The organism is Thermovenabulum gondwanense, assembly GCF_001601575.1.
GTDB classification, from domain to species: domain Bacteria; phylum Bacillota; class Thermosediminibacteria; order Thermosediminibacterales; family Thermosediminibacteraceae; genus Thermovenabulum; species Thermovenabulum gondwanense.
The window spans coordinates 57,672-115,342 of record NZ_LOHZ01000027.1; the positions used below are offsets into that span (position 1 = coordinate 57,672).

At 40.1% G+C, this 57,671-nt stretch carries 52 protein-coding genes (2 of these 52 cut by a window edge); 41 read left to right on the top strand and 11 right to left on the bottom strand.

Going from position 1 to position 57,671, the window contains the following annotated elements; all coding sequences use genetic code 11:
* The 5 genes from ATZ99_RS05645 to ATZ99_RS05665 all read left to right on the top strand — a co-directional run.
* On the top strand, window positions 1–700 hold the 3' portion of the coding sequence (locus ATZ99_RS05645) for a purine-nucleoside phosphorylase (RefSeq protein WP_068748263.1). Its footprint begins 122 nt before the window's first position; 700 of the gene's 822 nt are visible here — the last part of the coding sequence; its start codon lies beyond the left edge, outside the window; the stop codon is at window positions 698–700.
* A gap of 200 nt (window positions 701–900) precedes the next feature.
* Entirely contained in the window at window positions 901–1,902 is a 1,002-nt protein-coding gene (locus ATZ99_RS05650; protein ID WP_068748264.1) for an aspartate kinase, read from the top strand.
* A 114-nt stretch (window positions 1,903–2,016) separates the two neighbouring features.
* Entirely contained in the window at window positions 2,017–3,030 is a 1,014-nt protein-coding gene (locus ATZ99_RS05655; RefSeq protein ID WP_068748265.1) for an aspartate-semialdehyde dehydrogenase, read from the top strand.
* A gap of 10 nt (window positions 3,031–3,040) precedes the next feature.
* Complete coding sequence (gene dapG, locus ATZ99_RS05660; protein WP_083947374.1) at window positions 3,041–4,216, top strand: aspartate kinase; 1,176 nt, start codon at window positions 3,041–3,043, stop codon at window positions 4,214–4,216.
* A gap of 32 nt (window positions 4,217–4,248) precedes the next feature.
* Window positions 4,249–4,803 carry a pyruvate kinase alpha/beta domain-containing protein gene (locus ATZ99_RS05665; RefSeq protein ID WP_068748267.1) on the top strand — a complete coding sequence of 185 codons (555 nt, stop codon included), beginning with the start codon at window positions 4,249–4,251 and terminating at the stop codon, window positions 4,801–4,803.
* A gap of 29 nt (window positions 4,804–4,832) precedes the next feature.
* Here the strand turns inward: ATZ99_RS05665 and ATZ99_RS05670 are convergent, their stop codons facing one another.
* From ATZ99_RS05670 to ATZ99_RS05680, 3 genes are all read right to left on the bottom strand, one after another.
* Window positions 4,833–5,348: a TlpA family protein disulfide reductase gene (locus tag ATZ99_RS05670; protein ID WP_068748268.1), complete on the bottom strand. Its 516-nt coding sequence runs from the start codon at window positions 5,346–5,348 to the stop codon at window positions 4,833–4,835.
* Window positions 5,349–5,372: 24 nt separating this feature from the next.
* Window positions 5,373–6,023, bottom strand: a complete 651-nt coding sequence (locus ATZ99_RS05675; protein WP_187694827.1) for a cytochrome c biogenesis CcdA family protein — start codon at window positions 6,021–6,023, stop codon at window positions 5,373–5,375.
* Window positions 6,024–6,169: 146 nt separating this feature from the next.
* Window positions 6,170–7,270, bottom strand: coding sequence for a coiled-coil domain-containing protein (locus tag ATZ99_RS05680; RefSeq protein ID WP_068748269.1), 1,101 nt, complete (start codon window positions 7,268–7,270; stop codon window positions 6,170–6,172).
* Between the two features lie 81 nt (window positions 7,271–7,351).
* On the opposite strand from ATZ99_RS05680, the gene ATZ99_RS05685 reads away from it, so the two are divergent.
* From ATZ99_RS05685 to ATZ99_RS11840, 5 genes are all read left to right on the top strand, one after another.
* Window positions 7,352–8,086 carry a metallophosphoesterase family protein gene (locus ATZ99_RS05685; protein WP_068748270.1) on the top strand — a complete coding sequence of 245 codons (735 nt, stop codon included), beginning with the start codon at window positions 7,352–7,354 and terminating at the stop codon, window positions 8,084–8,086.
* A gap of 14 nt (window positions 8,087–8,100) precedes the next feature.
* Window positions 8,101–9,459 (top strand): sigma-54 interaction domain-containing protein, encoded by a 1,359-nt coding sequence (locus ATZ99_RS05690; protein ID WP_068748271.1) that lies wholly within the window; start codon window positions 8,101–8,103, stop codon window positions 9,457–9,459.
* Between the two features lie 303 nt (window positions 9,460–9,762).
* Window positions 9,763–11,151, top strand: coding sequence for a tryptophanase (locus ATZ99_RS05695; RefSeq protein WP_068748272.1), 1,389 nt, complete (start codon window positions 9,763–9,765; stop codon window positions 11,149–11,151).
* A gap of 25 nt (window positions 11,152–11,176) precedes the next feature.
* A complete protein-coding gene (locus ATZ99_RS05700) occupies window positions 11,177–12,709 on the top strand; it encodes a sodium-dependent transporter (RefSeq protein ID WP_068748273.1) in 1,533 nt (510 codons plus the stop codon).
* Window positions 12,702–12,815, top strand: a complete 114-nt coding sequence (locus tag ATZ99_RS11840; RefSeq protein WP_222927084.1) for a MetS family NSS transporter small subunit — start codon at window positions 12,702–12,704, stop codon at window positions 12,813–12,815. Before ATZ99_RS05700 ends, ATZ99_RS11840 begins: the two co-directional genes overlap by 8 nt.
* A gap of 76 nt (window positions 12,816–12,891) precedes the next feature.
* Here the strand turns inward: ATZ99_RS11840 and ychF are convergent, their stop codons facing one another.
* Entirely contained in the window at window positions 12,892–13,986 is a 1,095-nt protein-coding gene (gene ychF / locus ATZ99_RS05705) for a redox-regulated ATPase YchF (RefSeq protein ID WP_068748274.1), read from the bottom strand.
* Window positions 13,987–14,084: 98 nt separating this feature from the next.
* A complete protein-coding gene (locus tag ATZ99_RS05710; RefSeq protein ID WP_068748275.1) occupies window positions 14,085–15,260 on the bottom strand; it encodes a Gfo/Idh/MocA family protein in 1,176 nt (391 codons plus the stop codon).
* A gap of 146 nt (window positions 15,261–15,406) precedes the next feature.
* On the opposite strand from ATZ99_RS05710, the gene ATZ99_RS05715 reads away from it, so the two are divergent.
* Window positions 15,407–16,222 (top strand): Cof-type HAD-IIB family hydrolase, encoded by an 816-nt coding sequence (locus tag ATZ99_RS05715; protein ID WP_068748276.1) that lies wholly within the window; start codon window positions 15,407–15,409, stop codon window positions 16,220–16,222.
* A gap of 14 nt (window positions 16,223–16,236) precedes the next feature.
* Complete coding sequence (locus tag ATZ99_RS05720; protein ID WP_068748277.1) at window positions 16,237–17,805, top strand: PD40 domain-containing protein; 1,569 nt, start codon at window positions 16,237–16,239, stop codon at window positions 17,803–17,805.
* A gap of 9 nt (window positions 17,806–17,814) precedes the next feature.
* Here the strand turns inward: ATZ99_RS05720 and ATZ99_RS05725 are convergent, their stop codons facing one another.
* Together ATZ99_RS05725 and ATZ99_RS05730 are read right to left on the bottom strand one after the other, a co-directional pair.
* Entirely contained in the window at window positions 17,815–18,540 is a 726-nt protein-coding gene (locus ATZ99_RS05725) for a pseudouridine synthase (RefSeq protein ID WP_068748278.1), read from the bottom strand.
* 102 nt (window positions 18,541–18,642) lie between these two features.
* Entirely contained in the window at window positions 18,643–19,050 is a 408-nt protein-coding gene (locus ATZ99_RS05730; protein WP_068748279.1) for a hypothetical protein, read from the bottom strand.
* Window positions 19,051–19,166: 116 nt separating this feature from the next.
* On the opposite strand from ATZ99_RS05730, the gene ATZ99_RS05735 reads away from it, so the two are divergent.
* The 5 genes from ATZ99_RS05735 (at window position 19,167) to ATZ99_RS05755 (ending at window position 23,942) form a co-directional block, all read left to right on the top strand.
* Window positions 19,167–20,255, top strand: a complete 1,089-nt coding sequence (locus ATZ99_RS05735; RefSeq protein ID WP_068748280.1) for a S8 family peptidase — start codon at window positions 19,167–19,169, stop codon at window positions 20,253–20,255.
* A 13-nt stretch (window positions 20,256–20,268) separates the two neighbouring features.
* On the top strand, window positions 20,269–20,577 hold the full coding sequence (locus tag ATZ99_RS05740) for a hypothetical protein (protein ID WP_068748281.1): 309 nt from the start codon (window positions 20,269–20,271) through the stop codon (window positions 20,575–20,577).
* A gap of 363 nt (window positions 20,578–20,940) precedes the next feature.
* On the top strand, window positions 20,941–22,740 hold the full coding sequence (locus tag ATZ99_RS05745) for an FAD-dependent oxidoreductase (RefSeq protein WP_068748282.1): 1,800 nt from the start codon (window positions 20,941–20,943) through the stop codon (window positions 22,738–22,740).
* Between the two features lie 79 nt (window positions 22,741–22,819).
* Window positions 22,820–23,635 carry a carbon-nitrogen family hydrolase gene (locus ATZ99_RS05750; RefSeq protein ID WP_068748283.1) on the top strand — a complete coding sequence of 272 codons (816 nt, stop codon included), beginning with the start codon at window positions 22,820–22,822 and terminating at the stop codon, window positions 23,633–23,635.
* A 40-nt stretch (window positions 23,636–23,675) separates the two neighbouring features.
* Complete coding sequence (locus ATZ99_RS05755) at window positions 23,676–23,942, top strand: CPF_0552 family protein (protein ID WP_068748284.1); 267 nt, start codon at window positions 23,676–23,678, stop codon at window positions 23,940–23,942.
* Here the strand turns inward: ATZ99_RS05755 and splB are convergent.
* Entirely contained in the window at window positions 23,939–24,961 is a 1,023-nt protein-coding gene (gene splB / locus ATZ99_RS05760) for a spore photoproduct lyase (RefSeq protein WP_187694828.1), read from the bottom strand. The two genes, ATZ99_RS05755 and splB, sit on opposite strands and share 4 nt — an antisense overlap.
* Window positions 24,962–25,045: 84 nt before the next feature.
* Here splB and ATZ99_RS05765 point away from each other — a divergent pair, with 84 nt between their 5' ends.
* Window positions 25,046–26,479: an RtcB family protein gene (locus ATZ99_RS05765; protein WP_157074720.1), complete on the top strand. Its 1,434-nt coding sequence runs from the start codon at window positions 25,046–25,048 to the stop codon at window positions 26,477–26,479.
* Between the two features lie 95 nt (window positions 26,480–26,574).
* On the top strand, window positions 26,575–28,347 hold the full coding sequence (locus ATZ99_RS05770) for an FAD-dependent oxidoreductase (RefSeq protein ID WP_068748286.1): 1,773 nt from the start codon (window positions 26,575–26,577) through the stop codon (window positions 28,345–28,347).
* Here ATZ99_RS05770 and ATZ99_RS05775 read toward each other — a convergent pair.
* From ATZ99_RS05775 to ATZ99_RS05785, 3 genes are all read right to left on the bottom strand, one after another.
* Complete coding sequence (locus tag ATZ99_RS05775) at window positions 28,288–29,253, bottom strand: polyprenyl synthetase family protein (protein WP_068748287.1); 966 nt, start codon at window positions 29,251–29,253, stop codon at window positions 28,288–28,290. The genes ATZ99_RS05770 and ATZ99_RS05775 overlap by 60 nt on opposite strands.
* Before the next feature lie 153 nt (window positions 29,254–29,406).
* The gene (locus ATZ99_RS05780) at window positions 29,407–30,228 is read right to left on the bottom strand and encodes an FMN-binding protein (protein ID WP_068748288.1); all 822 of its coding nucleotides are present in this window, start codon (window positions 30,226–30,228) and stop codon (window positions 29,407–29,409) included.
* A gap of 128 nt (window positions 30,229–30,356) precedes the next feature.
* The gene (locus ATZ99_RS05785) at window positions 30,357–31,211 is read right to left on the bottom strand and encodes a prenyltransferase (RefSeq protein WP_083947379.1); all 855 of its coding nucleotides are present in this window, start codon (window positions 31,209–31,211) and stop codon (window positions 30,357–30,359) included.
* A 456-nt stretch (window positions 31,212–31,667) separates the two neighbouring features.
* On the opposite strand from ATZ99_RS05785, the gene ATZ99_RS05795 reads away from it, so the two are divergent.
* From ATZ99_RS05795 to ATZ99_RS05900, 22 genes are all read left to right on the top strand, one after another.
* Window positions 31,668–32,951 carry an ABC transporter substrate-binding protein gene (locus ATZ99_RS05795; protein WP_068748291.1) on the top strand — a complete coding sequence of 428 codons (1,284 nt, stop codon included), beginning with the start codon at window positions 31,668–31,670 and terminating at the stop codon, window positions 32,949–32,951.
* Between the two features lie 57 nt (window positions 32,952–33,008).
* Window positions 33,009–33,863: a branched-chain amino acid ABC transporter permease gene (locus ATZ99_RS05800; RefSeq protein ID WP_068748292.1), complete on the top strand. Its 855-nt coding sequence runs from the start codon at window positions 33,009–33,011 to the stop codon at window positions 33,861–33,863.
* Window positions 33,864–33,894: 31 nt separating this feature from the next.
* A complete protein-coding gene (locus ATZ99_RS05805; protein WP_068748293.1) occupies window positions 33,895–34,881 on the top strand; it encodes a branched-chain amino acid ABC transporter permease in 987 nt (328 codons plus the stop codon).
* The gene (locus ATZ99_RS05810) at window positions 34,856–35,599 is read left to right on the top strand and encodes an ABC transporter ATP-binding protein (protein WP_222927085.1); all 744 of its coding nucleotides are present in this window, start codon (window positions 34,856–34,858) and stop codon (window positions 35,597–35,599) included. The genes ATZ99_RS05805 and ATZ99_RS05810 overlap by 26 nt, the downstream gene beginning before the upstream one ends.
* A complete protein-coding gene (locus ATZ99_RS05815) occupies window positions 35,577–36,281 on the top strand; it encodes an ABC transporter ATP-binding protein (protein WP_068748294.1) in 705 nt (234 codons plus the stop codon). Before ATZ99_RS05810 ends, ATZ99_RS05815 begins: the two co-directional genes overlap by 23 nt.
* Before the next feature lie 125 nt (window positions 36,282–36,406).
* On the top strand, window positions 36,407–37,060 hold the full coding sequence (locus ATZ99_RS05820) for a hypothetical protein (RefSeq protein WP_068748295.1): 654 nt from the start codon (window positions 36,407–36,409) through the stop codon (window positions 37,058–37,060).
* A 271-nt stretch (window positions 37,061–37,331) separates the two neighbouring features.
* Window positions 37,332–38,603 carry an HD-GYP domain-containing protein gene (locus ATZ99_RS05825; protein WP_068748296.1) on the top strand — a complete coding sequence of 424 codons (1,272 nt, stop codon included), beginning with the start codon at window positions 37,332–37,334 and terminating at the stop codon, window positions 38,601–38,603.
* Window positions 38,604–38,605: 2 nt separating this feature from the next.
* Window positions 38,606–39,172, top strand: a complete 567-nt coding sequence (locus tag ATZ99_RS05830) for a DUF5317 domain-containing protein (protein ID WP_068748297.1) — start codon at window positions 38,606–38,608, stop codon at window positions 39,170–39,172.
* An 80-nt stretch (window positions 39,173–39,252) separates the two neighbouring features.
* Window positions 39,253–41,766 carry a preprotein translocase subunit SecA gene (secA, locus tag ATZ99_RS05835; RefSeq protein ID WP_068748298.1) on the top strand — a complete coding sequence of 838 codons (2,514 nt, stop codon included), beginning with the start codon at window positions 39,253–39,255 and terminating at the stop codon, window positions 41,764–41,766.
* Between the two features lie 15 nt (window positions 41,767–41,781).
* Window positions 41,782–42,883, top strand: a protein-coding gene (gene prfB, locus ATZ99_RS05840) for a peptide chain release factor 2 (RefSeq protein ID WP_157074722.1) whose coding sequence is annotated in 2 segments (ribosomal slippage) — window positions 41,782–41,850 and window positions 41,852–42,883 — 1,101 coding nt in all. Because the reading frame shifts where the segments join, the coding sequence is not laid out codon by codon here.
* Between the two features lie 25 nt (window positions 42,884–42,908).
* Complete coding sequence (locus ATZ99_RS05845) at window positions 42,909–43,352, top strand: hypothetical protein (RefSeq protein ID WP_068748299.1); 444 nt, start codon at window positions 42,909–42,911, stop codon at window positions 43,350–43,352.
* A 21-nt stretch (window positions 43,353–43,373) separates the two neighbouring features.
* Entirely contained in the window at window positions 43,374–45,293 is a 1,920-nt protein-coding gene (locus ATZ99_RS05850) for a DUF5693 family protein (RefSeq protein WP_068748300.1), read from the top strand.
* Window positions 45,290–46,375 carry a polysaccharide pyruvyl transferase CsaB gene (csaB, locus tag ATZ99_RS05855; RefSeq protein WP_068748301.1) on the top strand — a complete coding sequence of 362 codons (1,086 nt, stop codon included), beginning with the start codon at window positions 45,290–45,292 and terminating at the stop codon, window positions 46,373–46,375. The genes ATZ99_RS05850 and csaB overlap by 4 nt, the downstream gene beginning before the upstream one ends.
* 19 nt (window positions 46,376–46,394) lie before the next feature.
* Window positions 46,395–47,132: a WecB/TagA/CpsF family glycosyltransferase gene (locus ATZ99_RS05860; protein ID WP_068748302.1), complete on the top strand. Its 738-nt coding sequence runs from the start codon at window positions 46,395–46,397 to the stop codon at window positions 47,130–47,132.
* Window positions 47,129–47,986 (top strand): YitT family protein, encoded by an 858-nt coding sequence (locus ATZ99_RS05865; RefSeq protein WP_068748303.1) that lies wholly within the window; start codon window positions 47,129–47,131, stop codon window positions 47,984–47,986. The genes ATZ99_RS05860 and ATZ99_RS05865 overlap by 4 nt, the downstream gene beginning before the upstream one ends.
* Window positions 47,987–48,236: 250 nt before the next feature.
* On the top strand, window positions 48,237–49,397 hold the full coding sequence (locus tag ATZ99_RS05870; RefSeq protein WP_068748304.1) for a glycosyltransferase family 4 protein: 1,161 nt from the start codon (window positions 48,237–48,239) through the stop codon (window positions 49,395–49,397).
* Window positions 49,390–50,415 (top strand): hypothetical protein, encoded by a 1,026-nt coding sequence (locus ATZ99_RS05875; protein WP_068748305.1) that lies wholly within the window; start codon window positions 49,390–49,392, stop codon window positions 50,413–50,415. Before ATZ99_RS05870 ends, ATZ99_RS05875 begins: the two co-directional genes overlap by 8 nt.
* Window positions 50,397–53,888 (top strand): glycoside hydrolase family 130 protein, encoded by a 3,492-nt coding sequence (locus ATZ99_RS05880; protein ID WP_083947381.1) that lies wholly within the window; start codon window positions 50,397–50,399, stop codon window positions 53,886–53,888. Before ATZ99_RS05875 ends, ATZ99_RS05880 begins: the two co-directional genes overlap by 19 nt.
* A 140-nt stretch (window positions 53,889–54,028) precedes the next feature.
* Window positions 54,029–54,703 (top strand): cell division ATP-binding protein FtsE, encoded by a 675-nt coding sequence (gene ftsE / locus ATZ99_RS05885; protein WP_068748306.1) that lies wholly within the window; start codon window positions 54,029–54,031, stop codon window positions 54,701–54,703.
* The gene (gene ftsX / locus ATZ99_RS05890; protein WP_245641320.1) at window positions 54,681–55,577 is read left to right on the top strand and encodes a permease-like cell division protein FtsX; all 897 of its coding nucleotides are present in this window, start codon (window positions 54,681–54,683) and stop codon (window positions 55,575–55,577) included. Before ftsE ends, ftsX begins: the two co-directional genes overlap by 23 nt.
* Before the next feature lie 29 nt (window positions 55,578–55,606).
* Window positions 55,607–56,749, top strand: coding sequence for a murein hydrolase activator EnvC family protein (locus tag ATZ99_RS05895; protein WP_068748308.1), 1,143 nt, complete (start codon window positions 55,607–55,609; stop codon window positions 56,747–56,749).
* A gap of 119 nt (window positions 56,750–56,868) precedes the next feature.
* Window positions 56,869–57,671 carry the 5' portion of a S41 family peptidase gene (locus ATZ99_RS05900; protein ID WP_068748309.1) on the top strand. 421 nt of this gene lie beyond the right edge of the window, so only the first 803 of its 1,224 coding nucleotides appear in the window; it begins with the start codon at window positions 56,869–56,871; its stop codon lies beyond the right edge, outside the window.

Genomic DNA, 57,671 nt, shown 5'->3' on the forward strand with positions numbered 1-57,671 from the left:
CCCCGTAATAATATCCTACAGGGATATTCCGGGATTTCCCGCTTCCACCGTGAAAGGCCACAGGGGTAATCTTATATTTGGCAAACTTCGCGGCAAGGATGTAGTTATGATGCAGGGACGTTTTCACCTTTACGAAGGTTATCCTGTAAATAAAGTGGCTTTTGGCGTAAGGGTGCTCGGGCTACTGGGCATAAATACTTTAATTGTCTCCAATGCCGCAGGGGGAATAAACGAAGATTTAAGGCCGGGAGATCTAATGGTAATAAAAGACCATATAAATTTTACCGGAGAAAACCCTGCAATTGGTGAAGAAATAGATGAGCTTGGACCGAGATTTTTCGACATGACCGTGGCCTATGATGAGAAATTAAGGAGGATGGCCCGGCAGGTATTTGAAGATTCGGGAGAAAAATTTAAAGAAGGGGTTTATGCTTTTTTTAAAGGACCCTCGTACGAAACGCCGGCGGAGATAAAGATGCTTAAAATCCTTGGAGCGGATGCGGTGGGAATGTCCACCGTTCCCGAGGTAATTGCGGCAAGACAGATGGGTATAAGGGTTTTCGGTGTTTCTCTTATAACAAATATGGCGGCGGGAATAAACAAAGAACCTCTTTCCCATGAAGAGGTGCTCGATATATCTAAAAAAGCAGGCAGAAAATTCATCGATATAATTTTGAGATTTATAGAAAGAATTCATTAAACAAAGCCCCCGGGGTTAAATTAAACCCCGGGGGCTTTTTTTACTTTTATTCTATAATACAGAATAGCAAAATAATTTCAAAAAAAGGATATTTTAAATTTGCGTCGAATATAATATACCAATATGTTTTTATATTAAAAACAACTGTCCGCTATACAAGGACAATTTTTCCGTTTAATTTTCGAAAAGGAGGAACGATTATGGCTCTTGTGGTCCAAAAGTTCGGAGGTTCATCTTTGAACACCTTAGAAAACAGGAAAAAGGCGGTAAGCAAGATAGTGAAAGCAAAAAAAGAGGGAAACGATGTGGTAGTGGTGGTTTCTGCTATGGGAAGAAAAAACGATCCCTATGCTACGGATACCCTGCTGGATTTAGCCTTCCAGCATTACAATAAAACGGATTTGCGGAATTTAGATCTTTTGATGTCCTGCGGTGAGATAATATCTTCGGTGGTTATTTGCGCTATGCTTGAGGGGGAAGGTCATGAAGCGGTGGCTTTAACCGGTTTTCAAGCGGGTATTACGACGGACGGCAATTTTTCTAATGCCGCTATAAAACAGGTAAAAACAGAAAAGATAGAAAAGCTTCTTAAAGAGGGGAAAATTCCCGTAGTAGCAGGATTTCAGGGTTGCACTGAAGACTTTGAAATTACAACTCTGGGGAGAGGTGGAAGTGATATTACCGCAATCGTGCTGGGCGGATATTTAAAGGCAGATGTAGTGGAAATATATACAGATGTGCCCGGTGTAGCTGTTATTGATCCCTCTATTTATCCCTTAACCAAATTTTTGAAAAACCTGTCTTTTGACGAAATGATAAACATGGCCGCCTGCGGAGCCAAAGTCATGCACCCAAAAGCGGTGGAATACGCAAAGATTTTTAAAATGCCCTTCTACGTAAAATCTACTTTTTACGATGGGGAAGGTACCCTCGTGGGCTTTAATGATTCAAATGAATCTATCACCGGGATTGTAATAAAAGATGAGGAGCTATCGTTGATTTTTAGCAGAGAAAAGAGACTGAGTAAATCAGAAGAAAGGAAAGTAATGAATATTTTAAAACAGTACGATTATAAAGAGGTTTGTTTCAGCAGTTATACATATAAAGTTTGTTTGAATCGCTGGTCTGCTAAGGAAGCCGCATTAAAAATTTATCAAGAGTTTTACGAAGAAGATTTCAACAAAAAAGCTATCTCTTTTTGAAACAAATTAAACTAATTTTTCATATTATATTTATTGACATGATTTTGGTTATGTTTTAAAATTTTTTTTATATACACTGATGAGCAACACTATTCATCAAAAGGAGGATAAGGGATGAAAAAATACAATGTTGCCGTTGTCGGAGCCACCGGCGCTGTAGGAAGGACCATGCTTAAAGTGCTGGAAGAAAGGGATTTTCCGGTAAACAACATTCTTTTACTGGCTTCATCCAGATCGGAGGGGCTTTCGCTGGAATTCAAAGGTAAGACATACCGGGTAAAAGAAGCTCAGCCTTCAGATTTTGAAGGTATTGATATAGCTCTGTTTTCTGCAGGAAAAGAAATAAGCTTGAATTTGGCTCCCGAAGCTGTTAAAAGAGGAGCGGTGGTGATTGATAACAGCAATGCTTTCCGGTTGAAGGAAGACGTTCCGCTGGTAGTTCCGGAGGTAAATTCCGCTGACCTTTTATGGCACAAAGGCTTAATTGCAAATCCCAACTGTTCTACAATACAGATGGTAGTTGTATTAAAGCCTCTTCACGACAGGGCAAAAATAAAAAGGGTGGTAGTATCCACTTATCAGGCGGTATCCGGGACCGGCCTTGAAGCAATCGAAGAATTGAAAGTTCAATCCGATGAAATTTTGAAGGGGAAGACTCCTGAAGCGAAAGTATATCCGCACCCCATAGCATTTAATTTACTTCCCCATATTGATGTTTTTGATGAAACCGGATATTCCCTTGAGGAATGGAAGATGGTCCACGAGACAAAAAAGATAATGGGAGATAAGGACATTCGGGTAAGCGCAACTACGGTAAGGGTTCCTGTTTTGAATTGCCATTCGGAATCGGTAAATGTAGAGTTTTATAATAAGATAACCCGGGAGGAAGCAATTGAAATTCTATCAAAAGCCGAAGGTGTAGTTGTCCGGGATGACCCTTCCAATAAAGTGTATCCCATGCCTTTTTATATAAGCGGAAAAAATGAAGTTTTTGTAGGCAGGATAAGGCAGGATTTTACAGTAGAAAGCGGCCTTAACCTCTGGATTGTTGCTGATAACCTTAGAAAAGGTGCGGCATATAATGCCGTTCAGATCGCCGAAAGATTAATTAATATGAATCTTATTTGAGGTGGGTTCGATGAGGATAATTGTTCAAAAGTTCGGGGGGACTTCGGTAGCAACACCGGGTGCCAGGGAATTGGTTATAAAACATGCGCTAAACAGAAAAAATGAAGGATACCAGATCGTTGTGGTGGTATCGGCTATGGGCCGTATGGGTGATCCCTATGCCACCGATACCCTGCTTTCCCTTTTAAGCGGAAGAAAGGTGGAAGCCAGGGAAAAAGACCTTTTAATTTCCTGCGGAGAGATTATTTCGGCGGCGGTAATAGCCTCGCTTTTTCAAGACAAAGGTTACCGGGCAAAAGCCTTTACCGGTTTTCAGGCAGGTATAATTACGGATGAAAATTTTGGGAATGCGAAAATTCTGGATGTAAAGCCCGATAATATAATTAAAGCATTGGAAGAAGGAATAATTCCTGTTGTCGCAGGGTTCCAGGGTGTTACCGGGGAAAGGGATATAACCACCTTGGGAAGGGGAGGAAGCGATACCACGGCGGTTGCCCTGGGGGCTGCATTGAAAGCGGAGTGTGTAGAAATTTTCACCGATGTGGAGGGAATAATGACGGCGGACCCCAAAATAGTAAGCAATGCCAAAATGCTGGATGAAGTTAATTACAGGGAAGTCACGGAAATGGCATATAACGGGGCTAAAGTAATACATCCCAGGGCAGTAGAACTGGCAATGCATTATAATATTCCCCTGAGAATAAGGTCTACTTTTTCCGATGCTCAGGGCACTTTGATAAGATTGGTCCCCGAAAGGGTGGTTACCGGTATTGCCCATGCTACTCATATTGCCCAGCTTAAAATAAAAGTTCCCAGCAATGATAAAGAATTGGAGTCCAGGATTTTTGAGAAATTGGCAAAAAAAGGAATAAGCATCGACATGATTAATATTTTTCCTGATGTGAAGATATTTACCTTAGCGGAAGATGCGGTTTCCACGGCCGCAGAGGTGCTCAAGGACTTAGGGGTTTCCTATGAAATAACAAAAAATCTGGCTAAGGTAACCGTAGTGGGTGGAGGAATGACGGGTATCCCCGGGGTAATGCTCAGCATTATAGAAGCGTTAAAAAAGGAGAATATCGACATACTGCAGACTTCCGATTCCCATACGACCATTTCCTGCCTTATAAAAGAGGAGGATGTAAAAAAAGCGGTACTTGCCTTGCATGAAAAGTTTGAGCTATAATCATAACAAAAAGTATTGGGAGGTAATGGAAGGTGTATTTTGAAAAACCCGGAGCTGAAAATACGCAAAAAACTGTAGAAATAGTTAAAAGAGCCGTGGAGGAAAGGGGAATCAGGCATGTGGTCGCTGCCTCCAATGAAGGCAGAACGGCAAAACTTTTGGTGGATGCAAATATAAATGCTAACCTTGTCATAGTAACACATGCCTGTGGATTCAGGGCTCCCGGCGATATGGAATTTCCCGGGGATTTGAGGGAGGAGCTGATAAAAAAAGGAGTGAAGGTGCTGACCACCACCCATGTCCTTTCAGGTGCAGAGAGAGGTCTTAGCAGAAAATTCGGTGGGGTTTATCCTGTGGAGATAATTGCGAACACCCTGAGAATGTTTGGCCAGGGCGTGAAAGTTTGCTTGGAAGTGGCCACAATGGCTCTGGATGCCGGGTTAATTCCCTACGGGGAAGAGATAATAGCGATTGGAGGCACGAGTGAAGGGGCGGATTCCGCCGTGATTATGAAACCCGCCCATGCCGCCAATATTATGGATACATGGATAAGTGAAATACTTTGTAAACCAAAAAACAGGAACTGACAGGCTACCTGCCTGATTTAGGAATAAGGTCAGGCAGGTTTTTTTATTACATCGTAGGATTTAATAAGATCGATAATGTAACTTTTCGTAAGAGCGCCTTCTATTCGGCTTTTTATAGTTCCGCTGCAGTCAATGAAAATATTTAAGGGAATCCCCCGGATGGAATATTTTTTAATTGTTTCTCCCTTTGGATCGGAAAGTACCGGGAAGGTATAGCCCTTTTCGTTTATATACGCTTTAACCTTGTCTGCATCTTTATCCAGATTTACCGTAATTAAAAGGGTATTTTCCGGGAGTTCATTAAAAAAAGACTGAAGCTCGTCTAATTCTTTTAAGCAGTAAGGGCAGTTTATCGACCAGAAGTTGAGAAAAATGTTTTTACCCCTGTAGTCAGAGAAACGGACGGGGTTGCCCTTAAGGTCCTTTAGCTCAAAATCGGGAGCAGGGCTGTTCTCAAAAGGAGCGGGACCGCTGACCTGAGATGGAGTGCAACCTGCTATCAGGATTAATAATAGGATTAAAAGAAAATAAAATACTTTTTTCAAACCGAAGCCTCCTTTCTTTAAAAATTATATTAGCTCAAAAAGAAGACTTAACCCGACTATTATCAAGAGTGTTCCCGCAATTTTTTTTGAGAAGGGAGCAAATTTTAATAACATACTTCTTGCTTTTTGTGAATTACTAAAAATCACTGAGAAAATAAAAAATGGTAATCCAAAGCCTGCGGAAAAAGAAAAAAGGAGAAGGGATCCCATCTTTATATCCCTGGTTGTACCTGCCATTAACAAAATTGAAGAAAGAATTGGACCTATACATGGCGTCCAGCCGGCGGAGAAAAAAATTCCGAGGATAAAGGAGGTAAAAGGGGATATAGAAATTAATTCCAGATATCTTCTTTTCTCCTTCATAAGAAAATTAAGTTTTAATAGATCCAGAAGGTTAAGACCCAGAACAATTATTATTACGCCGGCTATTTTTGAAAAAAGGAACCTGTTCATCACCAAAAACCTGCTTAGAGCGGTGAAGGAAAGCCCCAGTGCCGTAAAAGTAATGGAAAATCCTCCAATAAAAAAAAGGGAATTAATAATCAAGCTTCCTTTTTTTTCACCGCTTCCCGCCAGAATTCCCGCATAAACAGGGAGCAAAGGCACAACGCAGGGAGAAAAAAAGGAGAGCAACCCTCCTGCAAAAGCAGAAAAAAGAGAAATTTGATAGTTCATAATATTTCCACCATCCATTCCTAAATTTTAGTCCTGTATAATTAATTCCACAGAAAGTGATGGTTGCATAGTAAATTATAACATAAAACATCTATATATTCGAATATAAAAAAATAAAAATATATTATGCTGTTATTACTCTATTTTCATTTTTTAAAATTCATAATTAATTTCCCCTCTTGTGTCTCTATTGAAGAAATTTTTAGTTCATAGGGTAGAGGAGGGGGTGTGAAAGATAAGTCGTAACCGGTCAAAAGGTCTTTTATTACTTCCGGGGGGAGGGTAATTCCATTAAATTCTAATCTTATTGGATCAAACTTTATTTTTCCTTCCTCCGTAAGAGCTACCGTGCAGGTAATGGAATAAACCGTACTACCGGATTTATCCTTTTCGAATACCGTTATTCCTTCCTTAGTAACTTTAAAATACACATTTTTCAATTCTTCCTTCCCTGAAAGTAGTTTTTCCGTCAGGGATTTTTCATAAAATTCTCCCTTGGCGGTAAGGGTAAAGTAGTTCACATGAAGTTTATCCGGGCTTATGGATGTCCAGGGAAGGGAAGTTAAATTCTTTAATAGATAATCAAGGGAAGGCAGCACCACCTGCCAGTTTTTGCTCATATCTTCAAGGAATTTGGGATCCTTAAAAATTCTCCTGGCTTTAGCCAGTTCCGTTTCTTTAAAAATTTTTACTTTTTCCAGCTCTGAAAGCGTATTTTTTGCTTCCTTTTCTAATTGAGCAATTTTCTTTTGTTTTTCCATTATTTTTTCTTCCTCCTGCTTTTTTAAAACTATTAAGGTTTTCACCTCATCGATTACATTATTATAGTATTCCGTTACAAATATAATGTTATCGAGCCTCCTTAAGAATTCACCTAAGCTTTCGGAACCGGCGAGGACGGCAAGAAATGTACCAAACCCTCCTTTATAAGCGAAGACAACAAAGGAAGAAAGTTTTTTACGTTTTTCTTTCAGCGTACCTTCTAATTTTTTTAAGTCTCTTTTATTGTTTAATAAAGTTTTGTTTAATTCTTCTTGCTGTCTTTCCAAATTGCTAATTTTTTCTTTTAAAGAGTGAATTTTTGAATCTAAGGATAAAATCTCTTCAAGTAATTCCTGCTCTTTTGAATCCATTATAGGAACAGGTGACGGAAGGGAAAAGGAAACAAAAGGACAGGAAATAATAACGAAAATGAGGTAAAATAGTAGTATAAGCAGGGTTAAGAAGGATTTTGTATTTTTCACCATAAATTTTCCTCCCGAGAAATAATATTCGACACTTTTTGAAAATATCCTTGAAAAAATTATTATAAGGAAAGGAGTATAAAAATGAAAATTGCCGTTTTTTCCGATGTCCACTCAAATTTTGAAGCATTAAAAGCAGTCCTCGAAGATATAAAACTTTACAATCCCGATAAAATCCTTTGTCTCGGAGACCTGGTAGGTTACGGAGCAAGCCCCAATGAGGTTGTAGAGCTGATAAGGGAAGAAAGTATTGCAACGGTGATGGGAAACTACGATGAAGCAGTAGGCTTCAGGAAGATGGTCTGCGGCTGTGATTATAAAACGGAAGAAGAGGCAATGCTCGGGGGAATTTCTCTATCCTGGACCTCGGAAAATATTAAGGAGGAAAACCGCGAATTTTTAAAAAATCTGCCCCGCAAGGTGGAGTTTGAAGCGGAAGGCTATAAAATCCTGGCCGTACATGGAAGCCCGGAGAGGACAAATGAATACCTTTTTGAGGACACTTCCCCGGAAAGGCTCATAAAATTTTTTGAGGAAAATCACTGTCACATACTTTTATGCGGTCACACCCATATTCCTTATGTAAAAACCTTAAAGGACAGATTTGTAATTAATGCCGGAAGTGTGGGAAAGCCCAAGCCCGAGCAAGGGAAGAATAAGTTTTCAAAGGATGCCACCTGGGTTTTTATGGAAATAAAACCGGGAGAACTTACCTTTAAAATAATGAAAGTTCCCTATGACTTTGAAAAAAGCGCAGGGCTGATAGAAGAAAGGGGACTGCCGAAATTATTCGCAAATCTCGTGAGAGGAATTGCGTAAAGGGCGGGGTTTTAATGAAAATTCTTTCCGAAATGATAAACAGCATAGAGATTATTTTAAACCATGTCCATGAAGGTATTGTGATAGCCGATAAAGATGGGAAGATACTGTACGTAAATGAAGCAAACGAGCGAATTACCGGTCTTGAAAACAAAAAGATACTGGGTAAGTATGTGAGGGAAGTCGCTCCGGATTCTTCAATACCCGATGTAATAAATACGGGCAGGGAAAAATTAGGGGTTAAAACCCGGGTAAACGATAGATATGTTATTTCAAACATTGTACCAATCAAAAATAAAGGCTGCGGTGAAGTAATAGGAGCAATTTCGGTGTTTTTGGATATTACCGAGCTGGAAAATTTGAACGCAAAATTAATAAAAGCGGAAGAAAAGATAAACAGGCTTTCCCTTCAGCTTTCGAGCTTCATAGGAAATGAGGAACCTATAATAGGGAAAAATGCTAAAATGCAAAAAGCTTTTTCTCTTGCGTTAAAAGCTGCCAACATAAACTCAAATGTTCTTATAATAGGCGAAAGCGGCACCGGGAAGGAAGTAATAGCGAAATTTATCCATGATAAAGGGGTAAGAAAACATAAACCCTTCATTGCCGTTAACTGCGGAGCAATACCGGAAAATCTTTTGGAAAGCGAACTTTTTGGCTATGAAGCCGGAGCCTTTACGGGAGCGTCTTCCAAAGGGAAACCCGGCCTTTTTGAACAGGCGGAGGGAGGCACCCTTTTCCTGGATGAAATAGGGGATATGCCTTACCCGTTGCAGGTCAAATTGCTCAGGGTTTTGCAGGAAAAAGAAATTATCAGGGTGGGAGGCACCCAGAAGATAAGGCTGGATGTAAGGGTTATAGCTGCCACCAATAAGGATCTGGAGATGATGGTAAAGGAGAAGAAGTTCAGGGAGGATTTATATTACCGATTAAATGTAATAAAAATAGATGTTCCGCCATTAAAAGAAAGAAAAGAGGACCTTCCGCTGTATATTTCCTATTTTCTTAACCGATTGGCCAGAAGGCTTGACAGGGCAAAACCCAAAATTGCTTCTGCTGCTATGAAAATGCTTCTAAATTACGATTATCCGGGTAATATTCGGGAACTGGAAAATATTCTGGAAAAAAGCATGATTATAGATGACGATGATTTGATAACGGTAGAGGACCTGCCCGAATACCTTATAAAAGAAAGCCCTTATCAGTATTACGATTCGGCAAAAGACCGCTGGCCGAAGCTTTTTGAAGTCGAAAGAAACCTTATAGAAGAAAGCCTCAAAGTATTTAAAAACAAAAGTAAGGCCGCCCAGGTGCTCGGAATACCCCGGTCTACATTGTACAGGAAAATAAAAGAATACGGTATCAACTGCTAATATTGGCAAATATCTAAAAGTAAAAGAATAATAAAAGAATTGCGGACAAAACTATAAAATTATGCAAAATTGTATCAAAATAAGACATAAATTATTATGAATTTATGAAATAAATGTCTCGAAAAGAGACATTTATTTATTTATGTACAAAAATGATACATGACGTAAAATAAAAATTTTTTTATAAAAATAGTTTTTTTGAAGCAATAAGGCCTTTCAATCATTCAACATTGATGGCATAAAGATTGCATTGATAATGTTTCGTTTTTGCAAATACCTATAAAATAAAAAGGAGGCCTAAAAATGCTGGACGATCTTACGAGAATGGCAGAACCTTACAGAATAAAAATGGTCGAGCCCTTAAAAATACTGACAAGGGAGGAAAGGATTAGAAAAATTAAAGAAGCGGGATACAACCCCTTCATGCTAAAATCCGAAGATGTATACATCGATCTGCTGACCGACAGCGGCACTTCTGCAATGAGCGATTACCAGTGGGCGGGTATGATGCTCGGAGATGAAGCCTATGCCGGAAGCAGAAACTACATCCACCTCTGCGAAGTTGTAAAGGATGTTTTTGGTTACAATTATACGGTACCTACCCACCAGGGAAGGGGTGCAGAAAAGGTATTATTCCCCCTCCTGATCAAAAAGGGTCAGTATGTACTGGGCAATATGCATTTTGATACAACTAAGGCGCATATTGAATTAGCCGGTGGTATTGCCAAGAATTTTGTTATTAAAGAAGCCGAAGACACGGAAAATTACCATCCCTTTAAAGGGAACTTTGATGTGGAAAGAATGGAAGCCTTCATTAAGGAAGTAGGTCCTGAAAATGTCGCCTTTATTCTTGCTACAGTTACCTGCAACAGCGCTGGCGGACAGCCGGTATCCATGGAAAACATTAAAGAAGTAAAAAGAATTGCCGATAAATACGGGATAAAGCTCTTTATTGATGCGGCGAGGTTTGCTGAAAATGCTTATTTCATTAAAGAAAGGGAAAAAGGCTACGAGAATAAGACTGTCAAAGAAATAGTAAGAGAGATGTTCTCCTATGCGGAAGGCTTTACAATGTCTGCCAAAAAGGATGCCCTCGTGAATATCGGCGGATTAATTGCCCTTAAAGACGATGAGGAGCTTTACAAAAAGGTCCAGCAAATGGTCGTTCCCATGGAAGGATTCGTTACCTACGGCGGTCTTGCAGGAAGGGATATGGAAGCCATGGCTCGCGGTTTGGAGGAGGTACTGGACGAAAACTACCTTTACTGGAGAATTAACCAGATAAAATACCTCGGCGACAAACTCAGGGCAGCCGGCGTACCCATTCAGTATCCCACCGGTGGACACGCGGTATTTATAGATGGAAAGAAATTCTTGCCTCACATCCCGCAAAATCAATATCCATCCCAGGTGATTTGCGTTGAACTGTATATAGAAGCGGGAATCCGGGCGGTGGAGGTAGGAAGCCTTCTGGCCGGAAGGGACCCGATTACAAAAGAAGAGATACTTCCGGCTCTTGATTTCGTAAGGCTTACTATACCCAGGAGGGTATACACCAACAGCCACATGGATGTAATTGCTGAAGCTGTAAAAAGGGTCTATTCAAGAAGGGAATCCTTGAAAGGATTGAGATTGGTATACGAGCCACCGGTATTAAGACACTTCCTTGCAAGATTGGAGCCGGTAGAGTAAAAAATAAAAATTAAGGGGTGAGGTTATGGAAAATTTTGAAAGGGATCAGTGGAGATCAAGGGCAGGCTTCATATTTTCTACCGTTGGTGCTGCCGTTGGTCTCGGAAACTTCTGGCGCTTTCCTTTTATGGCCTACCAGAATGGAGGCGGCGCCTTCATTCTGCCTTATTTCTTTGCACTCCTGACCGCCGGGGTGCCTTTGATGATAATGGAATTTTCCTTCGGTCACAAAATGAGAGGCGGAGCCACCTTATCTTTTGCAAGACTTGGTAAAAAGTACGAGTTTATCGGCTGGTGGCAGACGATGGTGCCGCTAATTGAAATGTGCTATTATTCAACTATTATTTCCTGGAGCTTAAACTACCTGGTTTACGCAATTACCCAGGCCTGGGGAGCTGATCCCAATGCCTTTTTCGGCGGGAAATTCCTTGGTGTATCCAGCGGCCCCTGGGACCTTGGCGGCTTCAGGTGGAACATTGCTGTGGCGGTAATTATCGTGTGGCTCTTGAATTACACCATAACTAAAAAAGGTATTTCGGGAGGAATCGAAAAGGCCTGCCGGGTAATGACACCGCTTCTGGCACTTTTGATGGTGATTATTACAATAAGGGGGTTAACCCTCCCCGGTGCGGCTTACGGTCTTAACTGGTTTTTAAAACCCGATTTTTCAAAGATTATGAACGCAAAGGTTTGGATTGCCGCTTACGCTCAGGTTTTCTTCTCAACTACTTTGGCGGTAGGTGTAATGATAGCCTATGCCAGCTACCTGCCCGAGAAATCCGATATAGTAAACAACTCTTTTATCACGGTATTTTCAAACTCCAGCTTCGACTTTATGGCAGGGCTTGCCGTATTTAGTATACTCGGCTATGTTTCTGTCGCTTCGGGAGTGCCCTTCGAAAAAGTGGCAACGAGCGGTGCGGGCGTGGCTTTCGTGGCATTCCCGAAGGCTATAAGCATGCTGCCAATGCCCAAGTTCCTGCAGAGTCTTTTCGGAATAATGTTTTTCTTTGCACTGTTCATCGCGGGAATTTCCTCAAGTATTTCCATGCTTGAATCCTTTGCAACCGCTGCCCTTGATAAGTATAATCTGTCCCGGGAGCAGATAATTACCAGGATTTCTATTGGCGGATTTATAGGCAGTATGTTTATTGCTACCGGTGCTGGAGTTCACATCCTCGATATTGTTGACCATTTTGTTGGGAATTACGGGATTGCTCTACTTGGTTTAATAGAAGCTATTTTGCTGGGTTATGTTTACGGTACGGATAAAATTAAGGAACATGCCAACAGGTATTCGGATTTCAGAATTGGATGGTGGCTGGATTTCTGCGTAAAATACCTCACCCCGATGATCCTCGGATATATGTTCATACAAAACATCATCAATGAATTCAAAGCTCCTTACAGCGGTTATCCCATGAGCGCCATTATAATTCTCGGATGGGGTGTGGCAATAGGAATGCTGGTGGCGGCTTTATACCTTGCATCAAGGCCGTGGACAAAGATGGACCCCTATGGGCAGGTTAGTGAAAAGGTGGTGTCCAGAAATGACTAATACAGGTATGGAACCCGGTGCTATTGCGATGCTGATTTTTGGAGTTACTCTTCTTTACGGCGGACTTGCACTTTTCATTTCCATCGCTCTGAGAAAATCGCGTTAAATTCGAGCAATATAAGACATATATTTAAAATACAGCAAAAAGGTGCCTTTTAAAGGCACCTTTTTTAATGACACGATTACACATTAAACCTGAAGTAGACCACATCTCCGTCTTTCATGATATAATCTTTACCCTCAATCCGAATAAGCCCTTTTTCTTTTGCCTCATTTTGACTTTTGCATTTTTCCAGGTCTTCAAAGGATATCACTTCAGCCCTGATAAAGCCTCTTTCGAAGTCGCTGTGAATTTTTCCGGCTGCCTGAGGTGCTTTTGTACCTTCTTTTATCGTCCATGCCCTGACTTCTTTCGGACCTGCCGTAAAAAAGGTTATTAAACCGAGCAGTCTGTAAGAAGCTCTTATTAGCCTGTCCAATCCCGACTCTTCAAGGCCGTATTCCCCTAAAAGTTCTTTTTTTTCTTCTCCTTCCAGTTCTGCAAGTTCTGCTTCAATTTTGGCGCAGACCGGTATAACTTCGGCCCCTTCTTTTAACGCATATTCCTTTACTTTTTTTAGTAGTTCTCCTTCTTTTTTTGAAAGCAGGTCCTCTTCGGATATATTTGCCACATAAATGACGGGCTTAGAAGTAAGTAAAAAATACTGCTTCACCTTTTGAATTTCCTCTTCTTTAAGCTCCATAGCCCTTACCGGGATACCTTTTTCCAGATCTTCTTTTATTCTTTCAAGAAGTGCAAGTTCTTCTAAATACTGTTTCTCTCCGGATTTTGCCTGTTTTTTGGTTCTATCAATACGTTTTTCTACTGTTTCCATATCGGCGAAAATTAACTCAAGATTAATGGTCTCTATATCCCTGACGGGATCGACCTTTCCATCCACATGAACCACATTGGGATCTTCAAAGCACCTGACCACATGGGCAATGGCATCTACTTCGCGAATATGGGATAGAAATTTATTTCCGAGGCCCTCACCCTTACTGGCTCCCCTGACCAGCCCGGCAATGTCCACGAATTTTATAACCGCAGGGGTGATTTTTTCCGGATTCTCCATTTTCGCCAGAAAATCCAGTCTTTCATCGGGCACGGGAACAACCCCTACGTTTGGTTCAATGGTGCAGAAAGGATAATTGGCGCATTCAGCTCCTGCTCTGGTAATAGCGTTAAAAAGGGTGCTTTTTCCTACATTGGGCAGACCTACAATACCTATCTCCATTGTGATTTTGTCTCCTTTCAAAGGTGGTAACACATTAATGAATTATATAAAATACATGGGAATTTGTAAATAAAAAAGAGGGAATTGCCCTCTTATATTTAAATCTTTATAGAACTTTTTTCCATATCCCGGGCTATTTTTAATGAATTTAAGGCATCCTCCAAGGTGACCTCCAAAGATTCTTTTTTATCTTTTATTGCTTCGGTTAAATCTTCAATACCTTTAAATATAGAGGCCTTATACACTTCCCACCGGTCCTGCTTTAAGGAAAACTCAATTTTTACCCGGCGGGAGGCCGTAAAAAATTTCCCTTTCCCTTTAAAAAATCTGGAATCACCTTTGTATTCTGCTAATATATTGCAATTGATATCAATATTTACTCCGGGTAAGTAATCGTCGGAATTCCTTAAAAGGGTTTCCGTTAAAAATTCTTCTTCCTCTTTATTAAGCAGGGCTTCAACTTCCAGTTTTTCAGGAATCCAGCCGTCTACCCTTGCATAGGCCCTGTCAAAAATAAAATGAAAAGAAGTTTTCTCAAAAGCTTCGGGTTTGGTGAAGCTGTGGTAATAGGATATTACCACATTTCCTTCATGGAGGGAAAACCCGTATACCCTGTCTATTAAGGCTTCTCCATTTCTCACAAAGTTAATTGCTTGTACCTTTACCGGCATTTTAAACAACCAGTTTACTATATCGAAAAAGTGAACACCGTGTTCTACCCATATTCCTCCGCTTTTTTCGTAGTCCCAGAACCAGTGAGAAGGCAAAAGATGGTCATCATGGGCGTAGTTTTCTAAATATGCCCTTTCAGGGAATCCAAAAATCTTTGCATCACAAATTTTCTTCAAAATTATATAAAGAGGGTTTCTCCTCATTACGTAGTCTATGGTAGCTTTTAAACCCTTTCTGGAAGAAATGTCTGCCAGTTCTTCCATTTGTTCGACGGTAAGGGAGCCCGGTTTTTCTAAAAATAAGTGTTTTCCTGCCTCTAAAGCCTTTTTACCCATTTCAAAATGTAAAAAAGGCGGTGTGGCAATTACAATGCTTTCGGTTTTTGAATCCTTAATTAATTCGTCGGCACTGGTATAGATTTTATCTATCGCATATTTGCTTTTAAGTTCTTGAAGCCTTGCAGTATTTACATCACAAACCGCAGTTAAATTAAATTTATCCTTACCTTTTTTTTGCAGGGAATCCAATATCATTTCACAAATCCATCCGGCTCCTATAATTCCTATGTCAATGGGCGTAATTATCCCTCCCTTTAAAAGCAATTTTTTATATTTTATCCCTTCTTCTAAATTTCCATTACATATCAGGATAAAGGAGGACTGATTAAAAGCTGAAAAAAATAAAAAGAAATCCGGAGGATTTTATTGTAAAATATAAGTGAGGAAAAAAACCGTAGGGGGTCTAATATATGGAATACAGGCTTATAGTAACGGATTTAGATGGGACATTGCTGGATGAGAATAAAAACATACCCGAGGAAAATATGAGGGCAATTGAAGCCTTCAGAAAAAAAGGGGGGCTTTTTACAATCGCCACGGGAAGGGGAGAAAGGGGAGCGCTTCCCTATATAAAAAAATTGAACTTAGATATTCCGGCGGTACTTTTCAACGGAGGGGAACTTTACGATCCCCAAAAAGGACGTATTTATACCGTCTACCTTGAACGAAAATTGTACGATATTATTATAGACCACTTTATGGATAATCCTGAGATAGGAATAGTTGTTCATTATCACGACAAAGTTTTTATTTCCGAAATAAAATCCGCCCATGATTATTATATCAATGTACAAAAAGTGATATACGATCGGGTATACAATTTAAAGGAAATTGAAAGGGCAAATAAGATACTCCTTGTGGGGGATGTGGCCCTGGCCAAGGAGGAAATAAAAAGAATTGAGCAAAAATACGGTATAAATATTAATGCGGTACAAAGTGATAAATACTATTTTGAGATTTTACCCGAAAATGTATCAAAAGGAGAAGGTTTAAAGAAATTATGCGATTACCTCAAAATTCCTTTGGGAAAAGCCTGTGCTGTGGGGGATAATTTCAACGATATTTCTCTCCTTAAAACGGCAGGACTCGGGGTAGCTGTGGAAAATGCCGAAGAACCATTGAAGAAAAAAGCCCGGTTTATTACCAGGAGAAACGATGAAGGAGGGGTAGCTTTTTTAATTGAAAAAATACTTTTGGGGAAAATGGAACCATTTACTATAAAATAAAAGGAGATGTAAAAATGGGATTTAAAAAATTATCGAAAATCCTTTTGGTTTTATTGCTGATTTTAATGATTATTATATCCGCGATTTCCTGCGGTAAGCAAAATACGGCACCCCCTTCTCAAAATTCACAAAATCGAAATAGTGAAAAAGAAGATAATACCGGTAATAATGAGGCTACGGTAGAGTTTGGCGATTTAAAACTGATGAGAAAGATTAACCCGGCGGCAGAAAATACCACATATACGGAAGCGGTAGCGAAGGCAGGGTATTTTCATTCCTTTGTTTATTACCTTACGGATTCCTTTGCCTCCGAAGACGGCAAATTTCCCCTTATCAAAGAGGATGGAGAAAAAAATATCAAACTGTACGTTATTTCTAAGGACTTAAAAACGGTTTTAACCGTCGACAGGATTGAAGCGGAGTATGCGGAGAAAGGATATCTTTTTTACCTTTTGGGATGGAAGGGCAATAAGTTATACTACCTGAAAGCCGAAAAAGATGGAGAAAAAATTGGTTTTTCAGCTTACAGTTTTGATACTGCCGGCGGGAACAAAAAGAAAATTGCTTTTATAGAGCTTGAACACCTTTATATTGGTAATTTTAGATTTTTGCCCGAAGAGGAAAAAGCAATAATATTTATCCCGGGGAAATATATTCAATTAGAACTGGCAAGCGGTAATATTACCCTTTTAAAATCCGGACTTCCTTCCTATGATGGACTTTTTTACCCTCAAATATCTCCGGAGGGGAAATATGTTGCTTACAGCCTATTAGAGCCGGAAAGAAGAGGAATGTATGCCTTTGATGTGGAAAATAAAAAAGAAGTTCTTATTGCCGGAGCGGGTGAAAGAGACTATTTTACCCCCCGCTGGTCACCTGACGGAAGATATTTAGCTTTTTATTATGTAGTAAAGAATGAAAAAGGTGAGTTTGAATACGTAGAAGGGGAGGACGGCCCCTATCCCATCGCCGACGGTATACGGGTAATTGATTTTAAAGAAAATAAAGAGTTGAATATAGCCCTGCAGGGTATGAGAATAGGATTCTCCTATTTTAATGGAGATTCGAATTATATGGTATTTTCCAGTGTCACCCGGGAAAACGCTAAGGAGCTCAATAAATACAGTGTGTTTGATCCGGAAAAAATGAATTCTATAGCCTTTGATGGATTGTGGATATTCAATCTAAAAGAAAATAAGGCAAAAAAAATAAATGAAGAAAATATTAAAATTGGGTTTTATCCTGCATTGATACTTTCCGAAGAAGAGTACTATTTTTATAAAACTATTGATGAAGGATGGAAGGATCTAGTCTATTACAACAGAGGGTCCAGTCAGGTAATCGATACCGGGTACAGGTTTATACCCGAGAAGTATCAAAATCTTAAGCTGATAAAAGGGAACTTGATTATCGTTGGAATTAATAATGGAGAAATCAGCATTTTTAAAGTTAACAAAGGAGAAAGAAAAGAGATCTTCAGAACAAAAGGTGTATTCAGGGAATACAATGTTATTAACGACTATATAGTACTATTTTATAACGATGAACAGGAAAAAGAAAAAATTACATTGATCCCTTTATAAATGTTACTTTTAAGTCAGCTCATTTTTTAAAGTTTCTAATTCTTCCTGCGTCAGCTCTCTCCATTCACCGGGGGAAAGGGAGTCATCTAATCTTAATGAACCTATTGCCGTTCTTTTTAAGTAAACTACCCTTTTCCCCAGGGCTTCAAACATTCTTTTTATCTGGTGAAATTTACCCTCACATATTTTCACTACCGCCCTGGAAATTTCATCGCTTTGAACAATGATTAGTTCGGCGGGTAAGGTTTTAAAATCTTCCAATTGAATGCCTTTACTGAAAGCCTGCACGTCATCACCGGATAAATACCCTTCTACCTCCACGTAATATTCTTTAAAAACTTTATTCTTTGGGGATAAAAGCTTATGGGCAAGGATGCCGTCATCGGTGAGAAGAATTAAACCTTCCGCATCCTTGTCGAGCCTTCCCACGGGGAAAAGGTTTCTGTGAGAATACTCGCCTTCTAAAAGGTCTACAACAGTTTCATCTTTCTTATCGCAGGTGGAGGATACCACACCGGCAGGTTTATAGAGCATCACATAAAGGTTTCTTTTAAAAATGATTGGATCTCCCAAAACGCAAATTCTATCGGTTTGGGGGGAGACGTGAAAGCCCGCGTCTTTTATAACTTCACCGTTTACCGATACTTCTCCTTCCTTTATTATCTTTTTTACATCCTTTCTCGTGCCAAAACCGCACATGGAAAGAACCTTATCCAGCCTTTCTTTCTTTTCCATTTTTTAAAAACTCCTTTCTCGATTTTTTTGCCTTTTTATATTATCATCTTTTTTATCTTTTTAAAATAAAAAAAGAGGTTGAAAAAATCAACCTCAAAAAGATTATTTATCGTTTAAAACCTGGACGAGAGTATTTGCCATTATCTGCTTAAATTCTTCGGTGTGTAAAATATTGAGTAATAAGGGGGCGAAGAGTTTCTTACCCTGTAGCAGAGTATTATTAATTTCCGTTTCTTCTGCAGATTCTATAAGTTTTTCCCGGGCTATACTGGAAATAGATGCCAGGCTATCAACAAGGGCTTTAAGAAAATCAAAAGAATTAGCTGCTGTTTTCAAGGAGTTTTCCATTTTACCCGTAATAATTGTATGGCGGAGTATTTTTTTGCTTAGGATAAAAAGATTTTCCACATCTCTTTTTTCGTCCTTTTCTCCTTCCTGTGCACCCGCAATTTCAGCCTTTATTTCTTCCGTTTCGCATTTTCTTTCAATTTTTTCTCCTTCTTCGGACATTTTTTAATCACCTCAACTCATAGGTTTTCAATTTTATAATATGCCATATCACATAAATGTGTTAGGGTGAATATCTTAATATTATAAGCCTGAAAAAGGAATGGAGGGAGAAAAGGGTGGATATTGGCACTCAAAATGTTGAAAATAAAATAATAGTTTTTAAAAAGGGAACCAGGCCTTCTCAAAGGTTTGAAATTTATAAAAAGTACGGGCTTGCTGTGGAAAAAAACTTCCGGAGTCTTAACATAGCCATATGCAGGGCAAAGAGGCCTGAGGTTTTCAGCCTTTTAAGCGAGGAGCCCTGGATCGAATCGGTGGAAGAAGATGTCAGCGTATATATTCAGGTTATACCCGAATCAGTAAAAATCTATTCCTTAAGGGGGCAGGAAATACCCTGGGGGATAGAAAAGTTAAGAGCACCGGAATGCTGGAAAAGTTTTAACGGCGATGAAATAAGGGTTGGCGTTATCGATACCGGAGTTGATGCAACACATCCGGATTTAAAGGAAAATTTAAAGGAATTAATGGGAACCTACAAAAAAAACCTTATATCCGATGACAATGGACACGGATCCCATGTCAGCGGAACCATAGCGGCGGTAAATAACGATATTGGGGTAGTAGGGGTTGCCCCGAAAGCAAAGATTATTTCGATAAAAGCTTTTGATAAAAACGGAAGCGGACAGCTTTCGGGAATTCTTGAAGCAATAGATTGGTGTATTGATTCAAAAGTGGATGTTATAAATATGAGTTTTGGAATTTCCAATGACAGCAATGCTCTTAAAAGGGTTATTAAAGAAGCCTACGACAACGGCATCGTTCTGGTAGCTGCTGCTGGAAATAACGGTAAAAAGGACGGTGTTCTTTACCCGGCAAAGTATGAGGAAGTAATGGCGGTTACTGCATGCGATAGAAGGGGAGTATTTGCCCCTTTTTCCAGCCAGGGTAAAGAAGTGGACTTCATAGCTCCCGGGGTCGACGTCCTGTCCTGTTACAACAACGGCGGTTATGTTCTAATGAGCGGGACTTCAATGGCTTGCCCTCATGTATCCGGGGCTTGCGCCTTAATCCTCAGCAAGAAGCGCATAAAACCTTCCGAACTTAAAGAAGCATTAGCAAGGACGGCAAGGAGCCTCGGCTATTCTAAGGAAAAACAGGGGGCAGGTTTTATTGATGTTAGAAAAGCTTTATCAATAATTGAGTAAGGGGGAAAATATTATGAATTTTGAAGAACTGAAGAAATCTTTAGAGTCGACGGGCCTTAATGCCGAATCCATTTCAAAAATTATGGCGGAATATGGGATAACTCCAGATAATATGGAAAAAGCTAGGGAGCTGCTGGAACAGCTGGGAATAAAAGAAATTGACCAAAAAGGTTTGGAAAATGTCATGAAATCTTTTGTAGATATACTGCCGCCGGAGGTAAAAAAACAGGTGAAGCAGCTCGCTCTTGAGTTTGAAAAGTTTTATCCGGATATGCCTATGCCGGAGGATATGAAAAAAATGCTGGAAAAATGGAGTTCATAAGATTAAAATAAGACCCTGGGAGCATCCAGGGTCTTTCTTATACTAACGATTTTTTAAGTTTTAAAACGCGAAGAATACACTGCAACAGCAGCAGAGAAGCAGAATGATTATGAAAATCACTATGAATATCCACCACCAGTTGTTGCATCCGCTTCTGGTCACTTCTGTCATGATAATTTACCTCCCTTATTGAGATTTCTAATTTTATAATATGCGGTGGTGGGAAAAGTGTGAAAAAATACTGTGGCTTTATTAAGTTTTTTGCAATTTTCAAGAAAATAATATATATTTGCAACTTTATTAATCCCAACATTTATGATATCATTATATTATATAAAGTGGTTAATCGGGGGGATAGTCTGGGTGATTAATTTAAATAAATTACTTAAAACACTGTTAATTGTAAGCATTGTAATAATAATCTTTATATCAAATACTCCCGTAGCGAGTGAAAGGGTTATACCGCAAAAGTATTATCAAGTGGTGGTAGTAGGTGCGGAACCCGAGGGTATAGCAGCCGCTGTTTCGGCTGCGCGAAACGGCCTTAGAACCCTGCTGATAGACCGAAGGGATAAAGTAGGTGGACTTTACACATTAGGTTGGCTTAATTCTCTGGATTTAAATTATAAAAGCAAAAATACAAAAGAAATTGTAAACAAAGGAATTTTCGGCGAATTTCACCGAAAAGTAGGTGGCGGTTCTGCTTTTGATATTCTTCAAGTCCAAAAGGTGTTTAACGATATGCTGAAGAATTCTGGAGTTGATGTTGTATTAACTGTATCGGATATAAAGCCAATAGTAAAAGACAACAAAATTAAGGGTATTAGTTTTGGAAAAAATGGAATAAACTATTTGGTAAATACCAGCATTGTTATAGATTCTACCCAGAATGCGGATATAGCTGCAGCAAGCGGAGTACCTTATAAGTTTGGTTGGGAGGATTTTGGTTTTCCTGGAGAAGTAGCAGCGGCCACATTAGTGTTTTCCGTAAAGAATGTAGATTGGAATAAAGTAGTATCATATTTGCAAAAGGACGGTAACCCTTACACGGGAGGTAATAATACAAGTGCATGGGGTTATGAAGTGATGTATAAAACTCCGATAAAAGATCCAGACATTCAGATGCGGGGAATTAATGCGGGGAGGCAAAAAGATGGAACTGTTGTTATTAATGCTCTTCAGATTTTTAATGTAAATCCTTTGGATGAAAATGAGAAAAAAAGGGCAATAGAAAGGGCCAAAAGAGAACTTCCAGGTATTATCGACTTCATGAGGAAAAATGCCCCCGGTTTTGAAAATGCAGAACTAGCAGGAGTTGCTCAGGAACTTTATATTAGGGAGTCAAGACATATTATAGGGGAGTATACGTTGACGGCCGATGACATATTTGAAAACAGGAATCAGGAAATAGCCGTTGCTTTTGGCAGCTATCCTATCGACTTGCAGGCACGTAAAAAGGGCATGACGGGTATTGCCCTTTGCGGTACAAATCCTTACGGTATCCCTTTTGGGGTAATGGTGCCTAAAAATATAGATGGACTTTTAATAGCAAGCCATTGTGCGAGTTATGATGTAATTGCTCACGGAAGTGCCAGGACCGTACCGGTCGGAATGGCTCTGGGTCAGGCAGCGGGAGTTGCTTCAAAACTTGCAATAGAAAAAAACGTTACTTTCAGGGAAATAGCTCGTTCAAACAAATTAATCAACGAACTTAGGACTCGGCTTGAAAAACAGGGTGTGGATTTAAAACCAATTAAAGTTGATAACCCCGAAAAAAATAGCTGGGCTTATCCTTACATAAAAAGCCTCAGGAACAAAGCAATGCTGTCAAAGGGTTATTCCAATGATTACCGATTAGAAGATACTGCCACAATTTATACATTTTCAGGAGTATTTTTTCTTATAAACTCCCATTCTCAAATAAAAATAGATACAACTATCTTGAAAAATTATGATAAAAACTATCCCGTTAAAAAAACAGATTATATTGAGATGTTAAATAAAATTTTATCGAGCAATTATAGAAACTGGGAAGAATTGTTGAAGGAAGGCCTTGTTGATGAAAAAATATATACTCGTATTATAAAGAGTAATGATTATTTAACTAACTCCGAAGCATATGCTTTAATTGATTGCCTTGTAAAATATATACAAAATAGATGATAATGTTGATATATAATTTTAGATGTATTATATCGCCTGAACGGTGAAATATTAATAAAACATGGGGTGGAAACCATATATGAACCTTCAAAAAAATTCAATAAAATTAGCCTTGATACAGATAGATATTGAAGATGGAAAAGTAGAAGATAATCTAAATAAGGTTTTAAAAGAGGTAAAACAAACCTTAGAAAAAAATAAGCATATTGATGCGGTAGTCCTGCCTGAAATGTGGAATACAGGTTATGACTTGAAAAATCTTGATAAAATTGCGGACAACATGGGGAACCCTTGTATAGAAAACCTCCGGGAATTAGCAAGAAATTTTGGAGTTAATATAATAGCGGGTTCCATAGCCGATAAAAGGAAGGTTGAAGGCAAAACAAAAGTATACAATTCTTCCTACATCATTGATAGACGGGGAGAAATAATTGCAAGGTACGATAAAGTTCATCTTTTCAGGCTTATGAAAGAAGATAAATTTTTAACTGCGGGGGAAAAGATGGCAACCTTTGAATTGGACGGTATAAAATGCGGTATAGTGATATGCTATGATCTCAGATTTCCGGAATTTATTAGGAAAATAGCCCTGGAAGATATAAAAATACTTTTTGTACCGGCCCAGTGGCCGTTGCCTCGAGACAAGCATTGGAGGCTTTTAAACATTGTAAGGGCAATAGAAAATCAAATTTATGTGGTGGGTGTTAACAGAGCAGGTAGACAGGGGAATGTTATTTTCCCCGGAGCTTCCCTGGTTGTGGATCCATGGGGAGAGGTGGAGGTCGAATTGGACGATAAAGAGGCAGTTATATGCCATTCGTTAAGTTTAAACAAGATAGAAAAAATCAGAAGATATATGCCTGTATATGATGACAGAAGACCGGATATATATTAAAAGTTTTTCATAAAAAATAAAAATACAGAGGAGGCTTTTTATGAAGTGCCACACCATAATGGGAATTTTGGTGGACAACAGAAATGCCTGCGCTCCTAAGGTTCAGGAAATCTTAACCAAGCATGGATGCATCATCAAAGCAAGACTTGGGCTTCACGAAGTAGATGAAAAGCAGTGTTACGACGAAGGGCTTATTATCCTGCAGCTCTGCGGAAGCGACGGAGAAATTGAGGAACTTCAAAGGGAGCTTAATTCCTTGGAACGGGTAAAGGCAAAAAAGTTTGTTTTGTCCTTTGAAGAATCTTAAACAAAATAGAGTATATTATATGCCGGGAAGTATTCCCGGATTTTTTCTTGGAAAAAGTTTTTGAGCTCTTCCATTACTTCGGCAGGGTAGAGGTACTTGCCGTATCCGAACTGCCCAAATTTAAAAACTCTTTCCTTTTCTTCTAAAGGCAATTTCGTCTTTGGAAATACCTGCAGTATATTTTTCTTAGCTTTTACCGTGAACCTGTGAGTGATTAACTCAAATTCCAAAGTATCCTTATACCCCTTTAAACTTTCGGCTAATTTTGATAACATTTTATCGTACTCGTATTCCCAGGCGGGGTAATAAATGATAGGCCCTATCATAAACCCTATTTTATAATCCTTCTCTGCCAGTTTTAAAGCGGCGTTTATCCTCTCATCTAAGGATGGGGTTTTGTGTTCAAATTGTTTTATGATTGTTTCCGAGTTTATGCTGAAGCGGACCGTGATTTTTTTATTGTGTTTTGCTTCCAGGAGCGGATCCACATTTGAAAATTTGGTAACAAATCTGAAATAACCGAGCTCCTGATTTGCAAAAAATTCTATGGTTTTTTTCAAAAAACCGGTATAGATTTCCACAGGTAAAGGATCACTTGTGGCTGACCCTTCAAATAATGTTACTTCGGGAGCTCTTTTTTCCATATAATCTTTTGCCTTTTTTAGTATTTCATCTATATTGACGTATACCCTGATGTAAGGTTTTTTGCTTAGGGTTGTATTTAAATAACAGTATTCGCATTCTCCTGGACAGCTTGTTACTAAAGGAAGCTGGTAATGGGCAGAAGGTTTGCAGGTTTCAAAATCCAGAGTGCGCCTGACGCTTACCACTAAGGTTCTTTTAGCTTCAAAATATGCTTCCTGAGGAGTTTTTCCCGGGATTCCCGTCACCCGGTTGTGAGTCCCTATAATTTGGGTATCTACGCCAAGCTCCTGCATTTTCAAATAAATATTTTTACCGGTAGGGTATTCCAACGCATCCTTTTCGAAAAAAGCCCTTTTCGGGATGAACTCGTACATAATTCTCCCTCCTTTTGTATTTTTCCCTTACATTTATAAACTTTTTCGGAAAGTTAATAAATTTTAAGGAGGTAATTTATACCTATGAAAGAGAAATTTAAAAAGATTTCTATGAATCTTTATCAAATGAAAAATGAAGAAACTAATATCGATATTCATGTTTACTTGAGCGATAAACTTTTTAATGAATTTCTTGAAGACGAATCTTTAAGACAGCTTTACAATGCCTCAATGCTAAAAGGTGTAATAAGCCCGGTTGTGGGGATGCCGGACATCCATACAGGGTTTGGCCTCCCTATTGGCGGGGGTATGGCAACGGACTGGCAGGAAGGAGTGGTGTCGGCAGGAGCTGTAGGAATGGATATTAACTGCGGAGTTAGGCTTATTACCACTCGTATTCCTGCAGAAGAATTAACGAAAGAAAGATTAAGGAAAATATTAGAAATAATATCGGAATATGTACCCTCGGGAGTAGGAAAATCCAGTGCGGTAAAGGCTTTTCGGAAAATTGATTTGGAGGCTATTGCCTCTATCGGAGTCAGTTATTTTATAGATGCAGGATACGGCAGAAAAGAGGATGTTTTAAGAATAGAGGATGAGGGTAGAATACCTTTTGCGGATGCCGGATGTGTGCCCAAAAGTGCCAAGGAAAGAGCGGATCAGTTATGTACAATAGGAGGAGGCAACCATTTTATTGAAATAGGAAGGATAGGCAGCGTTTTTGACGAAAATATTGCTGAATTTTTTGGATTACAAAAAGGCTTCGTATATATTCTTATTCATACCGGCAGCAGGGGATTCGGCCATCAGATTTGTACGGAGTTTTCGAAAAAGATGTGGGATAATCAGGATAAGAATAAAACCTTTGCTCCGGTAAAAGGGCTCGCATGTGCTCCCATTCATTCTAAAGATGGGATTGAATACCTGGGTGCAATGGGTACAGCTGCCAATTACGCCTTTTGCAACCGCCAGCTTATAACTTATTTTGTCCGGGAAGCCTTCTTGAAGGTTTTTAAAAAGGATGAGAAGGAATTAGGTTTAGATGTACTCTACGATGTAGCTCACAATATAGCAAAAAAAGAAATGCACGGGGGAAAATGGTTGCTGGTTCACAGAAAGGGAGCTACCAGGGCTTTACCTGCAGGGCATCCCGATAATCCTCAGATTTATAAAAAGACGGGGCATCCCGCCGTAATTCCCGGCAGTATGGGAACCGCTTCCTATGTGGTAATAGGTCTTGAGAATAATAGGGCAACCTTCAATTCTGTGAATCACGGGGCTGGAAGGGTGATGTCCAGGAAAAGGGCAAAGGAAGAATTTACAGAAAAGGAGCTTTTAAAACAGGTGGAAAATGTGTTTATAGCTTCAAAAGACTTGAAATCTTTGCTGGATGAGGCCCCACTTGCCTATAAGGATATCGATGAGGTGGTAAATACCCTTGTAGATGCCAAACTTACCATGCCGGTGGCAAAGCTAAAGCCCTTGGCTGTGCTTAAAGGCGAGGGAGAAGAATCTTGAGGATTTTTTTACAAAAAAAGAAGGTTTACAAAAAAAATCATAGAAATATAATATATAGATAAGTTATAAAAACAATAACAGGAGGCGATATGTTAATGCACACCAAAAAAATCGTTGTTCTGGGTGGTGGATTTGGGGGGTTAACGGCAGCACTTACCCTGAACAAGCTTTTTAAAAAACACAAGGAAGTGGAGCTTTATCTGATCAATCGAAGCAAGGATCAGGTTTACCTAACGCAGCTCCACGAAGTAGCGGGCAAAAGAATAAAGCCCGAAGGAGTCTGTTATCCTTTGGACATAGCTCTTGAAGAAACAAAGGTTGAACTTATAGTGGACGAAATTAAAGATTTTGATTTGCAGAACAAAAAGCTTATCGGCAAAAAGGGAGAATACGGTTTTGATTATCTTCTCTTAGCCTGCGGAAGCGAGCCTGAATTTTTCAATATACCGGGTATGCAGGAAAACTCTTTTACCCTGTGGTCCTATGAGGATGCAGTAAAGATAAGGCAGCATATCGAAGAAATGTTTGAAAAAGCCAAAAGGGAAAAGGATATCGAAAAGAGAAAAGAATTGCTTACCTTTGTAGTGGGTGGTGGCGGCTTTACCGGTATCGAAATGATAGGAGAGCTGGTAGAATGGGTGGATGAATTGGCCAAAAAAGGCGAGGTGAACAAAGAAGAAGTATCCTTGGTGGTAGTGGAAGCCCTTCCCAAGATATTACCAAACCTGGACGATTCATTAATTAATGTTTCAAAAAATTACTTGGAAAAGCATAAGGTAAGGATACTTACAAATTCACCGATTGTTAAAGTGGAAGAGGACAAGGTAATATTAAAATCGGGAGAAGAAATAAGAACCCGTACATTAATCTGGACGGGCGGTGTTAGAGGAAGCAGTATTGCTTCAAAACTGGGACTCGCTACGGGTGGAAGAGGCAGGATTGTCGTAAACGAATATATGGAGACGAGCGAAAAGGGTATATACGCTATCGGTGACGTAGCCTTCTATACCGATGAGAAAAAGAGCGTGATGCCTGCCCTGGTAGAATCTGCTATGCAGTCAGGTGAATGTGCAGCCTATAACATATATGCCGATATTACAGGAAAATCCAAAAAACCGTTGAAACTTAACCTGCACGGCAATATGGTATCTCTGGGAGATAGGTACTGTGTGGCGCAGGTTATGGGCAGAAAATTAACCGGTTTTCCTGCTAAATTCATAAAACACGCAGCCGATATGCACTACCTGTATCTGGTGGGCGGTCTCGGTTTTGTAAAAGAGTACTTCAAAAAACAGTTTGTAGAAAAGCTCAGAGACAGGTCATTTATAATAGACAATGTGAGTGTTACTACAAGTGTATTCTGGGTAGCTATATTAAGAATTTACTTGGGCTACCGCTGGTTGCTGTCGGGATTGGAAAAAGTTCATTCGGGCTGGCTTGCGGAAGGAACAAAACTTGTGGCAGGAGCATCAACAAGCCCTATTGGCCCAAATACGCCGGAATGGTATGTGCATTTTATGGAGAAATTTGTTTTCCCCCATGCACTGTTCTTCCAGACGTTGATTACTCTTTCGGAGCTGGCCATAGGTATTTGCCTGATATTAGGGCTTTTTACAACCCTTGCATCTTTGGGATCGCTTTTTATGCTCATTAACTTCATGATATCGGGTTCCGGTGACATGTGGTTCTTCATGGTTACCATCGCTGTTCTTTTCTCCGGTGCAGGGCATTCCTTCGGTATTGATAGATATCTCATACCAGCCCTTATTAAATTCGGTAAAAGGATTTTAAGGGGAGGAAGACCTGTATCAAAAGGTACGCTCAATGGAGGACAGGGCAAGGGATTCCAGAGCACTCTTAACGGTTAAATTCTCAATAGGGCTAAGGCTCCTTATAGATTTTTCAAGGATTCTTCTGGCAAATTCTTTAGAGCGTTCTATAGCCCCTGATTCAAGAACGATTTCTACTATACGGGAAGAGTTATCTTCTCCGGTCTTGATACCCTCTATTAATTGAAGGAGCGAATCCTTATAATGGGGCGACGCTATTGCTAAAAGAAGGGGTAAAGTAATTACCCCTTCTTTTATATCATTTCCGGGGCTTTTCCCCAGGATTTCTCTGTTTCCCGTATAATCTAATATGTCGTCAATTATTTGAAAGGCTATGCCGAAATTTATACCGAAATTTTTTAGGGCTCTTATTTTATCGTTATCCGTACCGGCGATTATTCCTCCCACTTCGCAGCTGAGCCCAAAAAGAAGGGCGGTTTTTTTCTTTATTCTTTTAAAATAATCGGTAAAGGAGATTACTTTAAATACATCTTCCTTTTGTTTTATTTCGCCTTTAACTATTTTTTCCATAACCCTGGAAAATAAATTTATTATATCAAAATCCTTAACTGAGTAAAGAAAATTAAATGCTTTTATTAAGACGTAATCACCGGCGTACACTGCTGCATCTTTACCGAAAAGGGATTGGAGAGTTGGCATTCCTCTTCTGAATTTAGAGTCATCCACTATGTCGTCGTGAATAAGAGTGGCAGCATGAATAAGCTCAACTGCACAGGCCAAATTTAATGCTTTTGATTTATCGTAGTTTTTGCCTGCTTTAGCGCATAAAAGTAAAAGGGCAGGTCTTAACCTCTTACCCCCGCTTAAAACAGTACTATTTATAGCTTGAGAAATAAGTCCGAAATTTCCGGAAAACTGATTTCTGATTAGCGATTCCACTTCCTTTAGCTCATTTTTGATAATTTCATAGGCAGTTTTTGACATACAACGACCTCTCTTTTTATATTGTTTCCTAATTAAGTTTATCATAAAATATGCCATAAGTCCCCAAACTAATTTAATAAAAATTGTCGGGAATTTCTGCTAAAAAAATTGAAGGCATTTTAAATGCCTTCAATTTTTTTACTTTTCAATGATTTATTTTGCAAGAGACAGGGCTTCCGAAGCTAAGGTCTTGAATTTTTGAGTTGTTCCCGTTGCACCGCTTACTGTATCAACAGTAGCTGGATCTTGTTTTTCTAAGAGAGATTTGCTCAAAGCCTCGTAGGCTTTTGCAGGTGTTGTTTTTGTCTGAGCTTCCATGTTCTTTGCGTACTCTGCATTGGAGAGTTTGTAATTGGTGTTATCGTCTTTATTGATTTCATCGTAGAATACAGAAGTGATTTTTCCGTCTTTTACTATTACCGCTACCATTGCCTTCCAGCCGTGGCTGTCAAAATCTTTTTCCATGGCTTTGTAAAGCCCATCTTTATACTGTCCCTGAGAAGTTACCTGATTTTTTAAGGCATCTGCCACAATGGCTTTAAAGTCGTTGGAGGTGCTGGTAGCACCGGAAACAGCGTCTACAGTATCAACCTTCTGTTTTGCTATCAATGATTCTTCTAAAGCCATAATGGCGTCGTGGGGGGTTGTTTTTGTCTTTGCTTTCATATTTTTTGCGTACTCTGCATCAAAAGTCTTTAATTTGCCTTCCTTGCTTATATAATCGAAAAATACATTTGTAATCTTTCCATTCTTTACGATAACGGTGGCAATGGGTTTCCAGCCATGAGAATCGAAATCCTTTGCTTCAGCATAGTAAACCCCGTCTTTCAGAGCTTCCTGCGCAGGCGGCGTTTGCTGTTGCTGCTGTTGTTGCTGCTGTTGTTGTTGCTGTTGGCCTTGTTTTGAAGATGAGCAACCTGCTAAGAGCGATGCAACAATTAAGAGGCATAATACTGCAGCTATAAATTTTTTCATAGAAAAACCTCCTCATAATCTTTTTATTATTAGTTTTTATTTTTAATCTATTAATTATATTATACGGAAATAAGAAAAATCCTCCTCGTTTGGCAAAAATTATTTTTAATAATCACTATCACAAGGTTTTAATGCATTATAAACTTCGATATAAGTGAAGCTGCTACCAGAGTGATTCCGGTTAACTGGTAAATCTGGACAGTCAGTGCGTTGGCTTCTATGAATTTAGGAATATTATTTAAATTTTCTTTTGCAACTTTAACAGCCTTTACCGAAAGAGGTAGTGACATTAAAGGAAGTAAAAACACAAGGTTTTTTGTGTATAAGACAAGTATTATATCCGATACATAAGCTAAGGCAAAAAGTAAAGCGAAGATGGTAACGGAGCGCTCCTTTCCCAGCCTCACTACCCAGTTTTTCTTGTTTCCTTTTTTATCCGCTTCATAGTCGGGAAACTGATTTACCCATAGGACGTTTGCTATTAAGAAACCGAGAATCACTGAAGCGATGATTGCTTCATACCTTATGCTGCCGGCTAAAACCAAATACATTCCGCATAGCACAAGTGGACCGAAGGCTATTCCAACGGCCAGTTCACCGAGTCCCCTGTAGCAGAGCATAAAGGGCGGCAGACTATAAAAAACTGCCAGAGCCATTCCCCAAAGCCCTATGTATAATATTTTCGGCTCCCGGAAATGCCAGACGATTAGCCCAACCGCCGCAGCGGCTAAAAAAGTGAATATTGCTATATTTCGTGCATCCTTTACCGTTAACAGTCCGTCGACAATGGTTTTTTTACCTCCGCTGAAGGGTGTCCTTTCTTCTTTTGGTATAAAGGTATCGACTCCCGATATATAATCAACGATTTCATTGACGGCATTTTTACCTATTTCTATGAGATATACCCCTGCTGCGCTTAATAAGAACCAGAAAAGATGGAATTTACTTTCAAAGCTGTAGGCTAATGAAGCGGCTACTACCATTGGAACGGTAGAGGCGATCCATATTTTTGGATCGGCAAGCTGCCAGAAACCTTTCCAGAAAGTATTGTCTCTTATACGAAAACCCCCTTTCGAAAAAAATTTTTTTAACTTTTTTTAAGCATACTTCAATTATGAAGGAAATGTCAAAGGACGAAAAAAGGAATGTGACGTTAATAACAATCAATATCTGCCGATATTTTCTTTTTTTATTGCAAAATTTCTATATTACGATTCCTCGTGAAACAGAAGTAAAGATAACAAACAAAAATAATTGCATATTTATATATATGAATACAAAGAAGCAAAACAGTATATCACAATATGCGAAAAATATAGTAAAAATAAAAAAATTTGCTCAAAAAAGAGGTATTTTGCAAAATTTATAGAATTAATAATATATATATTTAACTATTTAATGCAAAAATAAAAAAATATTTGAAAAGGAGGTTATAAAGGGTGAAGAAGAAATTAGCCGTAATTGTAGCCTTATTATTGATTGCCACATTAATTCTCCCGGGATGCTCCCAGCAAGCGCAGAAACCCGCAGAGCAGCAGGAGATTAAAATAGGAGCTATATTACCTCTAACGGGTTCTGCCGCAGCAACGGGAGTAAAACTAAAGTATGCTATAGAAACGGCGGAGGAAATAATTAACGGGGAACATCCGGAAATCAATATGGAACTGGCAAAATCCGCAGGACTCCCAAATCTGAAAGGTGCGAAAATTAAATTTATCTTTGCCGACCATCAGGCAAATCCGGAAATAGCAAAATCCGAGGCGGAAAGGTTAATCCAGAACGAAAAAGTGGTGGGTTTGATCGGATGTTATCACAGCTCCGCCACTAAGCCCGCCAGCCAGGTGGCGGAAAGGTTCCAGATTCCATTTGTTGCCGGTTCTTCCAGCTCGGCCGCTTTAACGGAAAGGGGCTTAAAATGGTTTACCAGGATAGCGCCCCACGATGGAATGGAAACAAAATTTTTCTTTGACTATTTGAAGTACTTGAACGAGAAATTTAACGCGGGCATCAAAAAGATCGCTGTGGTTTATATAGACAATGAATACGGTGTCCATGCTTTTCAGATGGTGCAAAAAACCATTGAAAATTACAAGAACGACGGTTTTGAATTGGTACTGGATGTTAAATACCCTGCCAATGTATCCAATGTGGATACCGAAGTGCAGAAGGTCAAGGCAGCGGCACCGGACGCCATTTTCCATGCTTCCTATATAGGGGATATGACCATGTTTGTTAAGAAGTACAAGGAATTAAATGTAGTGCCAAAGGTCGTACTTTCCTACTGCGGTGGTTATCAGGATCCGCAGTTCGTGAAAAATCTTGGTAAGGATGCGGACTATTTTGCCGGGCCCAATGCTACTACCTCCGCGCTGTTCAGCAAGATGCCGGACCTTGCAAAAATAAACGAGATCTACAAGAAAAAGTCAGGTGTGGATATCGACGGGCCTACACTGGAAGATTTTGCATCAGCCATGGTGATTGCCGAAGCCATCAACAAAGCCGGCACTACCGATCCTGCTAAAGTAATGGAAGTTTTAAAGAGCACCGAATTCAGTGCGCCGTATTTTGTGTCCGGCAAGATAAAGTTTGGTGAAGATGGACAGAATATTTACTCAGCTTCCGTAATGACCCAGATACAAAACGGAATTTACGAAGCCGTATGGCCGGAAAACTTCCAGACAAAACAGCCAATACCCGCCTTCCCCGAATGGAATAAGAGGTAAATGATAAAAGGGGGCTTTAAAAGCCCCCTTAAAGTTAATCCGGAAAGGAGATGAAACATGCTGGGCCAGGTAATACTGAGCGGAATATTGATCGGATTTGTTTATTCTCTGGTGGCGGTTGGGTTGACCTTAATATGGGGTGTTATGGACATAATAAATTTTGCCCATGGAGAATTTCTTATGATTTCTATGTATACCGCTTTCTGGATGTACGCTCTTTTAAAGTGGGATCCTCTTGTTACCCTTCCTTTAGCTTCCTTCCTTATATTTGCCATAAGCTTTTTAACCTATAAGATGATAATAAAAAAGGTGCTGGATGCTCCCGGTTTAACTGCACTGCTTGCAACTTTTGGTCTTAGCCTGTTTATAAGAAATTTAGCGCAATTTTTGTGGACTCCCAATTACAGGTTCATTACCGAGTCAATCGTAACCGATAAAAAAATGGCTTTCGGAACACTTATAATAGGTATGCCTCAAATGGTGGCTGCCCTGGGCAGTGTATTAATGACGGGACTGATTTATTATTTTGTTAAAAAAACCAGAATGGGAATGGCAATTCAGGCAACCGCATTGGACAGGGATACAGCGAAACTAATGGGAATAGATACTGAAAAGGTATATGCGGTTACTTTCGGAATATCAGGCATTTGCGTGGGAGTCGCGGGGGTGCTCCTTTCCACCTTTTTCCCCGTATATCCCGAAGCCGGAGCCCTTTACAGCCTCCTTGCTTTTGTAATTGTTGCCTTCGGGGGTTTTGGAAATATCCAGGGGGCTTTGCTGGGAGGAATAATAGTAGGACTTGCGGAAAGCCTGGGCGGATTTTTCCTGGGAACCCAGTTTAAGTACGCGGTAGTATTTCTACTTTATCTTTTGGTGCTTCAATTCAGACCCAAGGGATTGTTTGGATGGTAATTGGTAATAAGAAAGGGGCTGGTGGTGAGACGTGAAGAGGATCAGGGGAAATATTTTGGCGTTAATTCTTACTATTATATTTATACTTCCTTTTATATATCCCAATAATAACTTTCGACACATTTTAATTCTGTTTTTAATATTTGCAGGCTTAGGTGAGTCCTGGAATATAATTACGGGTTTTGCGGGTCAAACCTCTTTTGGACATGCGGCATTTTTCGGGATAGGGGCTTATACTTCCACCATTTTATTTTATAAATTTCACCTTTCTCCCTGGCTGGGAATGATTTTCGGGGCAATTCTGGCATCAATAATTTCGGCTGTGGTAAGTTACCCCTGTTTTAAATTAAAGGGGCATTATTTTGCCATTGCTACCCTTGCCATTGCCGAAATAATAAAACAGATTTTTGTAAGCTGGGATTATGTGGAAGGTGCCACGGGAATATCCATTCCCATAGTTGAAGAAGGGATAATCAATTTTCAGTTTCATTCTTCAAAAATACCTTATTTTCTGATTGCCTATGTCTTTTTCGTTGCGGTGGTTTTTGCAGCGAAGTTTATAGAAAAAAACCGGATGGGGTATTACTTGAAAGCCATAAGAGACAGCCATGAGGCTGCTGAGGCCCTTGGAATAAATACCACCCTTTACAAACTTTATGCGATGATGGTAAGCGCAGCTTTTACGGCAATGCTTGGGACACTTTACGCCCAGTATATTTTATACATCGACCCCTTTATGGTGTTCCCCCTGGAAATTTCTATGAAAATCGTTTTACTCACCGTCCTGGGAGGAATCGGAAGTATATATGGCCCTATAATAGGGGCGGCGGTACTTATTCCCCTTTCGGAATATACCCGAATTCTTCTTGGAGGTACGGGTAAGGGGATTGACCTGATTATTTTCGGAGCACTGATAGTCATTATTGCCTGCTACGAACCTAACGGGATAATAGGATTGTTAAAGCAAAAAAGCAGGAAGGGGGAAACGGTAATTGAAAAGGCCAAAGCTTTATCTTGATAAGGTTACAATGAAGTTCGGGAATCTGATTGCCAACGAAGATGTGAGCTTTGAGGTAAAGGAAGGAGAAATAGTTAGCCTTATCGGCCCTAACGGGGCGGGCAAAACGACCTTATTTAACTGTATTACCGGGTTTTATAAACCCTTTTCGGGCAGGGTTTACTTTGAGGGTACCGAAATTACCGGCTGGCCTCCGCATAAAATTACTGCTCTCGGACTTGCCCGAACCTTTCAAATTGTAAAACCCCTCAAGGAGATGACGGTAAGGGATAATGTGCTAACGGGAGCCTTTTTAAAGGCCAAAGACAGGAAGGAAGCGGAAGAAATCGCCGATGATGTTTTAAAATTTACCCAGCTTTATGATAAGAGAAATTTTCTTGCATCTAGTCTTACGATTGTAGACAAAAAAAGATTGGAGCTTGCAAGGATTCTGGCAACGAAGCCAAAAATGGTAATGCTGGATGAAGTTATGGCGGGATTAAATTCGACCGAAATTAAACAGGCAGTTGATATTTGCATGAAACTCAGGGAAAGCGGTATTACCCTTCTTATCGTGGAGCATATAATGGAAGCCATTATGCCTATTTCCGACAGGGTAATAGTCTTAAATGCGGGCAGAAAGATTGCCGAAGGACCTCCTCAGGAAATCGTTAATAATGAGGAAGTAATAAAAGCGTATCTGGGGGAAAGATATCATGCTAAAAGTAAAAAATCTTAATGTCGGTTATGACAATGTGCCTGTAATTTTTGATGTCTCTTTTGAGGTAAAAGAAAAGGAGCTGGTGTCCATAGTAGGCTCCAACGGCGCGGGGAAGACGACAATTTTAAAAACCATCTCCGGGCTGTTAAAACCCTTTTCGGGGGAAATAGAGTTTATGGGGAAAAGGATTGACCGAATGCCTGCCCATGAAATAGTTAAGCTGGGGATCGCCCATGTTCCTGAGGGCAGAAGGGTTTTCGGTAAATTAAGCGTTCTCGATAATCTTTTGCTGGGAGCTTATACAATTCCCGACTCTAATCTGGTGAAAAAAACCTTAAACGAGGTATACGAGATTTTTCCGCGATTGAAAGAAAGAGAAAATCAAAAAGCGGAAACCCTTTCGGGTGGAGAACAGCAGATGCTGGCTATAGCAAGGAGTCTTATGTCCAGGCCCAAAATTCTCCTGGTGGATGAGATGTCCCTCGGATTGATGCCCCTCCTCGTGGATAAGGTCCTGGAAATACTAAAGGAGATCTCCCGGGCGGGAATGACAATACTGCTGGTGGAGCAAAAGGTCCAGGAGGCTCTGGAGATGGCCGATAGAGGATATATTTTACAGACCGGAAGGATTGTAGCGGAGGGAACCGGCAGGGAGCTTTTGGAAAGCGAGATGGTGAAAAAAGCGTATATGGGAATGTAAAAAATACCCCTTAAAGGGGTAATTTTTTTATGTTTTTTATTTTCTTTTTTAATAAAATATGTAAATTTTGCAGGAATTTTATGTAATTTTGTAGAATACATAAAAATACTAAATGGAGGGATGGTATGACAACGGAAAGAGAAGAAATAAAGCGTTATGAGGATATCATTAAAAAAATTAAGGATGTAATTTCCGTAAAGATTAACACTTCTTCTGACGGCAGCATTTCCGAAATCCACGTTCTTGCAAATTCCAACAGAAGTCCGAAGCAGATAGTCAGGGACATTGAATCCGCTTTAATAGCCTGCTTTGGTTCTAACATAGACCACAAAAAGATAAGCATTGCTCAGGTGGGAGAGGAAGTAATTTCAAGGTCTCATTTGAGGTTGAAGGTAAACGGCATAGATGTTAGAAAGAGCGGTGTAACTTACGAGGTTACGGTTAGCCTTATTGGGCCGGAAAATGCCATATACGAAGGGAAGGCTATGGGGGGTATAAGCTTAAAAAATTTAATGAAATTATCCGCTCAGGCCACGTTGGATGCTGTACATAAATTTTTGAATAAGGATTATGTTTTTAACTTAGAAGAAGTGATGAGTTATAAAATTTCCGATAAAGAAGCTATTGCGGTGCTCATTTCCAGCTCGATAAACGGACAGGAAGAGTATTTTTTGGGTTCTATATTGCTGAAACAGGACAAGCCCGAATCCACTGCTCGTGCTACTCTTGATGCCATTAACAGGAGACTTATAATAATTAATTCCGAAAATTGCGAATAAAAGGGCCGACAGTATTTAATTTTTTTAAGCGAAGCGAAAATTATATCCTGCTCCGGTAGCGGAAGGAGCAGAGTCCGTAGATAGGAGGAGGCTATAATTGATGAGAATTAACGACACCCTTGTTAAGATAATCCTTGCCCTTTTCGCCCTGGTATTAGCCGGCGGCGCCAATTTAAAATTAGGGCCATAAAAAAATATCCAGCTGTCGGCCCTTTTATTTTTAATAGAAATTACAACATGTTAATTGAATGCAAAAAGCAGGTGGTTTTTAGTGGGAGATAAAAAAGTTTCTAAATTTTTTTGGATATATTTTTTGATATTAGTTGCTATAGCTTTATATTTTTTATATATTTCTATTATTACTTTTCCCTTGCATGATATAAGCAAATTATCATCATTGGTAATATTTACTACCATGCTAATATTAGGAGAATTACTTTCGGTAACTCTACCAAATCAAACTGAAATCACGGTTGGTTTTGCAATTAATACGGCTACTATTTTAATATTCGGCTTTAAATTCAGCACAATAATAGCATTTATAGCTGTAACCGCAACCGAGTTAAAAAGAATAAAAATTATGCCTTTATACAAGTCAATTTTAAATATTTGTATATTTGTTATAATGGTAAGTGTTTCCGGATTTATATATGAAAAATTAGGTGGAAGTATAGGTAATATCAACATTTATTCCGATTTTTTAAAAATACTACTAATGATTGCTATATACTTTTTTATTAATGTCGGGCTGATTCTAACGGTAGTATATTTATTATATTCTAAATCTATGTTTTTTAATTTCTTAAATATATTCATTAAACTAATACCTAACTACTTTTCTCTGGGGTTTTTAGGAGTTCTATTGGCAATAATTTACGTTAACGTAGGCATACTGGGAGTAATCTTATTTTTAATACCGCTCTTGGTAGCCCGACATTCCTTCAAACTTTACATGGATATGAGAAAAACCTACTTAGACACCATTAAAGCCCTTGCCAATGCTCTGGAAGCGAAAGACCCCTATACCAGGGGACATTCAGAAAGGGTAGCTAAGCTTGCGGTGGCAATTGCGGAAGATCTTAATTTAAGCCAGGATTTGATACAGAATTTGAACTATGCGGCGATTCTCCACGATATCGGGAAAATTGGAATACCGGAAATCATATTAAATAAGCCCGGAAAACTTTCCGATGAGGAATTTGCAAAAATAAAGGAACACCCGGTGAAGGGTGCGAGCATTACCAACAATGTGGATTTTCTTTCCCAGGCATCCCTCTTTATCCTTCACCACCACGAAAGGTTAAACGGAAGCGGTTATCCTAAAGGATTAAAAGGAGCTGAAATCCCCCTTGGGGCGGCCATAATAGCGGTGGCGGATGTTTACGATGCCCTTACAACGGATAGGCCGTACAGGAATGCGCTAAGCCCTCAAGAAGCCTTTAAGGAAATTGAAATAAATAAAGGGGTATTATTTAAAGAAGAGGTGGTTGATGCTTTAAAGAGGGTGCTGGAAAAACGTGAGGAACTTAAGGAGTGCGTTTAAAGATGCTGGTAGATGTAATCGTTCTTGCAATTATAGTGGGAATTATAAGAGGCGGCAATATATTAAACCTTGCCAAGCTCCCGCTAAAAAATTTAAATTTAATCTTTCTTTCTTTTGTAATCAGGTACATCCCCTTTTATTTAAAAGGCGATCTTCATTTATTTGCGGTAAAATACAACATTTTTTTCGTGGTCATTTCCTACGGTCTAATGCTTTACGTCCTGTTTTCCAATTTTCATCTAAAACCCATGTTAATTTGTTTTCTGGGCATTTTTTTGAATGCGATGGTTATTCTGGCAAATAATGGCAAGATGCCCGTATCTTTAAAGGCCTTAGAAATGGCAAAATTAAATGATTTATTACCTCTTTTATTCAGCGAGGATTACCTTTATCATACTGCGGCAAATGCCTGGACGAAGCTTATTTTGCTCGGGGACGTAATTCCCCTTCCGCCGCCTTATCCCAGGCCCAGGGTAGTAAGCATAGGAGATATTCTTTTGGGTATAGGGGTATTTTGGCTTATTCAGATGGGAATGTTGAAAAAGCAATATTTAAGTGATAAAATTTAAGAGATAAACTGAAAAGGGAACCTGAAAAGGGGTCCCTTATATTTTTAGGTTTTTACTTTGACTTAGGAGGCATTTAAAAAATGTTTGATATCTTTAAAAAAATTTTTGGCAGTACCAACGAAAAGGAAATTAAAAAATTAATGCCCATTGTAGAGCAGGTCAACAACTGGGAACCAAAAATAAGGGTCCTATCAGATACAGAATTATCAGCAAAGACTATTGAATTCAAAGAAAGGTTATCAAAGGGAGAGACCTTAGATGAGCTTTTACCGGAGGCTTATGCCGTGGTGAGAGAGGCAGCCAAAAGGACCCTGGGGATGCGTCCCTTTGATGTTCAGATACTGGGAGGCATCGTTCTTCACCAGGGTAGAATTGCGGAAATGAAGACAGGCGAAGGGAAAACCCTTGTAGCTACAATGCCTGCTTACCTTAATGCCCTGACCGGTAATGGCGTCCACGTGGTAACGGTTAACGATTATTTAGCAAAAAGGGATAGCGAATGGATGGGTAAGGTGTACAGGTTTTTGGGGCTGGAAGTGGGGCTTATCGTCCACGGATTGGATTTTGAGGAGAGAAAAAAGGCATACAATGCAGACATTACCTATGGCACCAATAATGAGTTTGGTTTCGACTATCTGAGGGATAACATGGTTCTTTACCGGGAACACCGGGTACAGAGGGAACTGAACTATGCAATTATAGACGAGGTGGACAGCATTCTAATTGATGAAGCCAGGACTCCTTTGATAATTTCGGGGCAGTCCGATGAATCCACGGATATATACTACAAATTTGCCAGGTTCGTTCCGAGGCTGAAGCCGGAAGAGGATTTCACGGTGGATGAAAAAGCCCATACGGTAATACCCACCGAAAAAGGGATAAAAAAGGCAGAAGATTTTTTAGGAGTGGAAAATTTATACGATGAAGAAAATATGGAGCTTTTGCACCATTTTCACCAGGCGCTCAAAGCTCATTATCTGATGAAGAGGGACCGGGACTATGTGGTTAAAGACGGGCAGGTCATCATTGTAGACGAGTTTACAGGCAGGCTCATGTTCGGAAGGCGCTACAGCGAAGGGCTGCATCAAGCTATCGAGGCAAAGGAAGGTGTAAAGGTGGAGAGGGAGAGCAAAACCCTCGCCATGATTACCTTCCAGAATTATTTTAGAATGTACAAAAAATTGGCGGGCATGACGGGCACTGCTGCCACCGAGGAAGAGGAATTCAGGAAGATTTACGGTTTAGATGTGGTTGTTATACCGACCAACAAACCCATGATCAGGGTGGACCATCCGGATGTAATATATAAAACCGAAAAAGCCAAGTTTGAAGCGGTAGTAAGGGAAATAGAGGATTGCTATAAGATAGGCAGGCCGGTGCTGGTGGGTACCGTCTCCATTGAAAAATCCGAAAGACTGAGTGAGATGCTGAAGAAAAAGGGGATTCCCCACCAGGTTTTAAATGCCAAATATCACGAAAAGGAAGCGGAAATTATAGCAAAGGCTGGCCAAAAAGGTGCGGTAACCATTGCCACCAATATGGCCGGAAGGGGAACGGATATTGTACTGGGGGAAGGGGTGGCAGAGCTCGGAGGACTTCACGTTATCGGAACGGAAAGGCATGAGGCAAGGAGAATTGACAATCAGTTAAGGGGCCGTTCGGGCCGACAGGGTGACCCGGGTTCCTCGAGGTTTTTCGTTTCCTTGGAAGATGACCTGATGAGGCTTTTCGGTTCCGACAATGTAAAGGGCCTAATGGACAGGCTGGGGATCGAAGACGATCAGCCGATAGAGCATCCCTTGATTTCTAAAGCCATAGAGAACGCCCAGAAAAAAGTGGAAGCTAAAAACTTCGATATAAGAAAGCATCTTTTGGAATACGATGATGTAATGAATAAGCAAAGGGAGATAATATATGCCGAGAGGGCGAAGATTTTAGATGGAGAAAATTTAAAGGAAAACGTCTTTTCAATGATGGAAGACGTGGTGGAAGGACTTTTAAATATCTATGCGGCAAAGGAAGTCTACCCCGAAGAGTGGGACTTAAAAGGGCTCTCGGAGTATTTTTACGACCTTTTCCTGATAAAGGTGGACTTTGCCGGCCTGAACCCTGAACAAAAGAGCCGGGAGGAGATTAAGGAAGAGCTAATCTCCCTTCTTAAAAAAGCCTACGAGAAAAAAGAGGAGGAAATAGGGAGCGATACTTTAAGAGAGTTAGAAAAAGTGGTAATGCTGAAGGTGGTAGACCAGAAATGGATGGACCATATTGATGCCATGGATCAGCTCAGGCAGGGCATTGGACTCAGGGCTTACGGCCAGAGGGACCCGCTGATAGAGTACAAAATTGAAGGATTCGAGATGTTCCAGGAGATGATAAAAAATATTAAGGAAGATACCTTAAGGTATCTATTCAGAATAAGGCTGGGAGCTCCTCTTCAAAGAAAAGAAGTGGCAAGAAATGTGACGTATTCCCACGGGGATGAAGGAGAAAAGAAAATGCCGATAAGAAAGGGCAAAAAAGTCGGAAGAAATGACCCCTGCCCCTGCGGAAGCGGCAAAAAATATAAAAAATGTTGCGGCAGAAATGAATCATAAAGGGAGGTATATCGGATGCTGGATGAACTGAAAATCGAATTGAGAGAATACGAGGAGTTATTTAAAGAGATGAGGGATGCTCTTTGAAATAGATGCTTTAAAGGAAGAGATAAAAAATTTAGAAGAAAAGACCTACAGGCCTGACTTTTGGGATGACCCTCAGAAAGCTCAGGAAGTAATGCAGAGATTAAATATGTTGAAGGAGAAGGTGGAAAGTTACGAGGGACTTTACCGGGAGTATGCGGACTTGCTTTCTCTAATAGAACTTGCCGAAGATGAACAGGAAGAAGAATTAATAAAAGAAATTTTACAGGATGCCGAAAAATTTAAAAAGGAATTTGAAAAGCTCAGGCTGAAATCGCTCTTAAGGGGTAAATACGATAAAAATAATGCGATACTTTCCCTTCACGCTGGAGCGGGGGGCACCGAAGCTCAGGATTGGGTGGAGATGCTTTTGAGGATGTACACCCGCTGGGCAGAGGATAAGGGCTACCGGGTCAAAGTGCTTGATATACTTCCCGGGGATGAAGCGGGGATCAAAAGTGCCACAATTCTAGTTGAAGGGCCTTACGCTTACGGCTATTTGAAATCCGAAAGCGGTGTTCATCGTTTGGTGAGGATTTCGCCTTTTGATGCTGCCGGTAAAAGGCATACTTCCTTTGCTTCGGTGGATGTCATACCCGAAATTGATGATGATATAGAAGTGGAAATAAAACCCGAAGATATTAAAATTGAAACCTTCAGGTCGGGCGGAGCTGGAGGGCAGTATGTCAATAAAACGGAATCAGCGGTGAGGATAATACACATTCCCACCGGTATTGTGGTGACCTGTCAGAATGAGAGGTCCCAGCAGAGTAATCGCAATACGGCTATGAAATTGCTAAAAGCAAAGCTTTTTAACCTCTACTGGGAAGAACAGCAAAAAAAGATAAACGAATTAAGAGGCGAGCAAAAGGAGATAGCCTGGGGGAGCCAGATAAGGTCCTATGTTTTCCATCCTTACAGCCTCGTAAAGGATCACAGGACGAATGTGGAGGTCGGAAATGTACAGGCCGTTATGGATGGAGAGCTGGATGATTTTATTATTGCGTATTTAAAAATGAATAAGGAAGGTTGAAAATTTTAAAAATGGGGGATACCGGATGAAGAAAGTATTTTTTACCCTTTCTTTTTTTGCCGTTTTGGTTTTCGCGATCATTGCCAAGGGTGCTATAAACGATCCCGGTTCGGAAGCCGATCCTCTTGTCACAAAAAGCTATGTGGACTCGGTGGCAGAAGACTTGAAAAATTATTTTGAAGGGAAGGTTCAAAAGGCTGATAAATTTGTGGTTGTTAACCTGAATAGTGGTGATATTCTTATCGGAGATATGGGCACCGAAATAATTTTAAGAAGCGGTAATGGAATTGTCTACAGCCAGCAGGGGCAGGGCATATCGGATATAACCGATGGCAGGGATTTGAGAAAAGGAGAAAAGATATTACCTAACCATCTTTTGATTATCCCGAGGGATGACAACAGGGGAATACAGGCTAAGACCGGGTTAGTTTTAATGGTGAAGGGGAGTTATCAAATACTGAAAAAGTAGTTTATTGAAGGGATGGTTCGTGTGAAAACAAAGGATTTAACAAAAAAAATTTATATTGCTGTTATTGTATTTTCTGTACTGCTATCCTTTTTCGCCCTTATCCCCAGAATTAATGCGGAAAATAAAAATAAAATTTTGGATTTTGCCATTTCTTATACGGACTTAAAAAACACAGCTCAGGAGCAGAATATAAGCGTAAAAGAAGCTGCCGGCCTTTTCAAGGAATGGGGGGCAAATTCTGTCTTCTACAAAGAAAATACCGTACAGGACCTGGTCAACGACGGCAGGGTGTTTGTAACCAACAGGCAGGGCATGAAAGCTCTGGGGTACGCAGGCAACTACTATTTTAACGGAAATGAATGTTATGTATTGACTTCCGACGGTAAATTGAGCGCAAGGCTGATTAATCATTTAAAATATAAAATCGGCAAAAGCAAGGTAGAGGTGTTTAATTTTAAAGGGCAGAGCGCTATAGCGGTAAATATTCCATTGATTAGCCTGCTGAATACCGGTGTTGGTTTTGATGGGGAAGAAATAAGGAATATTGAAAGTTTGGGGCTTCACACGGTATTAATGATAAAAAACTGGCCCTTAGTGAACGATGAATCCATTAAATTCGTTTTTAATGATCTGGCGAATTCCGCAGATATGATTACCGCAGTGCTTTTTTCCGACAAGAAAATTCCAGGGTTTACTAATAAGTTAAAGGAAATAGGGGATGAGTTTAAAAATAAAAATTTATCCCTGGGAACGGTGGAATTTTACAATCAGACGGGCATCGAAAAACTGGCAAAATTGTTGAATAACAGGGTTATAAGGCTTCACTCCGTAGCGGACAATGAGCTTTTATCCATTTCGCCGGAAAATATGATTGACCGTTTTACCTTAGCAGCAAAGGAGAGAAATATCAGGATTCTTTATTATAAAATGCTTCCCGTTGATGAGCAAAATGCGAAACTTCAGCTAAATGCCGATGTGATATCTAAAACCGTACAAAAATTGAAGGCTCAGGGTTTTACAGTGGAAAGCGGGGAAAATACCATTCCGAGCCCTTATAATAATATCCATCCCGGAAGGCTGCTTCAGCTACTAATGGGCATGGGGCCGATAGCTGCTTTTTCCCTGATACTGAAGCAAATTAAATTCAGTTACCATATTTTTGTTTTTTTAAGTTTTACCCTTGGATGGATTATCTTGCTATTTATCGTACCTGCTCTTGCTTTAAAGTTGATGGCTCTGGCTTCGGTGGTAGTTTTTCCAGTATTGACTATATTCGTGCTCTTAAACAGAAATAAAATTTCTATCAGCCGGGCAGCGGTTAAAATTATCCTTTTAACGGTGTGTTCCCTGTGCGGCGCCTTTATAATGTCGGGATTGCTTTCATCTACGGAATATATGGTTAAGATAGACCAGTTTACGGGGGTAAAGGCTGCGTATTTACTTCCGGTAGTACTGGCTACATGCCTTGTGTATTTATTCTCGGGAAGGGAAAACCCCGTAAAAAAGGTAAGGTCTTTACTGGAAGAGCCTCTTATGGTAAAGTATATGGTCCTGACTTTGGTATTTTTGGCCGTTGGTCTTATTTATTTAAGCAGAACCGGAAATGAATCAACGGTAGGTGTAAGCCCGCTGGAAATAAAAATCCGATACCTTTTAGACCGGGTCATAGGGGTAAGGCCCAGGACAAAGGAATTTTTGGTAGGGCATCCCTTTATGATGCTTTTGCTTCACTTAGGTTACAATGACAAAAAATTACCCCTTTTGATTCTTGGAGCGATAGGGCAGGTGTCCTTGGTAAATACCTTCGCCCATATTCACACGCCTTTTTTGATATCTATTTTAAGGACCTTTGTGGGGCTGGCTTTCGGAATAATTATAGGAATTGTGCTTTGCATTTTTGTTGATTATTCCACTAATTTGTACAAGAGGTGGATAAATTGAAGGGTGCAGTAATTTCCGGGTACTACGGATTCAATAATCTCGGCGATGAGGCGGTACTTTATTTTATCCTGGAGAACCTTAAAAGGGAAATTCCGGGTGTAAAAATTACCGTGCTGTCCAATTCCCCGGAGAATACCTCAAAAACCTACGGTGTAAATTCGGTAAAAAGGGATAATTTCAAAGATGTGATTGCTGCCATTAAAGAAGCGGATGTGCTGATAAGCGGCGGAGGAAGCTTGATTCAAGATGCTACAAGTTTCCTCTCCCTTTTATACTACCTTTCGGTGATATATATTGCAAAAAAATTGGGGAAAAAGGTGTTTATTTTTGCCCAGGGTTATGGTCCTGTAAAAAGGAATATTTCAAAAAAACTTGCCAAGTATATTCTGAACAAAGTGGACTATATTACTCTGAGAGATGAAGATTCCAAAAGGGATTTACTGAATTTGGGACTATCACCATCGAAAATAACGGTTACAGCGGACCCCGTTATAGGGATTGAACCCGAGGCTATTGACGAAGATGCCGGCAAAAACATATTATTAAAAAAGGGCGTGGATTTCAAAAAACCATTAATTGGTATATCCATAAGAAGCCACGATGATAATGAAAAAATTATAGAGGAAGTTTCGCGCTTTGTAGAAATTTTTCAAGGTGGTGCCGATTTTTTGCTGATACCCTATCATTTTCCCGCCGATCTGGACATATCAAAAAAGGTAATGCAAAAAACTTACAATAACAATGTTTACCTTATTGAAGAAAATATTGACCCGATTAGCGCTTTTTCCATTTTAAAAAATTTAAATCTTATCGTGGGAATGAGATTACACTCTTTAATAATGGCTTGCGCCCTTTTTATTCCGACGATAGGAATCTCCTATGATCCCAAAGTAGATAGGTTTATGAAAATGGCGGGGAATACCTTTTTTATGGACGCAAAAGAAATTTCGGGAGAAAAAATATACGAAATGGCAATAATAAGGCTAAAAGAGGGCATAACAAAAGAAGAAAGGGAAAGTATTCTGAATTTAAAGAAAAGAGCAGGCGAAACGGTAAAAAAGCTTATAGAAATTCTCATTTAATCCGCTGCGGGGGGTAAGAATGAGAGATATTATAAATATTTTAAACGTACCTTTCGATAATATAACTTACGAGGAGGCCTTGAAAAAGGCGGAATCCTTTATAAAAGAAAAAAAAGCGGCAGGGATAGTAACGCCCAATGCGGAAATTGTAATTTCCGCAAATAAAGACAGAAAACTTTACGATGCCATTTGCCGTGCGGATATTATTCTGCCCGATGGAATAGGGGTGTATCTGGCTTCCCGGATTATAAATACCCCTCTTAAACAGAGGACTACGGGATTTGATTTTATGGTGGAGCTTTTAAAAATTGCCGACAAAAAGGGGTATTCCGTATATTTTCTGGGAGGAAAACCGGGGGTTGCGGATGAAGCGCTGGCAAACGTTAAAAAAAATTTCCCCGGTATAGTCCCTTCCGGTGCCCATCACGGCTATTTCTCCGAAAGCGAAGAAGAGGATGTTATTGAAGAGATAAACAAAAAATCTCCCGACATGGTCTTTGCAGGCATGGGTGCGCCAAAACAGGAACTTTTTATTTCCAGGAACAAAGACAAGCTGAGCTGCGGTTTTCTGATGGGGGTAGGAGGAAGTTTAGACGTACTTTCAGGCAGAACAAAGAGGGCTCCTCATATTATGCAAAAATTAGGCCTTGAGTGGTTTTACAGGCTGATTAAGGAGCCCTACCGGGCTAAAAGGATGACCGCACTTCCTTTGTTTTTACTTAGGGTAATATTTACCGAAAAGAGGGGTAAAAGGTGAAAGAAAAGCAGCTCTTATTTGATTACCTGCAGATTGCGGCGGGTTGCTTCATCTCTTCCTTAGGCCTTACCATGTTCTTAGTCCCCAACAAGGTGGCGGCGGGTGGTGTTAGCGGCCTTGCCACCGTACTTCATTACCTTTTTCACGTGCCGGTGGGCTGGACGATGCTCATATTAAACATTCCTTTATTTGTAGCAGGGGTAGTATACCTGGGAAGAAGTTTCGGATTTAAAACGATTGTCGGCACAATACTTTTCTCAATTTTTACCGAACTCACCGCAAACTTTCCCGTACCTACAAAGGATTTACTTTTGGCAACGGTATACGGCGGAATACTTCTGGGAGCCGGGCTGGGTATAGTTTTCAGGACGAGAGCTACTACCGGTGGTTCTGATCTTGCGGCAATGCTTATAAATCATTTTTTACCTTCGGTAAGCGTAGGGCAGGGGATTCTCCTGGTGGATTTTTTTGTTATTTTGCTGGACGGAGTTGCATTTAACTGGGAACTGGCCATGTATTCCTGGATTGCCCTTTATGTTAGCAGCAAAGTAATTGACCTTGTTCAGGAAGGCATTAATTACGCAAAGGCTGTGTATATAATTTCTGATAAAAATGATGATATAGCTAAAAAAATAATAGAGGAAATGAACAGAGGGGTAACCGTTTTTAAAGGCACCGGCGCTTATACGGGAGAAAACAGGAATGTGCTATTGTGTGCGGTTACCCGTTTGGAGCTCTCCCGGTTGAAAAAAATAATAAAAGATGTAGACCCGACGGCCTTTGTCATTGTGCACGATGTGCACGAAGTGCTGGGGGAAGGTTTCAGTTTCAATAAAAAAGAAGAGGTTGTTTAGCCCGCGAAAAATTTGATGTTTTTGCGGGTTTTTTATATTTTTTTAAAAAATTTTTGGTACAAGGGGATTTTTGGTAAAAATTAATAAAAATCTTGAAAGGTTTAACAAAATCAAAAGTTGACATAATATGAACGGGAAATACATTTAATTAATGAAAGCAAAAGGATAATAGGTAATAAATTTTGACATAATACTAATAATGTGTCTTTTAATGGATATAAACAAAATTTTTAAAAGAGAGGGATAAAATATGAATATAGGAATAGTTTCTACATTTCCTCCGAGAGAATGCGGGCTGGCATCCTTTTCGAAAGACCTTTGCGATAACCTCCGCCTGCACCAGCAGGAGGTAAAAATTATCGCTATGACCGATAAAAATTCTTCTTACGATTACACCCGGGACGTGATTTTCGAGATCCATGAGGAAGCAGAGGATGATTATATCATTGCAGCGGAAGTGGTAAATGCCTCGAATCTCGATATACTGCTTTTACAGCATGAATACGGCATTTTTGGAGGCCCGGATGGGGTAAACATACTTAAGTTTTGCGAAAATTTAAACAAGCCCTATCTGCTGACCACCCACACGGTATTACCTCATCCCACCATTATGCAAAAAGAAATCCTTTGCGAATTAGCCGGGATGTCAAAAGCCGTAATTTGCATGACGAAACGCTCGGCAGAACTTTTAAATGAAGTTTATGGGGTGCCTTTAAATAAAATCTATATTATACCCCACGGCGTACCTAAATTCGAGAAAAAAGACCGAAACAAACTCAAAGAAAAATACGGTTTTTCGGGAAGGCCGGTTATAACCACTTTCGGATTTATTGGCCCGGGCAAAGGAATAGAAATTGGAATTTTAGCGGTTAATAAATTAAGGGAGAAATTTAAAAACATAATATATATAGTAGCGGGAGAAACCCACCCTAAGCTGAAAAAGAAGGAAGGAGAAATTTACCGGGAATCCCTTTTAAAACTTGTAGACCGGTTGGATTTAAGGGATAATGTGCATTTTATTAACAAATACATTCCTCTGGAAGAGCTGGGAGATTTGCTTTACATGACGGATGTTTATTTGACGCCCTATCCGGGCAGGCATCAGGCTGTAAGCGGAACCCTTTCCTATGCCCTGGGCAGCGGAAGGGCTATAGTATCCACGCCCTATGAGTATTCTCTTGAAATGCTCAAAAATGACCGGGGGCTGGTTTCATCTTGTGCTGACCCGGAGCAGTTAGCTTTGTTGATGGATAAGGTGTTGTCCGATGAGTTATTGAAGGTAAAACTTGAAAAAAATGCGGGGAAATTGGGAGAAACCATGCTGTGGCCAAATGTGGCCAAAAATTACATCGAGATAATGGAAGAACTCCTCGGTGTAAAATTAAAAAGGAGTGCAGCGGAAGATGTATAAACATCTTTTGAAAATGACCGACAAAAACGGCATAATACAGTTCTCGAAAAAAGACGAACCGGATAAGAGCAGCGGGTATACCGTCGATGATAATGCTCGGGCGCTTATTGTATCCCTGAACATGAAAAATGAAGAAGGCAGGGAACTTTCAAAGATATATGCAAATTTTTTAAAGGAAGCCCAAAAAGAAGACGGCAGTTTTTCAAATTTAAAAGTGGACAAAAAGTTTTTGCCGGACTTGGATTCGGAAGACTGTTTTGGGAGGGCATTTTTAGCATCCTGCTATGTGGCAACCCATGGGGATGCGGAATTGAAAAATCTCGGTTTGAATCTCATCCTGAAGAGTATTGAGTATATAGGCAATATACGGTCTCTCCGGGCTGCCGCCTATTGCCTTATAGGGCTTTTCTACTTAGAGGATATTTTCCCGGGAAATAGATTTATAATGGATTCGGCTAAAAAATTAGCCTATCATTTGATAGAAAAATACCAGCAAAATAGCTGTGGGGAATGGCAGTGGTTTGAGGATAGGCTAACCTACTGCAATGCACTGCTGCCCCATTCGCTGTTTTCCTATTATGAACTAAGCAGTGATAAAAAAGCGCTGAAGGTTGCTAACAAAACCCTCAAATTTTTATCCGGTGCTCTTTTTAAAAAGGGGTATTTAAATATAGTTGGAAACCGGGGTTGGTGGAATAAAGAAGATAAACCTCCTCTTTTTGATCAGCAGCCGGTGGATGCAGCTTCCATAATACTTGCCTGCCTTCAGGCCTATATTGCAACCGGGGATAAGGAATACATGGTCCTGGCCAGGGTAGCTTTTAAGTGGTACATGGGAGAAAATATTAACAAAGTGCCCCTTATTAATGACAAAACCCAGGGATGTCATGATGCTCTTGTCCCCGACGGTGTGAATTTAAATCAGGGTGCAGAAGCTCTGGTTTCCTATTTGATGGCCTGTCAGCTTTTAAATGAGTTTGAAAGGGGAAATGCGGTGGAATGCGTTCCGGCGGTGTAGATAATGTCCTTTATTTTAATGCATTGGAGGATATAAATAAATGTATCCCGGAAAGTATTAATGCGAAAGTAATAATAGGAATTCCCTTTTATAATGAAAAAAATACTCTATTAGAAGTGATTAAAATTGCCAAGGACAGCCTTAAAGATTTGAAAGAGCCTAAGCTTGTTATGGCAGTTGGCGACCCTGCCGGGAAGGATGTCCTGGATACAATAAAAAAAGAATTTCACGAAGAAGTCATAGCGTTTTTGATGCCGAAGGGGGTTAATGGAAGGGGATTTAGCATAAGGGCAATTTTAGAAGCGGCAAGAAAATTAAAAAGCGATGCGGTCCTTCTGGAAGCGGATTTGATGCAGGAAAAGGGAAAGGGCATAAAATCCCAGTGGGTGGATAGGCTTTATCAGCCGATTGCGGAAGGATATCATGCTTCCATAGCGGTTTTTCAAAGGCATCCCCTGGAAGATACCGCAGGTCCTCTTTTGGTGGCACCTCTCCTTTCGGTATTATACCGGGTAAGATTTACTGATCCCCTTAGCGGTTTGTTTGCCCTTTCCGGAGATATTATAGAGGAACTTTCCAGGGACTTTGATAAAAACAAAGAATTAGCTGGAGGTTATGGCCTGAATCCCTGGCTCCTGACTTTTTTATTGAGGGAAAACAAAAAAATCTGCGAAGTTTACTTGGGTTGCAAGTTATCTCCCTCAACTTTTTGCAAGAGGTCCATAGTTTTTAAGGAAATGGTTTATGCTCTCTTCAGCAGGGTGATTGAGGATGAAAAAAGGTGGAAGGAGGCAAAAAAGGTAATAAAGTTCCCGGATTTATACGATTACCGGGAAGGTGAAGAGCCAAAGGAAGTTTTCTGCAATTATGAGGAATACGTAAAGGAGTTTAAGGCCGGATATACACACTATCGAAAAATACTTTCGGAAATATTGCACGACAGTTTAATTGAAAAATTGGATAATTTATTGACTTCTTCACCGTCCGAGTTCTCTTTTTCCGGCGAACTATGGGCAAAAATTGTTTATTCCTTTTTGCTGGGGACAGCCTTTCAGGAAGAACGATCAAAAGACGACTTGATGAATTCCTTTTTAGCACTGTACGAAGGAAGAGTAGCGGGATACATCAAAGAACATAACCGGGGCGAGATAAAAGAAAGCTTTGAAGCCTTTGAAAAGGAAAAGGTAAATTTTACTGCCCGATGGAAGGAGAAATCCATATACAAAAACCCTGCCCTGACCCCTTTAGATTATATTGAGTATATTCCCGGGGTGCCAATAGTTATTCCTAAAAGGTTAAAGGGGATAAGAGGGAAAGAAGTATATCCCAATGAAATATTAAAAAGGCTGCATAAAAAGTACAAAAATGCCTTTAGTGGATTTGTATCCGAGGAGCTGAAAACCCGGGAAGATGAACCGGAAAGGGTGGTAGAAAAATACAGAGAATTCATAATGAACCTTGAAAGGAAATTGAAGGAGGTATTTCCGGGAGAACTTTCTACTGAAAAAGGATTGGTAGAATTTTGCAATAATGTTTTCACAAAATTCCCTCACGGCAGGGTTCTTGCGATAAAGTGGGAAATTTTAAGAAAAATTGTGTATGAGTTTCCTCCCCGGAATCTCCTGGTAATGATGAAATACAAAAGTTTAAGAGAAATGCTGGATAACGTAGATGTCAGGGATATTCTAACACTGGCCCAGTACACCGAAGATGCCGACTATTTCGAGAGGATTTTTTCATGGTTAAAGGACAACCTGAGGCATGATAGTTTTGAGGAAACGGATATTGCCCCGGTAATCATAAACAGGGAACGTTTCCCAGGTATAAGTGAATTGAGGGAGATATCTGATTACAACAGGTTGACGGCCAGAATTTCGGTGGTAACCTTAGGAAAGGGTATGGGAGGGGATTATCCTAAGGTAAGGTATTTTTGCAGGATTGCCAAAAGCCTGGTGGAAGCCGAATATTATTCCAAATTATGGGCAACTTTTTCAGCCGAGCACAAAGAGGTAGGAATAAAAGTAATAAATTCTATCAAAGGGCATTACGGCAAGAATATTTTTTCTGCCCACCATATATTTGAAAATATTATACACAGGGAGTTTGTAAAAAGGGTAGAAAGATTAGCCGGGCTGCTGCAGAGGGAGGACGGGGAAGATTGCGCCTCCTTTCTCAGGACTATGGTGAGGGGCTACGGTTTAAGCGCCACTTTGAAAGACGGTACCTTCATGCCCTGTTCCGTCTGGACGTGGGCCAGTTACAGCTTTAAGGGAGGAGAAGGGATTCCCACACCGCTGTTTTTACATGTGGAGAGGGACTGGTTTAACCATGATTTTATAGAAGAGGTTTACCGGGAACTGGGAAATGATGTTAGGGATATTGAAAGGAAAATCTTTAACCTTATAGGACTGGGCAGGGAAGCCCAGGATTTAAGGCAGGAACTTCTGGGAGCGGTACCCTATCAGGAAGAAGTTGTGATTCAGGACATAGAACCCTGGCCTCCTGCAGGGGTTTTGAAAAGGTACAAATTTGAGCCAATACTTTCACCCATAAAGGAACACTGGTGGGAGAACAGGTATGTATTAAATGCCGCAGCCTTCCGCCGGGGCGAGAAGGTATACATTCTTTACAGAGCTTACGGGCATGATGAGGTGTCGCGGATCGGTCTTGCTATAACTGATGGCTTCAACGTTATAGAAAGGTTAAAAAATCCCATTTTCATACCCCAGACCAAAGAAGAGGTAAAAGGGTGTGAAGACCCCAGGATCGTAATTATCGATGATGAGATATTTATGTTATACACCGCTTACGACGGAGTGGTTGCCCAGATTGCCGCTGCTTCTATAAAGCTGGAAGACTTCCTCAACAGGGAATTTGACAGGTGGAAGAGGCTGGGACTTGCATTTCCGGGTCTCTGGGATAAAGATGCTTTGCTTTTTCCTGAAAAAATAGATGGGAAATACGTAATCTACCACAGAATTGAACCGAGCATCTGGATGGCTTTTTCCGATGAGCTTAAATTTCCCTGGCCGGATAAAGGCCATAAGATTATAGTGGGACCCAGGTCCGGCTTCATGTGGGATTCATTGAAAATAGGAGCGGGAGCCCAACCGCTGAAGACCAAGTACGGTTGGCTCTTAATATACCACGGTGTGGACTTTGAACTGGTCTACCGGCTGGGAGTGCTGCTGGTGGATCTAAAAGACCCGGGGAAGGTTCTCTACAGGTCTCCGAATCCTGTACTTTCTCCGGAAACGGAAAGCGAGATAGGGAAGAAGGGAGAAAGCTGGGTACCCAATGTGGTTTTTACCTGCGGAGCGGTACCGGTAAAGGACAAAGAAATTCTTGAGGATGAGGATGAGATAATCGTTTACTACGGTGCCGCGGATACAAGCATATGTGCAGCTACGGGTAAAGTAGCGGATTTAATTCCAAAGGAAATAAGGCAAAGGCTGTCTGCCAAAAAGGCTTGACGGCCTTTTTTTATGGGAAAAGATAATTTTCCCAATATTTCCTGAAATTAATACCGAAAAAAGGGAAGGATTTTTATTTTTTTCGTCGAAATTTAAATAAATCAGGGTATTTTGTCGATATAATTTTCGGGGTGATATTCGTGATAGAGATGTATAATGTGACAAAAATTTACAGTGGAGGTCATGTAGCTTTACAGGATATTACAGTAAAAATCCAGAAGGGAGAGTTTGTTTTCATCGTAGGCCCCAGCGGTGCGGGGAAATCTACGTTTATTAAATTGTTAATTCGTGAAGAGATGCCTACAAAAGGGCAGATTTTTTTCAACGGTAAAAATATTACCCGAATGAGGCATTCCCAGGTACCTTTTTTAAGGCGAAGGATTGGCGTCGTCTTTCAGGATTTCAGACTTTTGCCGCAAAAGACCGTCTACGAGAACGTGGCCTTTGCTATGGAAGTTATAGAAGCGCCTTTAAGGGAAATCAAAAAAAGGGTGCCCAGGGTCCTGGAAATGGTAGGACTTTCACATAAGATGAACGCAAAGCCCCACGAACTTTCGGGGGGAGAACAGCAGAGGGTGTCTTTAGCCAGGGCTTTGGTGAATAATCCCGATGTCATAATAGCCGACGAACCTACGGGAAACCTTGATCCTGATACCTCCTGGGAGATAATGAAACTTTTAAATGAAATAAACATGAATGGCACTACCTTAATCGTCGCCACCCATGCCAAAGATATAGTCAATGCCATGAGAAAAAGGGTGCTTCAGTTAGATTCGGGCAAGCTGGTGAGAGATGAAGAAAGAGGTGTCTATTAGGATGAAGCCGAGGACTTTAAAATATTTTTTAAAGGAAGCGATGCAAAGCCTTTTAAGGAACAGCTGGATGAGCATTGCTTCTGCCGGTGCGGTAGCCTCTGCTCTGATTATACTGGGAGCTTTTTTAATGCTGGCTATAAATGTGGATTACATAGCCAGGGACGTGGAATCCCAGGTGGAGATTACAGCTTATATTAAAAGCGGTTTAAATCAACTGCAGGTAGACCTTCTCAAAAAACAGCTGCAAAAAATGGAAGAAATAAGTGAGTTCAAATATATTTCAAAGGAAGATGCTTTTGAGGAGTTTAAGAAACAAGTAGGTCCGGAGCTTTTAGAGGGAATTGAAAATCCCTTGCCCGATTCTTTCAGAATAAAGGTGAAGACACCCCAGCAGGTGGAAAGTGTGGCGGAAAAAATTAAAATCCTGGAGGGTATTGAAGAAGTAAAATACGGCAAGGGAGTAGTGGAAAAACTCTTTAAAATAACCTACTGGATGAGGTTAATTGGCGTTGTGGCCATGCTCGCCTTTGCCCTGCTGTCTATTTTTATTATTTCCAATACTATCCGAATTACCGTCTTTGCAAGGCGACGGGAAATCCAGATCATGAAATTTATAGGAGCTACGGACTGGTTTGTCAGGTGGCCGTTTTTTATCGAGGGAATGATACTGGGACTGGCAGGTTCAGCGGTGGCTGTAATTATTCTTGCCGTTGCTTACAATTATTTTTACTCCACAATAAAAATAAACCTGCCGATGATATCCCTTGTACCGGTAGAAGTTTTCTACATATACCTTCCCTATTTCGGGTTAATGGGTATGCTGCTGGGAGCACTTGGAAGTGCCTTTTCCTTGAAGAGATTTCTAAAGGTTTAATTAAAAAAATTCTACAGGGAGGGAGAACATTGAGGAAGAGGTTAAAAAGCGGAATTTTACCGATTCTGCTTTTATTCTTCTTGGTATTTTCCTGTGGGACAGCCCTGGGCATTGATTTGGAAGAGCTAAGGGAAAAGCAGAAGGAGATACAGAGCAGATTAAACGATGTAAAAAATAATATAAATAAGGTGGAAACAAAAAAGAAAAACGTCGTCCAGGAGCTTACGGCAATAGAGAAGGAATTGGACCGGGCTCAAAAGGATTTGGAGGCGGTAGCGGCTAAATTAGTCAAAACCCAGAAGATGCTAGAACAGACCAAGAAGGAATTAAAAAATGCTGAGAATGCTTTACAGAATCAAAAACAAAGCCTCGCCAGCAGGCTTGTGGCAATGTATAAGGCGGGCCCTGTAGATTACATAGAAGTTATCCTATCCGCATCAAGTTTTTCCGATTTCCTTACAAGGCTGGATATGGTAAAGCGAATTGTAGATTACGATAAAGACCTTTTAGATAATTATAAAGCCATTCGGGAAGAGGTAAACCAGAAAAAGGCCTTATTGGAAAAACAGCAGTATGAAATAGCCCAGCAGCAGAACACAATAAAGGAGAAAAAGACTCAAATAGCTTCGCGGCAGGCAGAGAGGAAAAAGCTTCTTGCTGAATTGGAAAAGGAAAGGCAGCAGTATTTAAGGGAAGAGGAACAATTAGAAAGAGATTCCAAGCAAATTGCAGCTATGATACAGAAGATTCAGTCGCAAAATAAGAGGAAATATGTGGGGACGGGAGTATTCCAATGGCCGGTGCCTTCTTCCCAGCAGGTAACTTCCAATTACGGCTGGAGGGTGCATCCCATCTTTAAAGTGAAGAAATTCCATACGGGCGTTGATATAGCAGCACCTTACGGTGCCGATGTAGTCTCAGCGGAGGACGGTGTGGTAATTTATACCGGTTGGTACGGAGGGTACGGCAATACGGTTATAATTGACCACGGTGGTTCCATATCTACTTTGTACGCACACCTTTCAAAGATAAACGTCCAGGAAGGGGACAAGGTAAAAAAAGGCAGTAAGATTGCTGATGTAGGAAGTACAGGATTTTCAACGGGGCCGCACCTTCACTTTGAGGTAAGAAAGGAAGGCCAGCATGTAAACCCGTGGGATTGGCTGAAGTAGTAAAAATTATTAAATTTTTAAAAGATCAGGGATTTATCGGGTGTAATTTAGAGTATAATATAATAACAGGGTTTTTAATTCAATTTACAAAAAGAGGTTAAGGTTAGGTGGTTTTTCCATTGAAGAATGTAAATAAAAGAATAATTTTTACCGTATTTGCTGTTACTGTGCTTTGCGTTTTTTCTTTTTACCTTGGGCTTAGTTTTAAAACTATGCCCCTTTCTGCTTTAAAAGAAAGTAATTTAATATTGCCGGAAAAGAAAGATGAAATAGCCCCCCTGCTTGAAGTAATGAATTATATAAAGGGGAAATACGTAAAAGATGTCCCCGATTCGGTTCTGGTGCAGGGTGCAATAAAGGGAATGGTGGATGCTCTAAATGACCCTTATTCGGTTTATATGGATAGTAATGAATTTGAAGATTTCATCTCCTCCATAAACGGTTCCTTTGAGGGAGTTGGATTATCCTTAGCTGTGGATGAAAAAACCGGCAACATAATCGTAATCTCGCCTATTGAAGGTACTCCAGCCCAAAAAGCGGGCATTCTTCCAAGAGACGTAATAGTCAAAGTGGACGATGTGAACCTTAAAGGTAAAAGCTTGGACGAAGCGGTAAAATTATTGAGAGGCAAAAAGGGAACTAAGGTGACCGTTTACATAGAAAGACCGGGTGTAAAGGATATACTAAAATTTGAACTAATCAGAGACAATATAAAGATTAAAACGGTAAAATACCAGTTAATAGAAAATAATATTGGTTATATAAGAATTTCCTTTTTTGATACTTATACTCCTCAGGAAGTGGCGGATGCTCTGAAATATATAAAATTGAAAAAGGCAAAGGCTTTAATACTGGATTTAAGGAATAATCCGGGAGGCTCCTTGGATTCGGCGGTTAAGGTGGCGGACCTTTTGCTGGGGAA

Excerpts from the sequence above, each read along its gene's own strand:
- ATZ99_RS05650 (WP_068748264.1), top strand. The coding sequence starts at position 901 with ATGGCTCTTGTGGTCCAAAAGTTCGGAGGTTCATCTTTGAACACCTTA.
- ATZ99_RS05655 (WP_068748265.1), top strand. The coding sequence starts at position 2,017 with ATGAAAAAATACAATGTTGCCGTTGTCGGAGCCACCGGCGCTGTAGGA.
- dapG (WP_083947374.1), top strand. The coding sequence starts at position 3,041 with ATGAGGATAATTGTTCAAAAGTTCGGGGGGACTTCGGTAGCAACACCG.
- ATZ99_RS05675 (WP_187694827.1), bottom strand. The coding sequence starts at position 6,023 with ATGAACTATCAAATTTCTCTTTTTTCTGCTTTTGCAGGAGGGTTGCTC.
- ATZ99_RS05680 (WP_068748269.1), bottom strand. The coding sequence starts at position 7,270 with ATGGTGAAAAATACAAAATCCTTCTTAACCCTGCTTATACTACTATTT.
- ATZ99_RS05685 (WP_068748270.1), top strand. The coding sequence starts at position 7,352 with ATGAAAATTGCCGTTTTTTCCGATGTCCACTCAAATTTTGAAGCATTA.
- ATZ99_RS05690 (WP_068748271.1), top strand. The coding sequence starts at position 8,101 with ATGAAAATTCTTTCCGAAATGATAAACAGCATAGAGATTATTTTAAAC.
- ATZ99_RS05695 (WP_068748272.1), top strand. The coding sequence starts at position 9,763 with ATGCTGGACGATCTTACGAGAATGGCAGAACCTTACAGAATAAAAATG.
- ATZ99_RS05700 (WP_068748273.1), top strand. The coding sequence starts at position 11,177 with ATGGAAAATTTTGAAAGGGATCAGTGGAGATCAAGGGCAGGCTTCATA.
- ATZ99_RS11840 (WP_222927084.1), top strand. The coding sequence starts at position 12,702 with ATGACTAATACAGGTATGGAACCCGGTGCTATTGCGATGCTGATTTTT.
- ychF (WP_068748274.1), bottom strand. The coding sequence starts at position 13,986 with ATGGAGATAGGTATTGTAGGTCTGCCCAATGTAGGAAAAAGCACCCTT.
- ATZ99_RS05715 (WP_068748276.1), top strand. The coding sequence starts at position 15,407 with ATGGAATACAGGCTTATAGTAACGGATTTAGATGGGACATTGCTGGAT.
- ATZ99_RS05720 (WP_068748277.1), top strand. The coding sequence starts at position 16,237 with ATGGGATTTAAAAAATTATCGAAAATCCTTTTGGTTTTATTGCTGATT.
- ATZ99_RS05725 (WP_068748278.1), bottom strand. The coding sequence starts at position 18,540 with ATGGAAAAGAAAGAAAGGCTGGATAAGGTTCTTTCCATGTGCGGTTTT.
- ATZ99_RS05730 (WP_068748279.1), bottom strand. The coding sequence starts at position 19,050 with ATGTCCGAAGAAGGAGAAAAAATTGAAAGAAAATGCGAAACGGAAGAA.
- ATZ99_RS05740 (WP_068748281.1), top strand. The coding sequence starts at position 20,269 with ATGAATTTTGAAGAACTGAAGAAATCTTTAGAGTCGACGGGCCTTAAT.
- ATZ99_RS05750 (WP_068748283.1), top strand. The coding sequence starts at position 22,820 with ATGAACCTTCAAAAAAATTCAATAAAATTAGCCTTGATACAGATAGAT.
- ATZ99_RS05755 (WP_068748284.1), top strand. The coding sequence starts at position 23,676 with ATGAAGTGCCACACCATAATGGGAATTTTGGTGGACAACAGAAATGCC.
- splB (WP_187694828.1), bottom strand. The coding sequence starts at position 24,961 with ATGTACGAGTTCATCCCGAAAAGGGCTTTTTTCGAAAAGGATGCGTTG.
- ATZ99_RS05765 (WP_157074720.1), top strand. The coding sequence starts at position 25,046 with ATGAAAGAGAAATTTAAAAAGATTTCTATGAATCTTTATCAAATGAAA.
- ATZ99_RS05770 (WP_068748286.1), top strand. The coding sequence starts at position 26,575 with ATGCACACCAAAAAAATCGTTGTTCTGGGTGGTGGATTTGGGGGGTTA.
- ATZ99_RS05775 (WP_068748287.1), bottom strand. The coding sequence starts at position 29,253 with ATGTCAAAAACTGCCTATGAAATTATCAAAAATGAGCTAAAGGAAGTG.
- ATZ99_RS05780 (WP_068748288.1), bottom strand. The coding sequence starts at position 30,228 with ATGAAAAAATTTATAGCTGCAGTATTATGCCTCTTAATTGTTGCATCG.
- ATZ99_RS05785 (WP_083947379.1), bottom strand. The coding sequence starts at position 31,211 with ATGGTAGTAGCCGCTTCATTAGCCTACAGCTTTGAAAGTAAATTCCAT.
- ATZ99_RS05800 (WP_068748292.1), top strand. The coding sequence starts at position 33,009 with ATGCTGGGCCAGGTAATACTGAGCGGAATATTGATCGGATTTGTTTAT.
- ATZ99_RS05815 (WP_068748294.1), top strand. The coding sequence starts at position 35,577 with ATGCTAAAAGTAAAAAATCTTAATGTCGGTTATGACAATGTGCCTGTA.
- ATZ99_RS05820 (WP_068748295.1), top strand. The coding sequence starts at position 36,407 with ATGACAACGGAAAGAGAAGAAATAAAGCGTTATGAGGATATCATTAAA.
- ATZ99_RS05830 (WP_068748297.1), top strand. The coding sequence starts at position 38,606 with ATGCTGGTAGATGTAATCGTTCTTGCAATTATAGTGGGAATTATAAGA.
- secA (WP_068748298.1), top strand. The coding sequence starts at position 39,253 with ATGTTTGATATCTTTAAAAAAATTTTTGGCAGTACCAACGAAAAGGAA.
- ATZ99_RS05845 (WP_068748299.1), top strand. The coding sequence starts at position 42,909 with ATGAAGAAAGTATTTTTTACCCTTTCTTTTTTTGCCGTTTTGGTTTTC.
- ATZ99_RS05860 (WP_068748302.1), top strand. The coding sequence starts at position 46,395 with ATGAGAGATATTATAAATATTTTAAACGTACCTTTCGATAATATAACT.
- ATZ99_RS05870 (WP_068748304.1), top strand. The coding sequence starts at position 48,237 with ATGAATATAGGAATAGTTTCTACATTTCCTCCGAGAGAATGCGGGCTG.
- ATZ99_RS05875 (WP_068748305.1), top strand. The coding sequence starts at position 49,390 with ATGTATAAACATCTTTTGAAAATGACCGACAAAAACGGCATAATACAG.
- ATZ99_RS05880 (WP_083947381.1), top strand. The coding sequence starts at position 50,397 with ATGCGTTCCGGCGGTGTAGATAATGTCCTTTATTTTAATGCATTGGAG.
- ftsX (WP_245641320.1), top strand. The coding sequence starts at position 54,681 with ATGAAGAAAGAGGTGTCTATTAGGATGAAGCCGAGGACTTTAAAATAT.